Origin of the sequence: Ensifer sp. (genome assembly GCF_035999135.1) — a bacterium.
Lineage (GTDB): Bacteria > Pseudomonadota > Alphaproteobacteria > Rhizobiales > Rhizobiaceae > Ensifer.
In genome coordinates this window covers 1-42,788 of the sequence record NZ_DASYGZ010000059.1, presented here as the reverse complement: position 1 = coordinate 42,788, position 42,788 = coordinate 1, and the positions used below count along the sequence as shown (strand labels likewise).

The window sequence follows — 42,788 nt, the reverse complement described above, 5'->3', positions numbered from 1 at the left end:
GCATTTTTGTTTCCGGCTTCACAATCCTGTTGCAACGGGCCTAATATAGAAGGTGCAGATGCCGAATCGATCAGGAGAATACGCTTGACGATTGCAGTCTCACCACAGGCCTTACCAGCGCTCGTCTTGAACGCTGACTATAGACCGCTGAGTTACTACCCCTTGTCGCTTTGGTCCTGGCAGGACGCGATCAAGGCCGTCTTCCTTGACCGCGTAAACATCCTTGCCGAGTACGAACATTCGGTGTCGTCCCCGAGTTTCTCGATGCGACTGCCGAGCGTTGTTTGCCTCAAGAGCTACGTGCAGCCCTCACGCCACCCGGCCTTCACCCGGTTCAACGTGTTCCTGCGCGACAAATTCGAATGCCAGTATTGCGGTTCGCCCGACGATCTCACCTTCGATCACGTGGTGCCCCGTGCTCACGGTGGCCAGACGACCTGGGACAATGTCGTGGCAGCCTGCTCGCCCTGCAATCTGCGCAAGGGCAGCAAGCTGCCGAAGCAGGCCGGCATGTTCCCGCACCAGCGGCCCTTCCAGCCGACCGTGCAGGACCTGCACAACAACGGCCGGCTCTTCCCGCCGAACCATCTGCATGAAAGCTGGATGGACTATCTCTACTGGGACGTCGAACTGCAGCCCTGACGCTGTTCGTATCTTCCTGCCGGATCAAGCCCAGAAGCGGGATCGGGGAGGTGCGTGCGTTCGTCCGCGCCTACTGCATGCTTCCTTTAATCGTAGCCGATTAAACGATAAAAACATGCAGCAATTCAGAGTTCTACAGCGACCTTTGCGCGTCTGATAGGTCTGATAGGACGCGCGGCGCTGTAGCGTTCCCGTGCGGTCCGACGTCATCCGTTCGTTCGGATCGACCGGATGATCACCGTGCCTTTGCAGCGCCGCGAAGCGCGATCGCTGCGAGAATGAGGCTGGCGATCACGTTCCAGCCGGCAAAGGACAGGCCAAGCACCCTAAGGGCCGCCTCCGTGCAGGACGGGCCATGCTTGGAATCGAGGTCGCCGAGCAGATCGCCGACATTGGACGAGACCCCTTGAGCCGTCGTCGCGCACGTCGACGGCCCTTCCCAGAAGTGCCATTCGGCACCCGAATGATAGACGCCCATGCCGGCGCCGACGAGCATCAGGATGCCGACGATCAGGAGCAGCGCGCGGGTCGTCCATGCCGGCAGCCTGAAGGCGCTGGTGGCGATCGCCAGAATGCCGACGGGGATGCCGTAATAATAGGGATCGCGCTGCAAAAGGCAGAGCGCGCAGGGGATATAGCCGCCGACATGTTCGAAGCCGAGCGCGCCGCCGACGGTCGCCGCCATGCCGAGCGTGACGAGAACCGCGATGATGAGGTGCTGGCGGGAAGGGGTGGCGGCGTCGATCATCTATACCTCGCGGGCGGCGGTCCTCTGGGAGGGCTCATGCCGCAGTGCAACTTGATGGCGCCTTCTTAGGCAGGATCGACCGCGCTGTAAATCATGGGCGCCGCGCGGTCTCCGCACGCTTTCGTGATTGCAACCGCTTGAACGCGAAAATGATGGTTGACCACGGCGAAATCCTTCGTGTACATCCGAGCCGCTGATATCGCACTTCCCTGAGCCCCATTGGCGGAATTGGTAGACGCGCTCGACTCAAAATCGAGTTCCGAAAGGAGTGCTGGTTCGACCCCGGCATGGGGCACCACATACACCTATAAGTTATTGTTTTTTCTCTGTTTTTGCCCCGCATTCTCACCGTGGGCGGCGGCCGGGGTTACACGACGCGGCTGAAGGCCGCTTTCGGCCCGAAGCGGACGTCAGCCGGAATTTACTGTCCATGTTACCGTTACGAGACTTGCGGCATCAGGATCAACCTGTTCTGGTGAGTTTGGGTATCTACAATCAATGGCGTGATGCGAAAGGCCAACGTGCGGCTACGGTGCACATATCGCTCAGTTGCAACGTCGGTGGCCTGGTCTATCGCAGCGCATGAAGAGGGATGGAACCGATGAGAGCAGTTCGCAACATCGTAGCAACCGGAGCCGTGTTTTTCGGACTATTTGCCACAAGTTCCGGATTTGCTGCTGATGTCGACAAACCACTTGGCGGCGAGCCACCACCCGGATCGACGGCCTCAATCAAGGATTTCGACTACCAGATCAAATATCAACGGGCGTTCGAAGCCGTCCTCTGGAACATGCCGGCCGCTGCGATATACAGCTTTCGCCGTGCAGCCTTCGAAGACCTCGGCCTGAAGGACAACGACATCATTGTCTATTCGGCCCCCGCAACGCCCAAGCTCGAAGCGATCACTGCCAACAGCACCACTCCCTACATCACAGCCTTCACCGACTTGCGGAAAGGCCCCGCCGTGCTGGAGGTGCCTCCCGCCAGCGATGAAGGCAGCGTCTACGGTCAGGTCGTCGACGCATGGCAGCTGACAATTGCGGATGTCGGGCCTTCGGGGATTGACGCGGGCAAGGGCGGCAAGCTGCTTTTCACACCGCCGGGCTATACGGGGGCAATACCGCCTGGATATATCGAGGTGCCTTCCCCGAATTTCCGGATTGCCTTTGCCTTCCGGTCCGTCCGGGCACCAGGCAAGAGCGTCGAAGATGCTTACCGGTATGCCAAACAACTGCGTATGTACTATCTCTCCGACGCGACCAATCCGCCCGAGCAAAGGTTCATAGACCCGATCAACGACCGCTATGCGACGCTTCCATTCTACGATGAGCGGACCTTCGAGGACATGTGGTCAATCGTCGATGTCGAGCCGGTAAAGCCTCAGGATAAGGTTATGATCGGGATGCTGGCATCATTGGGCATCGAAAAGGGGAAGCCCTTCGCCCCCGATGCGAAGACCAAGAAGGCGATGCGCCAGGCAGCCATCGACGCCTGGTTCTACATGCAGGAGTGGTTCGACAATATCCCCAAGGAAAAGCTCTACTGGCCAGATAGACACTACGCCTCGCTGTTGATGACCGATGCCAACAGGACCTTCAGTTTTGTCTACGACGACAAGATCGATCTTACAGGGCGCGCGGCGGAGTATTTCTGGTGCACCTACATGCCCAAGGTGTTGAGTGACAGCCCGGCCACCCAGTATTTGATGGCCATGGCTGACAAGAACGGAAAGCTGCTGGAAGCCGGCAAGCTCTACAAACTGGATGTGCCAGCAAAGATGCCCGTCAAGCAGTTCTGGGCGCTGACGGTCTATGACCGCGCGACGATGGGATTCCTCTATAGCGAAACCAATCGCACAACGCTCTCCTCCTATGACCTCGATAAGATGAAGAAGAATGTCGATGGCGGCGTAACGATCTATGTGGGCCCGAAGGCCCCGGAAGGATTGGAAAGCAACTGGATACCAACGTCAGGCAAGAGGCCACTTCCAGCCATGCGGTTCTACGGTGGAACTGACGAGCTAAACAACAAGACCTTTAAATTGCCGGATTTTGAGTTGGTACAATGACGTAGAAGTCACGATGACCGCTAGTGGCGCAATCCTGCCATCTCTTTCACAGCGGCGGTGCCCAAAAATTGCCGTCGCTATCGTAGGATGTGGGAGGAAAACAGCGCATAGCGAAAACCGGCATTTGCATTGCCAGGGCGCGCCTGAAGGCTCCAATGAAAGATGCGGCTAGCGACTTACCCATTGCAATTGAAGCTTGAGAAACAAATAGCCCTGTGGCGGTTCGGACAACGGCGAGGATGTTTCGGCGAAACGTGAGACAGACGCGTCAGAAAGCATAACGAAAGCGCGCCGAGCAAGCATGTCCCACGCCAGCGTAAGAGGGTGTTTCTGATGAGTTGCGTCGCTCCGGCATGGGGCACCACCTACACCTAATAGCTATTGTTTTTGGCGTTCTTTTCGCTGTTTTTGCCCCACATTTTCGCATCCCGCGAGTGCAGACGTGCCGGCGCAGTTGTTTAAGGTTTTCACGGAAACTGGACGACGGCGCGATTGGAGCCCTGTTTCAGTTTGGAACTGATAGGCGCACGAAATTCCGGTTCAGGGTTTCGAAAAATCATCGGACATACCGTCCGAATGGAAGCGCAAGTCTGCGGCTGCGGATCAAAGTGGAGGGGGCAATGCCTCCTCATCGAACTTCCGGATTTCAACTAGTCCTAGTCCGGACTTAAGCTTGGCTCCCCACGGCCCAATTCGCATTTTTACAATTCGTCCATCGTCATGCGTAATCCAAAAATCCACTTTAGAGACCTGCGGCAGCTCATGACGGATAGCTGAATAGTGCTTTGCTGCGAGACCCAGGTGACTCTCGTCACCCTCAAATACACAGTCAGTTATTTTCGGGCCAAATTGGTCCGCTGGAACCCACTTTCTCTGTGGGTACTGGATCCATTGCTTTTGCATTGAATCTTTCAGATAATTAGTACCTGACTGGGTTCGCAAATCGGCAGTAATCACTAAAGATCCATCGTCCTGCTCGGCATAAACCGTCACGCTCGACCGGGTAGCGTTCATGGTTGCCGCGTATGCTAAGTTGACGATTTCACAAGATTGGTCTTGGCCATTGTCACTGTTAGCTTCCGCCGATTGAACTGCGCTAACGACGACCAATGTCGCTCCCGCCAATCCCATCAAAAGTTCAGAGATGCACTTCATGAATCGCCCCTATCTTGACGGCCTCACCATGTAGTCAGATGAGTCTGATGCAAAGCTAGAGTGAAGTGCAATTTGAGCGCTGATGCCGCTCGTTTGCTTTGCTTCGGCATGGGGCACCGCCATCACAGCACGATCTCCCGCACGCCCACTATCGTCACACCTCGCTGAGCCTCCCGTGCGCCTGTCCGCTTTGACTGGCCCGTGTCGCGCGCCGCCGATTTGTCGCAGTGACATCCGACGTCCTTTCTCTAAAACGGAATGGTCTTTCTGTTTTCTATGGGCTGGCGATGCTCGATTTGATTTTCCCCTATTACCTCTGGATCAAGGCGGCGCACGTTGTCGCGGTGGTCGTCTGGCTCGGCGGGCAATGTCTGCTCGCCAACCAATTGGCCGGTCATCACGGCGTGCTTGCGAAAGGTGGCGACGCCGAATTGCTTGGCGAGGCCGAGCAGCGAAGCCTGCGTCTGGTGGTCAATCCGGCGATGCTGGCGGCGCTGCTGTTCGGCGCGGGCCTGCTTTTCCTGAGGGGGATGGAGACGCTTGGCGAGCCCTGGTTTCAGGTCAAGCTTGCCTGTGTCTGTGCCATGACCGCGCTGCACGGCGCGATCTCGGCGACCGCGGCTTCGCTGCGCCGGGGCGATGGCAAGGTCTCGGACCTTCGCATCTGTTGCCTGCAGCTTTCTGGCCTGGCGCTGACCGTCGCCATCATTTTCCTAGCCATCATCAAGTGAGGTCGCTCATGTCCGAACAACAATCCCGCCAGCCGCTCTCCCGTCTGCTGCGCTTGGCCGCGATCGCCGAGGGAACGACGCTGCTGTTGCTCGTCTTTGTTGGCGTGCCGCTGAAACACGGCTTCGGCATTCCCGAAGTCACTCGCCTTCTCGGTCCATTGCACGGCGTCGCCTTCCTTACCTACATCTGGGCCGTGATCAATGAACTATCGCTTCGCGACCAGCCACGCGGCTGGGTGCTCAAGGCGATGGTGTTCGGCTTCGTGCCGGGCGGGACCTTCTGGTTCTTCCGGCGTTCGATCGCATCGGCGAGCTAGGCGCGATGGGGTACGACAAGGGGCTTCGCACCCGGGACAAAATCCTCGAGGCCGCAGCGCGGCTGGTTTTCGTTCGCGGCTATGCGGCATCCTCCTTCTCGGAGATCACCGCGGCACTCGGCATATCGCTTGGCAAGGTGACGCACCACTTCCCGAGCAAGGCGGCGTTGTTCGAGGCCCTGTTTGCGCAGGCGGTCGCACATTTTCGCGATGAAACGCTGCCGATATTCGAGGACCCGGACCTCTCGCCCTTGCAGCGCATCGAGCGGGTGCTTTTCCGGATCGAAACCTTCTATGCGTCACAGGGAGAGATCATCGGTTGCCCGGTCGGGCAGACCATGGCCGATCCGATGACGACAACCGCTGAGATGCGCGCGCTGGCGGCAGGCGTGCTTGCAGACACGGAGCGGCTGATGGCCGCGAACCTCGTTCAAATGGGCTGGTCACCACAGCAGGCGGCGTCGCGGGCCGCCATCGTGACGGCGGCCTGGCAGGGGGCGGTCCTGCTCGCCCGCGGCGGCGGCGGGATCGGAGGTTTTCGCCGGATCCTCGGTCACATTCGTCTGCTGCTCAGCGAACCACCACAGGACTGAGTGCGCCGTGGTGACATGTGTGCGGACAGGACTGTCCGCACAGTCATTGAACATCTTGTGACGACAGTGTTAGGTGCGCTGCAACAAAATCTGTCATGGCAGCGTCATGTTACCGAGAATCGAGACCTACGACGAACTCTACAGCACCTTTCGCTGGCAGATCCCGGAGAAGTTCAACATCGGCGTCGCCGTCAGCGACGTCTGGGCGGCGCGCGAGCCGGCGCGCGTCTGTCTTCAGCACTTCATTCCCGATGGCGCGCATCAGGCGCTGACCTACGGCGATTTCGCCCGGCAGTCCTCCGCCTTTGCCAAGGGGCTCGCCCGAGAGGGCGTTGTGCCCGGCGAACGGGTAGCGATCCTCATGCCGCAGGGGTTCGAGACGGCGATCGCCCATGCGGCGATCTACAAGCTTGGCGCCATCGCGCTACCGCTGGCGCTGCTCTTCGGCGTCGAGGCGCTGGAATACCGGCTGCGCGACGCCGGCGTTGCGGCCGTCGTCACCAACGGCTTCGGCTTTGAGCGCATCGTCGCCATTCGTGAGCGGTTGCCGGACCTGCGTCTGGTGGTGCTGGCGGAGGAAAAACCGCAGCCGAGAACGATTGCCTTCTCGTCCCTTGCATCCGGCGATTCCTCCGGTTTCGTGCCCGCCGATACCGGCCCCGACGATCCGGCGTTGATGATCTACACATCGGGCACGACGGGACCGCCCAAGGGGGCGTTGCACGGGCACCGGGTGCTGCTCGGCCATCTGCCCGGCTTCGAGTTCCACCATCATTTCCTGCCGCAACCCGGCGACCGGATGTGGACGCCGGCCGACTGGGCGTGGGCCGGGGGCCTGCTCAATGCACTGCTGCCATCGCTTTTTCATGGCGTTCCGGTCGTGTCGTCGCCGGCCCAGAAATTTGATCCGCATACGGCGTTTCGCATTCTGGACGAAATGGACGTGCGCAACGCCTTCATTCCCCCGACGGCGCTCCGGTTGATGAAGGCGGTCGAAAACCCGCGCGAGCATTATCGCCTCAACTTGAGGACCATCGGTTCAGCCGGGGAATCGCTTGGCCGGGAAACCTATGAATGGGCGAAAGCGGCGCTCGGGCTCAAGGTCAGCGAATTCTACGGCCAGACCGAATGCAACATCGTGCTCTCGTCGGCCGCCGACCTCGGCGTGCTCAAGCCGGGGTCGATGGGCAAGGCTGCCCCCGGGCATCGGGTGGCGATCATCGATGGGGAAGGACGCGAACTGCCGGCCGGCAGCGTCGGGCAGGTGGCGGTGAAGCGGCCGGACCCGGTGATGTTCCTCGGCTACTGGGGTAACGACGCGGCGACCGAGAAAAAGTTCATCGGTGACTGGATGACAACCGGCGACCAGGGGGTGATGGACGAGGAGGGATATTTCACCTTCTTCGGCCGAGACGACGATGTCATCACCTCGTCGGGCTATCGCATCGGACCCGGCGAGATCGAGGATTGTCTTGCCGGCCATCCGGACGTTCAGCTCGCCGCAGCCGTCGGCAAACCCGATCCCGTCAGGACCGAGATCGTCAAGGCCTATGTGGTGTTGAGGCCGGGTGTCATTGGCGACGAGCGCGTGGCAGCGTCCATCCGCGAATGGGTGAAGACCCGGCTGTCGATGCACGAATATCCGCGCGAGATCGCCTTCGTCGACAGCCTCCCGCTGACGACCTCGGGCAAGGTCATCCGCCGCTTCCTGCGTGAACAGGCGGCGGCCGAAGCGCGTGGCGAGGCGGTCGAGGCGCCGACCTCCTGACGCGCGCCAACGTGTCTTAGCGCCCGGCGAGCGCCTTGATTTTGTCGCGCAGGATCCGCGCCATGTTGCGGGTGTTGCGATAGAGGTGAAGCTGGGCTGCCACCTGGCGCACTTCCCGGTCGCGGGTCTGCTGCAGGCCGATCACCAGCGTGCCCATCTCTTCGCGCTCCTGCCAGAACCGGCTCATGATCGGGTGATCGGGCACGGCGCAGGAGTCCGAGCGGGCGATGTTGGCGTCGTCGAGATGCCATTCCGTGAGCTCTGCCAGAAGCAGCTTGCCCGGAGAGAACTTGGCGTAGCGCTCGTCATAGGCGGTCTTCCAGGTATAAGCCTCGCCCGACATCATGAACACGACCATCGAGGCGATCGCCTTGCCGTCGAGGTCGAGCGTATGGATGCGCACGCTGTCGCCGTCGGCCAGGTTGGTGATCGCCTCGCGGGCAAAGGCCGCGCGGAAGCGGTCGAGCACCATGGCGCTGCGGCTCTTGCCCTTCCATCCGGAGGCTTCGAGCGCGAGGAATTCCTCCATGCGCAGACGGATCTCGGCGGGTTGGCGGGCGACCGAATAGGCGAGCTGGCCTTCCTTCTCGAGCTTGTTCCATTGCCGCCGCAACTCGCGGAAATGCGCGGGGCTGATGGCGTTGCGAAGATAGGTCGGGCCGTCCTGCAGGCTTTCGAGCATCGGCCGGCTGAAGGTGTCGGTCACCGTCAGCGGCAGGTTGCGGCCGATCGCGACGGCGCGGGTGAGGCGGGCAACCTTGCCGTTCAGCCGCATGTCCGGCAAAACGAGGATCGAGGGCAGGCCGGTTGCCGGTGCCGCAAAGGCCTCGAACAGGTTGTCGATGGTCTCGGCCGCATCCTCGGCATCGAGCAGCGGCACGCCGAGCGGGCCGAACGGGTTGGACCAGGCGCGAATGATCGGCGCGCCGATCGAGAACCCCGGCTTTTCAATCGAAAACGGCATCAGGAAACGCAGCCTGCTGCGGCGCTCGTCGTTGTCGCGCATGATCGCCAGCCGGATGACGCGCTCTTCCAGGCGCGGCATGGCGGGGGCGAGGAAGCGACCGGTGAAGAAGACGTTCGGCTCGAGCGCCCGGTTCGACAGAAAGTCGAGTTCGCGCTGCAACTCGTACCCGGCCTTTGCCGGGTAGATGGCGAGGTGGCGTCCGGGACGGCCGACCTCGATCATGTGCTCCGCGATTGGTCCGCCGTCGCCGGCCTGCGCCAGGCCGCCCAGTACCCGTGCGGCCCGGCTGTTTGCATCGGACGGAAGATTGGTATTGCCGATCATGGATGGACAGCCCCGTTGTTATCGTTGCCGGCCCGCGCGCCTGCAAAGGCAAAGAGCGCGAAGCCGAAGGTACGCCGGACGGCGATGTGCAGCAGCATCGCCTCGACGAACATAGCACCAGCGGTTGCAAAAGCAGCACCGTTCAGTCCGAAAAGAGGGATGAGGCTCAGGTTGAGTGCGATATTGGCCAGCAGCGCGCCGGCGTAAAGGATGACGCAGAGCGTCTGTTCGCCCGCCATCGTCAGCAGCGTTTCGGCCGGCCCGACGAGGGCCTTGGCCAGGATGCCGGCAAACAGGATCGCCATCAGCGGCATGCCGGCGACGAAGGCCGGCCCGAACAGCGAGAGCAGGAACGGCCCGGCCAGGAGCACGAGCGCCCCAACCAGCAAGGACGGCCAGAAGGCCCAGCGGGCGCTTTCGATCGCGATGGCACGGATCTGGCCGGGGTCGCGGGCCATGGCGGTCGCGACACGCGGCCCGGCCGCCGCCTTGACGGCAAACATGACGAAATGGACGAGCGCCATCGTCTTGGCGGCGGCAAAGTAGATGGCGACGTGCTCGGGATCGAGATAGAGGCCGACGATCACCACATCGGAATTGGTCAGCAGGAATCCGAAACCATCGACCATGAAGACCGGGACGGAAACCTTGAGCCAGCGGCGAAGCTCGATCCGCCGCGGTCCCGGCACATAGCGCGCGCGCAGGCGTTGGGTCAAAAGCAGGAATTGCCCCACCGTCGTCACATAGGCGGCGGCCATGGCGGCGATCATGGCCGTCTCCGCTGTGTGCGGCGCACCGTTCGTGACCGCCAGCACCATGAAGACGAGGACGAGCACCGGGCGCACGATGAAGGTCGGGCTCATGGCCGAGAGCGCCCAGCCGTGGGCCCTCGCCGTGCCATCCATCACATCGCCAAGCGAAATCATCGGCAAGGTGAAGAGGCCGAGGAAGAGCGGGACCAGATAATAGGCCTCGATGTGGGTTCCAAAGAGCCAGAGAGCAACGAGCCCGAGGACGGCGACGGTGGTGGCGGAGGAAAGGGCAAAGACACGCACAGTCGTTGTGACGCCGCGGATTTCGTCCATCGCGGCCGAGGCCTGGTACTCCGGCAGGAAGCGGATGACGACGGAGTGAAAGCCGACGCAGGAAAGGCTGCCGAACAGGATGACAAGCACCCAGACGAAGACGAAGATGCCGTATTCGAACTCACCCATCAGCCGGGCAAGGATGATCTGCGACAGGAACGCGATGGCCGCGCTGGCGATGCGGATGGTGAAGGCGACCAGCGCCATGCGGCGCGCCGTGCTCTTTGCGTCGGAACCGGTGAGGACGGACCCGAGCGAGCCGATGAGCGCGCAGAGGCGGTGTCTCAGCGCCGACGGCAGCATTCGTCCGGCCGTTTGACATACCGCCATGAACACGAGGACACCCTGAGATTACGCAATACAGGGTTTCAGTACTGCCAGAACAGCGTTAACAAACGGTTCAGCGCGGTTGTACCCGATGTGGCAAAACATGCCGATTGACTGCGTGTCGCGCAGGTCTAGAGGCCGTCAACCTTGGTTGACGCGGCAAGGGTCGTCAACTAAGGTTGACGCATGATTGACCTGCGCGACATCACCGTTCCGACCGATCCTGAAGAGGCGCTCGCCGCCGTCGTCGCCTTGCGCCGACTGGCCGATCGCATCGAGCGCCAGGCGGTGCGTTCAGCCCTTGGCCAGGGCTGGTCGTGGTCAAGGATCGCCCAGGCGCTCGGGATCACCAAGCAGGCGGCCCACAAGCGACTTTCAGACGTGGCGGCAGACAAGAGTTCCACATAAGGGGATTGCGATGTTTCAAGGCATGAAACGAAGCTTCAGGACATGGGCACCATCAGGCTCCTCTGCGAACGGGCGGAAGCGAACGCTCTTTTGGACCAGCAGCGGGAGCCCGGTGCCGAACACTTCCTGCTGGCCTCACTCGATCTGCCTGATGGTACGGCGCGTCTCGCCTTCGAAAAGGCGGGGATAGAGCCCGACGCCCAGAGAGCCGCGATCGAACGCCAGTACGCTGATGCCCTCAGCGCGGTGGGCCTGAGAGCAGATGTCCCATCCGGCGCGCCAATGGCGGCCAATTCCGGCCTTTATCGGGCGGCAGCTTCCGGCCAGGAAATCGTTGAGCAACTGGCGGCAAACCGTCGGGATCACGGCCCGCTGCTCGGTGCGCCCTGAAATCGGCAGCCGATGCAATCGCCGACGCCGGTCACGCGGGCGCAGCCAGCCGACAGGCCGGTTCGTAAACGCAAAATGCCGCCCGAGGGGCGGCATTTTTCAAGCGAGAAGAGGCGGACGCAATCGGCGTCGCTTATGCTTCGTAGATGCCGTGGCAGTGCTTGTACTTCTTGCCCGAGCCGCAGGGGCAGGCCTCGTTGCGCGACACCTTGCCCCAGGACAGGGGATTGGTTGCGTCGCGCTGGATCGGCGGTGCCGCCAGAAGCGTATCGCCGCCGGATCCGAAGTCGTCCTCGCCGGTCAGCGGGTCGATATGGTGGCCGTGCATGGCCGGCGGAACCGGTTGCGGCGCCTCGGCAGCCTCGCGAACAAGCTCGACGCGCATGAGTTGTGCGGTCACCGCCTGGCGCAGATTGCCGAGCAGCGTCTGGAACAGCTCGAAGGCTTCGGACTTGTATTCCTGCAGCGGATCGCGCTGGGCGTAACCGCGGAAACCGACGACCGAGCGCAGGTGGTCGAGGTTGACGATGTGCTCGCGCCAGAGGTGGTCCAGCGTCTGCAGAACGACCGAACGCTCGACATACTGCATGATCTCAGGACCGAACCGTTCCGCACGGTCTGCAGCTTCCTTCTCGGCAGCCGCCATCACGCGTTCGCGAATATCGTTTTCGTCGATGCCTTCTTCCGCCGCCCACTCAACCACCGGCAGTTCGAGATTGAGATACTGCTGCACGTCGGCCTTGAGGCCCTCGACGTCCCACTGCTCGGCATAGGCCTTCGCCGGGATCCGCTTGGTGACCATGTCATCGACGACTTCGGTACGCATGTCGGTGACCGTTTCGGTGACGCTTTCGGCATCCATCAGCTCGATGCGCTGCTCGAAGATCACCTTGCGCTGATCGTTGAGAACGTCGTCGTACTTCAAGAGGTTCTTGCGGATGTCGAAGTTGCGGGCTTCGACCTTCTTCTGGGCGCGCTCGAGCGCCTTGTTGATCCAGGGATGGACGATCGCCTCGCCGTCCTTCAACCCCAGCTTCTGCAGCATGCTGTCCATGCGGTCGGAGCCGAAGATGCGCATCAGGTCGTCCTGAAGCGACAGGTAGAACTTGGAACGGCCCGGGTCGCCCTGACGGCCGGAACGGCCGCGCAGCTGGTTGTCGATGCGGCGGCTTTCGTGGCGCTCGGTGGCAAGAACGTAGAGGCCGCCGGCGGCCAGCGCCTTTTCCTTGAGCTGTTGGACTTCGGCGCGGATTGCCTCGACGCGCTGGTCACGCTCTGCACCCGGCTCGACCTCGGAGAGCTCCTGCTGGATGCGCATGTCGAGGTTGCCGCCGAGCTGGATGTCGGTGCCGCGGCCGGCCATGTTGGTGGCGATCGTGACGGCGCCGGGCACGCCGGCCTGGGCGACGATGAAGGCCTCCTGCTCGTGATACCGGGCGTTCAGAACCTGGAAGTTGTTGAACCCCGACTTCTTCAGCAGGTCGGCGAGCTGTTCGGACTTTTCGATCGAGGTCGTGCCGACCAGCATCGGCTGGCCGCGCTCATGGGCCGACCTGATCTCTTCGATGATGGCGTTCAGCTTCTCGCCTTGCGTACGATAGACCTCGTCGTCCTCGTCGATACGTTTGATCGGCAAGTTGGTCGGCACTTCGACCACTTCAAGCCCGTAGATGTTGCCGAATTCTTCCGCTTCGGTGGAGGCCGTGCCGGTCATGCCGCCGAGCTTGGAATACATGCGGAAGTAGTTCTGGAAGGTGATCGAGGCGAGCGTCTGGTTCTCGGGCTGGATCTGCACCTTTTCCTTGGCTTCGAGCGCCTGGTGCTGGCCTTCGGAGTAGCGGCGGCCCGGCATCATGCGGCCGGTGAATTCGTCGATGATGACGATCTCGCCGTTCCTGACGATGTAGTCCTTGTCGCGCTGGAACAGCTTGTGGGCCTTCAGCGCGTTGTTGACGTGGTGGACGATCGCGACATTTTCGATGTCGTAGAGGGATTCACCCTTGAGAAGACCCGCCTCCCGCAGCAGGTTCTCGAGCTTCTCCGTGCCGTCTTCCGAGAAGTTGGCCGAGCGCTGCTTTTCGTCGATTTCGTAGTCTTCGGCCGACAGCAGCGGAATGAACTCGTTGATCGTGTTGTAGAGATCGGAGCGGTCGTCGAGCGGGCCTGAAATGATCAGCGGCGTGCGCGCTTCGTCGACGAGGATCGAGTCCACTTCGTCGACGATGGCGAAGAAGTGGCCGCGCTGGACCATCTGGCCGCGCTCGTACTTCATGTTGTCGCGCAGATAGTCGAAGCCGAGCTCGTTGTTGGTGGCGTAGGTGATGTCGCAGGCATAGGCGTCGCGGCGCTGCTCGTCGGAGAGTCCGTGGACGATGACGCCCGTGGTCATGCCGAGGAAGGAGTAGACGCGGCCCATGGTGCCGGCGTCGCGCTGGGCGAGGTAGTCGTTGACGGTGACGACGTGAACGCCCTTGCTGGCAAGCGCGTTCAGGTACACCGGCAGCGTTGCGACCAGGGTCTTGCCTTCGCCGGTCTTCATTTCGGCGATCGCGCGCTCGTGCAGGATCATGCCGCCGATGAGCTGGACGTCGAACGGGCGCAGGCCGAGTACGCGGCGGGCCGCCTCGCGGGCAACCGCAAAGGCCGGGACCAGGAGGTCGTCGAGCGTCTTGCCCTCTTCCAGCTGCTTGCGGAACTCGGCGGTCTTGGCGGCGAGCGCCTCATCCGACAAGGCCTTCATGTCGGCTTCGAGTGCGTTGATGGCGTCCACCCGAGCCTTGTAGCCGCGCACACGGCGATCGTTGGAGGAGCCAAACAACTTGCGGGCTAGGCCGCCGAGACTGACCATACGAATGGTCCTTTCTTTTCTGTTGCCTGAGGTCTCATGGCTGCACCGTGAAAAACCGCGCAATGCCGTGAAACGCCCGGAAACTGTTCTGGACGCGAGGTTGCGTGACAGATAAGAGGGGGGTCGAATTATGTCAACGCAATTGCACGGGCCGACGGCTACAGAACCGCCACATTCTGGTGGTGTGCAGCCGCTACGAGCTTGAGGCAATTGCGCCAAAGGCCAATGTGAAAGGTTTGTGAGCATGTCCAAGTTGAAAACCCTGGCCGCTGCAGCGCTGGTTGCGGCGATTGCCGTTCACAGTGGTGCGCGGGCGGAAGACGCAGATCCGGTGATCGCCAAGGTTGGCGGCCAGGACGTGCGCCAGTCCGAGCTCACCCTTGCACTCGGTGGCCTTGACCCGCAGCTTCAGCAGATGCCGGAAGAGCAGAAGCGCGCCGCCGCGCTGTCGGCGATCATCGACGTCAAGCTCCTGTCGAAGACCGCAGAAAAGGAAGGCCTGCAGGATGACGCGACCTTCAAGCAGCGCGTCGCCTACCTCACCGAGCGCGAACTGCACAACGCCTACTTCAAGAAGCATGTCGTCGATGCCATCACCAAGGAAGAGGTGAAGGCCCGTTACGACAAGGAGATCGCAGCGATCCCGGTTCAGGAAGAAGTGAAGGCGCGCCACATCCTGGTCAAGACCGAGGATGAAGCCAAGGAGATCATCAAGGAACTCGACGCCGGCAAGAGCTTCGTCGATCTCGCCAAGGAGAAGTCGACCGACCCGAACAAGGGCGACGGCGGCGACCTCGGCTATTTCACCAAGGGCCGCATGGTCCCGGAATTCGATACGGCGGTCTTTGCTCTCGACAAGGGCGCCTACACCAAGACCCCGGTCAAGACCCAGTTCGGCTTCCACGTGATCCTGGTCGAAGACAAGCGCCCGCAGGCTCCGCCGCCGCTTGAGCAGGTCGAGCCGCAGGTTCGTCAGCTCGTCATGCGCGACAAGTATGTCGAACTGCTGGCTGCCGCCAAGAAGGACGCTGGCGTCGAAATTTCCGATCCGGCGCTGAAGAAGGCCTATGACGAGGCCAACAAGGCGCAGGAAGCCCAGGAAGCCAAGTAATTTCGATCGGCGGGCCTGCCTGTGGTGGGCCTGCCATCACCGCTTCATGTCGATGCCCGGCGGTGAGAACCGCTCGGGCATTTGTCGCAGAATAGATCCGGTAGGGCTTCGGTTGCGGTCCGCTCCAGATCCTTGAATTGACGCATTTCCTGACGGAAAACGGCACCGCACTTTTCCTGGAAATGTTTGGCTCCAACACGTCACAGCAGGTTTCCCATGTCCGGCTCCGTTTCTCCGCTCGCTCCGAAAACCTTTGCCGAAATGCCGTCTGTGCGCGGTGTGCGCATGGCGACCGCTGCCGCCGGCATCAAGTACAAGAACCGCACCGACGTGCTGATGATGGTGTTCGACCGACCGGCTGCCGTGGCCGGTGTCTTCACCCGGTCCAAGTGCCCTTCGGCGCCGGTCGATTTCTGCCGCAAGAACCTCTCGGGCGGTGTTGCGCGCGCCGTCGTCGTCAACTCCGGCAACGCCAATGCCTTTACCGGCAAGAAGGGCCGTGAAGCGACGGAGCTGACCGCGAAGTCTGCCGCAAAGGCAGTCGGTTGCGCGGAAAGCGAAGTCTTTCTCGCCTCGACAGGGGTCATCGGCGAGCCGCTGGACGCGACGAAGTTTGCCGGCGTGCTCGACGCACTTTCGGCCAAGGGCACGGAAGATTTCTGGTTTGAAGCCGCCAAGGCGATCATGACGACCGACACCTACCCGAAGGTCGCGACCCGCACGGCTCAGATCGGCGGGATCACCGTGACGATCAACGGTATCGCCAAGGGCGCCGGCATGATCGCGCCTGACATGGCGACGATGCTCTCCTTCGTCGTCACCGATGCCGACATCGCGCCTTCGGCGTTGCAGGCGCTGCTTTCTGAAGGCGTCGGCCCGACCTTCAACTCGGTCACCGTCGACAGCGACACCTCGACGTCCGACACGCTGATGCTGTTTGCGACCGGTGCGGCCGCCGCAGACGGCCAGAAACAGGTCGGCGATGCGGCCGACCCGCAGCTGGACGAATTCCGCCTTGCGCTGAACGAGCTTCTGCATGATCTCGCGCTGCAGGTGGTGCGCGACGGCGAAGGCGCGCGCAAGATGGTTGCGGTCACGGTCGAAGGTGCGGAGAACGACGCGGCTGCCAAGCGCATTGCGCTGTCGATCGCCAACTCGCCGCTGGTCAAGACCGCGGTTGCCGGCGAGGACGCCAATTGGGGACGTGTGGTGATGGCCGTCGGCAAATCGGGCGAGATGGCCGAGCGCGACCGACTGGCGATCTGGTTCGGCGACGTGCGCGTGGCCGTCGAAGGCGAACGGGATCCCACCTATTCGGAAGCGGCTGCAACTGCAGTCATGAAGGAAGAGGACATCGCCATCCGCGTGGAGATCGGCCTCGGCTCCGGCCGCGCCACGGTCTACACCTGCGACCTGACGAAGGAATATGTCGAAATCAACGGCGACTACCGGAGCTGACGCTTCGGTTGGGCGATGGAAGTGAGCCGGCTGATGCAGCCGGCAGAGGTAACAAGATGACATCGAGTGATGTTCGGCCGGCGACGGACAAGGTTGTGGCTGAAGGCAGGGAAGTGGCAATGGTGGATCTCCCAAGCGTGCGCCGTCTCGAGGCTGTAGGCTTCCGCGCCTGGCCGGCAGCGTCGGTACAGTATGATGGCAGCTGGCTGATCCGGCTGAATGCGGGCCACGATTCCAAGCGATTGAACTCCGTCAACCCGCTCGATCCGTCCGACTACCGCGACATTGCTGTGCGTCTGGAAAAGGCTGCCAGGCGCTTTGCCGATTATGGCCGGCCGCTGACCGTGCGCCAGACGCCGCTGACGCCGCCGCAACTCGTTGCTCACATGGATGCCGCTGGCTGGACCGCGTTCAGCCGCAGCCTGGTGATGACCGTGGATCTTGCCGAGCGCGAGTTCGGCGACGGTATCGACCATCTGCCGATCAAGGATGTCGGGCGGTTCGTCGATGCCTGCATCGGTATCGGCAAGAACGATCCGAAGAAGAAGGCGCCGCTCGCCGAGATCATCAATGCGATCAAGCCCGAGAGCGGCCTGTTCCTTTTCGAGGACGCCGAGACGGGGCCGACGGCCGTTGCGCTGGTGGTTCAGGACAACGACCTTGCCGGCATCATGCAGTTTGCCGTGGACGAGCGCGTTCGGGGACGCGGCGTCGGTAAGGCGATGCTCGACGTCTGCCTGCGCTGGGCGCGTCTGAGGGGCTGCCGGAAGGCGTGGCTGCAGGTCGAGGCCGACAACGGTGCCGCGCTTTCGCTCTATCGCAGCGCCGGCTTTGCCGAAGTTTACAGCTACATCTACAGAACGCCTGAGGCCTGAGGTCATGGACAGCAACGGAAAGAGGATCGTCCTCGTTGCCGCCTGTGCCCTTGTCGACAGCGATGGCCGCATCCTGCTCGCGCAGCGGCCGGAAGGGAAATCTCTGGCAGGCCTCTGGGAGTTTCCAGGCGGCAAGGTGGAGGTCGGCGAGACGCCGGAGGAAACCTTGATCCGCGAGCTGGACGAGGAACTTGGCATCCACACAAAGGTTGCCTGCCTTGCTCCGCTCACCTTCGCCAGCCACAGCTACGACGATTTTCACCTGCTGATGCCGCTCTATGTCTGCCGGCGCTACGAAGGGATGGCGACCGGACGGGAAGGCCAGGCGATCAAGTGGGTCCGGCCAAAGTCCCTCAGGGACTATCCGATGCCGCCGGCTGACGAACCGCTCATCCCGTTTCTCATGGATTTGCTCTGAACCTACCCGAAAACTGATTGATTATTAATCGATCGTTTATCTCCGTGGCGCAAAGATAACCGCAGTTCAATTTCGGTACGCATCGTTCGCAAAACGGCGTGCCGATTTCAGGCAATGCGGTGGAACCAGGCTTGGGAAGGGCGCTTGCGTCCGCCGCGTGTCGCGCGTTTGTGAGGCTGGGATGGTGGATGACGATTTCTGGAGCACGGTTCAGGAAAAGGACCTGGTGACGAGCCAGTCCCGCCGGACAGGTGTGCTCAATCTGTCGCTGCTGTTTGGAACGGCAGTGATTGCGCTGACCCTCATTCTGACGCCGATGCTGTCGGCCAAGACCGACAAGCGCATCATGGCGAATACACCTGTCGATTACGACAATATCTCGACCGGCTCGATTCCCTCGAGCGGAACCAGCAAGCGCTATACCGTTCGCCGCAGCGTGCTGCAGGAAATGCCGGGCGCGGTTTGCGTCATCGACGCGGACGGTCGCAAGAGCGGCTGCTGACGCGGCGCCAGGGTTCATCCCGGCGATCGCCGGCGCACCACCTGAACATTCAATCTCGCGAGTTCGCCCATGGGCGACGGCGGCGACCATCGCGCGCAGGACCGCTCCTACAGCGGCTGTTCCTTGGTGCCGAGCGCTGCGGAAAGCCGTTGCTTGGCCGAGCCCGGTTTCAGCGGCTTCTGCTGGCTCTCGTGCGGCGCCCAGCCGGACAGGTAGATGATCGAGAATGTCGCGCGCACCCGACCGTCCGGATCGGAGAAGCGCTCGGCGTAGATTTCCGCAGCTCTCAAGAAGAACCGCCTCGAGACCGGGACACGGCTGCGGGCGCTGAGCGGGCTGGTCATACCCATGGCGCGCAGGTCACGGATGAGCGCAAACAGCGAATCGTAGCGCACCGTGTAGCTTTCCGTGTCGGTGACCGGCAATGCAAAGCCCGCCCTCTGCAAAAGCGCGCCGACATCACGCACGTCGGCGAAGGGGATGACGCGCGGGCTGGCGCCGCCCGTCAACTCGGCTTCGGCAGCAAGAAGCGCCTCGCGCAACTCCTGCAACGTGCCGCTGCCGGGGATGGCCGCAAGGAAAAGCCCGTCGGGCTTCAGCGCCCGGCGCACCTGGATAAAGGCGCCCGGCGTGTCGTTTGTCAGATGCAGCGAGAGCGGCGACACGACGAGATTGACGCTCTCCGGTTCGACGGGAACCTCTTCCAGCGATGCGATCGCGACCGGTTGTTCGTCTGAACCAAAGCGGAAATCGGTTTCGACGCGCTCGACGGCGCCGATCTTGCCGGTCGCGATAAGCTGGCGCGCGGTCTGCCCGGTATAGCCGTGCAGCTCCAGCGCGCGATCGAAGTGACGCTCGACCACGCTGACGCGTTCGGCCAGTTCCTCGGCGACGATATCAAGGAGGAAGCCGGCCTTCGGGTCGGCGTTTCTGAGCGCTCTTGCCCGGTGCGCCTCGACGAGGCTCTGGTCAAAGATTTTTTCCACGATACTGTCTCCGCGAGATCGCCAGCAAAAAGACCTTCGGAGGGGCAAAGTCAACCGCATGGCAGGGGAAGGGTGGGCGATTCCATTTGAGCGTTCGATGCGCGTCCTGCGTGGCTTGGTGGCTGGGGCCGCCGATTTCGTCTATCCGCCGGTCTGTTGCGGCTGCGGTCGGCTGGTCGGCGCCCATCGCGCTGTCTGTGCCGGCTGCTGGACGACATTGCCGCTGATCGAACGCGCGTTCTGCGACATTCTCGGCACGCCGTTTTCGGTCGATCACGGTCCCGGATCGGTCTCGCCCGAAGCCATCGCCAAGCCGCCGGTCTTCGATCGCCTGCGCTCGGTCGCGATCCACGACGGCATTGCGCGCGATCTGGTGCATGGGCTGAAGTATCGCGATCGCACGGATCTCGCGCCGATGATGGCGGAATGGATGATCCGCGCGAGCGACGGCGCGGTTGCCTCGGCCGACGCCATCATCCCCGTGCCGCTGCACGCCTTCCGGCTCTGGAGACGCCGGTTCAACCAGTCGGCGGAACTGGCGCGCGCCATCGCCCGGCTCTCGGGCAGGCCCTACGAACCCGATCTCCTGAAACGCATCCGGCGGACCAGCCGGCAGGTCGGCCTCGGATTGCGGGCCCGGGAAGACAATGTGCGCGGTGCCTTTGCGGTCCCTAAAAGCGGCAAGGCGGGCCTGCGTGGGAAAAGCGTGGTTCTCGTCGACGACGTCTATACGACCGGTGCAACCGTTTCGGCTGCGGCCAGAGCGTTGAAGCGGGCGGGCGCCGGGCAGGTCACGGTTTTGACCTTTGCAAGAGCCGTATCCGGTCTTATATGACAAACAGATGGCCGGCACGGACGCCGGCAAAGGAGCGGTTCTGGATCATGGCTTCGGTGGTCATTTATACGCGTCAATTCTGCGGTTATTGTTCGGCCGCCAAGAAACTGCTGGAAACCAAGGGCGTCCCGTTCCTCGAACACGATGCAACCTATGATCCGAACGTTCGCCAGACGATGATCGAGAAGGCGCATGGCGGCTCGACCTTCCCGCAGATCTTCATCAATGACATCCATGTCGGCGGCTGCGACGATCTGCATGCGCTCGAACGCGCCGGCAAGCTCGACGCGATGCTCGCGGCCTGAGACGCGCTGACGTCCCGCCTGTTGCCGCGTCTGGCTGATGCTTCAATCGGCGGCGGCACGTATCAGGAGTAGAACGATCATGACCTTCAAGGCTGCAGCCATCCAGATGTGCTCCGGTGTCGACCCGCAACGAAATGCGGAAACGGTGGCCCGGCTGGTGCGCGAGGCTGCTGCCCAAGGAGCGATCTATGTGCAGACGCCGGAAATGACCGGCGCGCTCCAGCGTGACCGTGCGGCCCTGCGGGCGATCCTCAGGGACGAGGCTAACGACATCATCGCAAGGCAAGCCGCAGAGCTCGCCGCTGAACTCCGCGTCCACGTCCATGTCGGCTCGACGCCGATCGCACTTGCCGACGGCAAGATCGCCAATCGCGGGCTGCTTTTCGGTCCCGACGGCGGCAAGATCTGCCACTACGACAAGATCCACATGTTCGACGTCGATCTCGACAATGGCGAAAGCTGGCGCGAAAGCGCTGCCTATCAGCCCGGCAGCGTCGCGCATGTCGCCGACCTCGACTTGGGCAAGCTCGGCTTCACCATTTGCTACGACGTGCGCTTTCCGGAGCTTTTCCGGCAGCAGGCGGTCGCCGGCGCCGAGATCATGTCGGTACCGGCCGCCTTCACGCGCCAGACGGGCGAGGCCCATTGGGAAATTCTTCTGCGTGCGCGCGCGATCGAGAACGGCGTCTTCGTCATTGCCGCGGCCCAAGGGGGTGTGCACGAGGACGGACGCGAGACCTTCGGCCATTCGATGATCATCGATCCCTGGGGCAGGGTGCTTGCGTCTGCCGGCCCGACCGGTGAGGCGGTCGTGCTGGCCGACATCGACGTTGCGGCGGTTCACGCGGTGCGCGCCAAGATACCGAACCTCAAGAACGCCCGCAGTTTTGCGCTCGATGAAGTCGCCGCCACCGGGAAGGGAGGCGTCGCCGCTTGATCCGCTATACGCTTTCCTGCGACAACGGCCATTCCTTCGAGGGATGGTTCTCGTCGAGTGACGATTTCGACCGTCAGGTCGAGCGCAAGCTTGTTTCGTGCCCCACCTGCAACTCGACGGCTGTCCTCAAGCAACTGATGGCGCCGTCGGTCGCGACCGCGCGCAAGAAGGAGGCGACGCGGGCGGTGATCGTCGATCAGGCGCAGAAGGAAACCATCGCCAAGATCCGCGAGTTGGTGAAGAGCGTGCGCGAGAACGCCGACGATGTCGGCGAGCGTTTCCCGGAGGAAGCGCGCAAGATCCATTACGGCGAAGCGGAACAACGCGGCCTGATTGGCAAGGCGACGGCGGAAGAGGCTGTCGCGCTGCTCGAAGAGGGCATCGCGGTTGCGCCGTTGCCAATCCTGCCCGACGAAGTCAACTGACGGCAGGGCGAGAAACTGCGATGCCAGATTCTCGCGGAAAATGCTCCGGCCGATCCTTTAAAAACAACGCCTTGCTCCCCATTTGCCGTTTTTGCAGCGGGAGTGTTTCAGTCTATGACGTTGTCCGATATCCGTGTTTTCACCGAACGTCTGACCATCAGGCCGTTCTCGGCCGGTGATTTCCCGGGCTTTTTTGCCTATCACCAGCTGCCGGAGGTCTATCGATTTCTGTATCAGGATCCGCTCGACGAAACCGGGGCGCAGGCGAAATTCGCCAAGGCATCGGCACCGCGGCTCGCGGAAGACGGAGACGTCGCGGTGTTTGCCGTCGAGCGCCGGGAAGACGGTGCCCTGATCGGCGAGGTCCTGTTGAAGCTCGCAAGCAAGGCGGCCGAACAGGCGGAGACCGGATATATCTTCAACCCCGCCTTTGCCGGCAAGGGCTATGCCACCGAAGCGATGCGGGCCGTGCTCGATCTCGGCTTCTCACGGCTCAACTTCCACCGGATCTTCGCCCGGCTCGACGCGCTCAATAGCGGTTCGGTCGGTGTCGCCGAGCGCCTCGGCATGCGTCGCGAAGCGCATCTGATCGAGAACGACCGGTTCAATGGCACCTGGGGGGACGAGTTCGTCTATGCGCTTTTGAAGCGCGAATGGCTTGCCAGACCACCGGCAGCCTAAAGGCAAAAACGGCAATCCACGCGATCAGAGCGTCCGCTTGGCGACGAGCATGTAGTTGACGTCCATGTCCTTCGACAGGTTCCACTGGTTGGACAGCGGATTGAAGAAGACGCCGGTGCGTTCGGAAACTTCCATGCCGCTCGCTGCAATCGGCTTTTCCAGCTCCTCGGGGCGCACCAGCTTTTCGTACTGGTGAGTGCCGCGCGGCAGCCAGCGCAGCACGTTTTCGGCGGCGAAGATGGCAAGGGCCGCCGCCTTCATGGTGCGGTTGATGGTGGCGACGAACATCAGGCCGCCGGGGCGCACCATATGGGCGCAGGTGGTCATGAAGAAGTCGACGTCGGCGACGTGTTCGACCACTTCCATGTTGAGCACGATGTCGAAGCTCTCGCCGGCCTCGGCCAGCGCCTCGGCTGTCACAGCACGATAGTCGACCGCGACACCGCTGCCGGCGGCATGCGTTTTGGCGATGCCGATGTTCTTCTCCGAGGCGTCGGCGCCCAAGACATCGGCGCCCATGCGCGCCATCGGCTCCGACAGCAGGCCGCCGCCGCAACCGATGTCGAGCAGCCTGAGGCCTTTCAGCGGCTGCGGGCTTTTCGGGTCGCGGCCGAAATGCTCGGCGACCTTGTCACGGATATAGGCAAGGCGGACGGGGTTGAACTTGTGCAGCGGCCGGAACTTTCCGGTCGGGTCCCACCACTCTGCGGCCATGGCGGAAAAGCGATCCACTTCGCTCTGGTCGATGGTCGTGCGTGCGGTCTCGCTCATGTCGCCGTCTCCTTCACTCTTCCCTGGTGAAGTCGGACGATCGGGCAAGGAAGTCAAGAGCCGGGCTTGGGCCAGATCGGCGCAGGCGAGCCTGGGGCGCCTGCGCCGAGCGCGTCAGGCGTCCGGTTCAGGCTGGTAGTGCAGGATGACCACGCCCGATTTCAGCGGGCGGGCATGGGTCAATCTCAGTTTCGTGCGCGCCAGCCCCGGCTTGAACAGAGGCACGCCGCTGCCGAGAAGCACCGGGTTGATGCCGAGCCGATACTCGTCGACGAGACCCTTTTCGATCAGCCCCGCTGCGAAATCGGCGCTGCCGAACACGAAAATGGCGCCGCCATCGCGCTGTTTAAGGCGCTCGACTTCACTGGCGGCATCACCGGTGACGAGTGTCGTGTTGTGCCAGTCGGCCGATGTCAGCGTATGCGAGAAGACGAACTTTTCGACACCATTCATGAAGGTGGCAATGTCGCCTTCTGCCGACGGCCAATAGCTGGCCATCATCTCATAGGTGACGCGGCCGAACAGCAAGGTCTCCGTTCCGAGTTGCGTTTCGCCGATATAGGCCGCGAGTTCGTCCTCGAAAACGAACCAGCCGATGTCATGGCCGGGGGCTTCGAAAAAGCCGTCGACGCTGACCATGTCCCACATGATGACCTTGCGCATAACAATCCTCCGGTTTCGCCGCGGGTGCCACGAAAAGCTTGTCAAAACCGATATAATTTTGCAAGTGGTTTTGTTGTTGCATCGGATGAGCATCTCCCGCATGACGCCTCCCCTTGGGTGGGCGTCATGCGGACAAGGATCGCGTGCCGGCTAGCCAATGTCGCTGGCTGCGGCCGCCGCGAAGAACCCTTCCGGATCTTCCACTTCGACGAGGCGGCGCTTTTCGATCAGCCAGAAGCGGTTGCCGACATTGCGTACGAAGCTGCGATCATGGGAGACCAGCAGGCAGCTCGTCTCGTGTTTCAACAGCTCCGCCTCGAGCGCCTCCTGGCCCTCGATGTCGAGGTGGTTGGTCGGTTCGTCCAGCAGGTAGAAATTCGGCTCCTTCAAGCGCAGCACCAGCATGGCAAGCCGCGCCTTCTGGCCGCCAGAGAGGCGCCCGATCGCCTTTTCCTGCATGTCGATGCCGACCCCTGCGCCGACCAGCAGGCTACGTGCCCGCTGATCGCCGAGCGAGAAACGGCGCGAGAGTGCGCCAAGCGGGGTCTCGTCGTCCGACAATCCCGCCAGCGCCTGGTCACTGTAGCCGAGCACCAGCGAGGGCGTTGCCTTCAGCGTTTCGGGCGCGCGGCCGCGCTCGTCGATCGCCGTGCGGATCAGGTTGACGAGGCGTGTCTTGCCAGCGCCGTTTTCGCCGAGCAGCACGATGCGGTCGCCCTGGCAGATCCAGCGCTTGCCGGTGCGAAAGAGCGCGGTACCGTCAGGGGTTTCGACCTGAACGTCATCGAGCGTCACCAGGATCTTGGCATGCGTGCCGCGATTGGTTAGCCGGATTGCGCCGGCGGAGCGTTCCTGATGCGCAGGCTTTGCCGCATCCTCCAGCCGTTCCGCCCGCTGCTTCAGCTGCTTCGTCTTCACCGTCAGCAGGTCGCTGCCGGAGTTGATGCCGATATTGTTGAGCTTGGCGGCCTGACGGCGCAATTGCTGCGCCACCTTCATGTCGCGCTGGTATCGCCGCTCCTCCGACGCGTCGATCTCGTCAAGGGCTTCGCGCGCTCGCGAGTAGGGGAGCGTAAAGATCGGCGACTGCTCCGGCCTCAGGAACAGCGTGCGGTTGGTGGTGGCGTCGAGGAAGGCGCGATCGTGGCTGGCGACCAGCACCGGCACATCGCGTGGAAGCGCGTTCAGCCAGGCTTCGAGCCGGCCGATCTTGGCGAGGTCGAGATGGTTGGTCGGCTCGTCGAGGAGCAGCGCGTCGGGGTCGGTCACCCACACGCGGGCCAGAAGCGCCAGCCGCTGCCAGCCGCCGCTCAACTCCGAGACGGCACGGCGGCGCAGAACCTCCGGCACGTCGAGGGAATCGAGCACGATATCGACGCGCCAGCTTTCGTTTTCGGCCTGATCGGCCGGGAGCGCCGAAAGCACGGCATCGTGGAAGGAAAGCGAAAGCAGCGACGGGGGAACGTTCTGCTCGACGTGGCCGACGGTCAGGCCGCGCGAACGGGTGATCTCGCCGGCTGTCGGGTCGAAGGTGCCGGCGATCGATTTCAAGAGGGTCGACTTGCCGCGGCCGTTGGCAGCGACGATGCCGATGCGGTCACCGGATGCGACGGAGAGGTTGAGGCTGGAGAAGAGCGGTGCGCTCAGGCTGACACCGAGGTTGCGGATATTGATCAGGGCCATGGTCGTTCTCTGGACTGCACGAGCGACGGCGGATCATCCGGGACGGCCCATCAGGCCGGGGTTTCGGATGGTCAAGCCCGCAACACAGTCACGCTGTGCTTGGGCCGCATCGGCTCGGTATTGGAAGACGATGCAGCCGTGTGAACCAATAGGGTTCCGCACTGCATCACTCTGGGCAGACCAGGGATAGGATCGCGTTGTCAGCGAAAGGATATCTGATCAGCCCTGCAAACGCATCTGCAGGGCTTGGACGGGGCCACGCTGGCGGTGGTGCCGGAAAAATGTCATCACGTGCAGCCCCCCTTTCTCGAATTGAACTTGCGGCAGCGTGAATAACACCGCCGCGCGCAATTTTCAATGGTCGACGCGCGCGCTGCTCACATCTGCAGCCCGAGGAACTTGAACGGTTCGCTCGGCGTGAAGCTGCCGGTCGCATCGCCCGAATAGGTGTGGTCCTGGTTTTCCCCGAGGTCGAGTTTCATCACCTTGCCGGTCTCCGTGGAAAAATCGATCTTCTTCAGGTCGACCCAGAAGGTGTTCGGCGTCAGCGCGGACTCGAAGAAATAGAGCTTGCGCTTGTGATCGACGACCGTGCGCCAGCGGGTCGAGGAGATGTTCGGTTCTTCCGGCGTGTTGATGCCATAGGGTACGGAGGCGTTGCGAATGACGCTGAAGACGCTGGCCAGCGCCCGGTCGGCGTTTTCGTCCTTGGGGATGGCGTTGACGTAGAACGAGGCGCGAGCGAAACGATCGGCCGCGCGGTTCGTGCCCGGCAACATCACGGTGCCGCCGATCTGTTTCCAGTAGGCATTGAGCGCCAGCTGCTGGTCGAAGGTCGGCGAATTGGTCATCACCTGGTATTGGCGCCCGTGGTGGATGACCTGCTTGCCGCCGAGATACTCGACGATGGCGCTGTCGCCGGTCTTGTCCGAGATCGAGAGGTGCAGCGTCGTCAGGCGGTTTTCGCCGGGCACGTTGTCGGTAACGATGGTGAAGGGCTCTTTTTCGAGTGCCGCGACCGCCTCTTCGACGGTTGCGAAGCTGTCGAGCACATATTGCGCCCAGGCGGCGATCGTCAGGCCCGGTTTCGATTTGTCGTCGAACTTGGGATACTCGGATTCGACCAGCCAGAGCAGGTTGGCATTGAGGCCGGCCTCGTTGACACCGTCCGTGGTCGAGACGTCATAGCCCGTGGCAACGACACTGCCATACTTCGCCGTCCACTTGAACGAATTCGGGCCCGCCTGGCCGCTTCGTTCGATGCCGCGCGGCAAAATCCAGAGATTGGTCGCGACGTCGCTTTTCCAATCCATCGAGCGGGCGGTGATGATGTTGTCGTTGGGGCCGAGATAGACGAGGCGGGTGCAGGCTTCGGCCGTGGTCTGGCCGAGCATGAGAAGGGCGGCAACAGCCGAGGTCACCGAACGAACAGCGGACTTTGCGACAAACAGCATGCCATTCTCCTTTTGGGGTTGAATGTGTCGTGCTGCGTCCATCGTTGAAATCAAGGACGCAGGGAGCTTCAGAACAGCATGGAGAAGCCGATCACCGGGCCATGCTGGTTCACGTCCCAGCGGAACTTGTTGACGCCCGTGAAGTCGTCGCTTTCGTAGTCCTGGTAGAGCAGCCGGTAACCGGCGCGCAAAATTGTCGGCTGGCCAAGCATTTCGGTGCGGTAGCCGAGATAGGCCTGGGCGTTGACGCTGAGCTTGGAACCGATATCGAAGCCGCCGACATCGGCCTCGGCGACGAGGTTCCAGCGCTCGCTGAGGTCGGCGTTGAGCCGCAGGCCGACGAAAGGATCGGTCCAGTCGGCACTCTTGCTCGCATTCAATCCGGCCACGGATACGTCCGCCTCCAGCTTCGACCAGCGCAGGCCGATCGTCGGCTCGATCGACAGCGTCCGGGGCTTGCCGAAGACGGTGTTGCCGCCGAGTTCCTGCTCGTAGATCTGATAAAACGCGCCGACCGCCAGTGTCGTCATCTTGATATCAAGGCCGATCTCATGGCTGAGAAGTTCCTCGTCCTGGCTGGTGCGGACATATTGGCCGTCGAAATAGACGCCCCACTGGCCGTTGGTCAGCTCGATGTTGCCCATCAGCGCCAGGTCGAGATGGTCGAGCGTGTCCTTGAAGGGCACGTCGACATCGGTGTCGAAGCCGGCAAGGGACGCATCGCCCTTGAGGCTCGCCGCCCAGACGTAAGGGCTGACGATCACCGTCCAGTCGCTTTGCGGCGCCATGCGCACCTGGTCGAAATCGGCGGCCTGTGTCGGTGTCGAACACAGGAGCGCCGTCGAGATCATGGCGGCGGCGCAGGCCGTCATCCGTGCGGTTGCGGGTATGCGATGTGCATGCATGTCTGCCCCCTCAAGCGTTCGATGGCAGCCTAGCTGCCGCAGCCGCAATTTCAAGTGGCGCAAACGGCGACCGCGCACGTTTCCTCACCGTGCGTTTGGCGCCTTATTCCTACCGTCTTGCCATTGCGCGCGGGGCCCTGATCCGCTAAGAGACGCCGCGACTTTCCGCTCCCCGAAGCGGTGACTGCCGATGTGCGAGAAGTCTCCCAAGCTTTTTGACCGTCGGGCGCCGGCGGGGGCATTCCTGTCACGCGCGTCTTGCGCGCGCAAATTGGGTACCGGTAGAGGCACATGGCACGCATCGTGATGAAATTCGGCGGAACCTCCGTCGCTGATTTGGACCGCATCCATAATGTTGCCCGCCATGTGAAACGCGAAGTCGATGCCGGCCATGAAGTTGCCGTCGTCGTTTCCGCCATGTCCGGCAAGACCAACGAACTGGTCGGCTGGGTGCAGAACATGCCGAAGGCGACCGGCGCGAACTCGCCCTTCTATGATGCGCGCGAATACGACGCGATCGTCGCTTCCGGCGAACAGGTGACCTCCGGTCTTCTTGCCATCGCGCTGCAGTCGATGGGAATCAACGCCCGTTCCTGGCAGGGCTGGCAGATCCCGATCCGCACCGACAACGCCCATGGCGCTGCCCGCATTCTCGACATCGACGGCGCCGAGCTCATCCGCCGCATGGGCGAGGGCCAGGTCGCCGTCATCGCCGGCTTCCAGGGGCTTGGGCCGGACAACCGCGTTGCCACGCTTGGCCGCGGCGGCTCCGACACTTCGGCGGTTGCGATCGCCGCGGGCGTCAAGGCCGACCGTTGCGACATCTACACCGACGTCGACGGCGTCTACACCACCGACCCGCGCATCGAGCCGAAGGCGCGGCGTCTGAAGAAAATCGCGTTCGAGGAAATGCTGGAAATGGCATCGCTCGGCGCCAAGGTGCTGCAGGTGCGCTCGGTGGAGCTCGCCATGGTGCACAAGGTCCGCACCTTCGTGCGTTCGTCTTTCGAAGATCCCGATGCGCCGGGCATGGGTGACCTTCTCAATCCGCCCGGAACGCTGATTTGTGATGAGGATGAGATCGTGGAACAGGAAGTCGTAACCGGCATTGCCTATGCCAAGGATGAGGCCCAGATTTCGCTGCGCCGTCTCGCAGACCGGCCGGGCGTCTCCGCCGCGATCTTCGGCCCGCTCGCCGAAGCCCATATCAACGTCGACATGATCGTGCAGAACATCTCGGAAGATGGCTCGAAGACCGACATGACCTTCACGGTTCCTTCCGGCGACGTCGACAAGGCGCTGAAGGTGCTCGGCGACAACAAGGACAAGATCGGCTACGACGTCGTTCAGTCCGAGGCCGGCCTCGTCAAGGTCTCGGTCATCGGCATCGGCATGCGCAGCCACGCCGGCGTTGCCGCGTCCGCATTCCGTGCGCTTGCCGACAAGGGCATCAATATCAAGGCGATCACTACCTCCGAAATCAAGATTTCGATCCTGATCGACGGTCCCTACGCCGAATTGGCGGTTCGCACTTTGCATTCCGCTTACGGTCTCGATAAGAGTTAATCGACAGGCGACTGATTTGGGATTCGCGGCCGGTCCGGCCGCGGCTCCTCTTGCCCCGTCTTTTCTATATCGGGAGACCCCACGCGATGAGAGACCTTTCCGCAGGTCCGCGCGTTCTCCTCAAGCGGTTGCGCGAGTTGATGGCGGAACCGCTGGAGCCGCAGGAGCGCCTTGACCGTATCGTGCGCCAGATCGCGCAGAACATGGTCGCGGAAGTGTGTTCGGTCTACGTGCTGCGCTCCGACGGCGTGCTCGAACTCTACGCGACCGAAGGTCTGAACAAGTCGGCCGTTCACCTGGCGCAACTGAAGATGGGGCAGGGCCTCGTCGGCACCATCGCCGCTTCGGCGCGACCGCTCAACCTTTCCGACGCCCAGTCGCATCCGGCCTTTACCTATCTGCCTGAGACCGGCGAAGAGATTTACCACTCCTTCCTCGGCGTGCCGATCCTGCGCACGGGCCGCGCGCTCGGCGTTCTCGTCGTCCAGAACAAGGCGATGCGCAACTACCGCGAGGACGAGGTCGAGGCGCTCGAGACCACCGCCATGGTGCTCGCCGAGATGGTGGCAACGGGCGAACTGAAGAAGATCACCAAGCCAGGCCTCGAACTCGACCTGTCGCGTCCTGTTTCGATCGACGGCAACAGCTACGGCGAAGGCATTGGCCTCGGATATGTCGTGCTGCACGAACCGAGGATCGTTGTCACCAACCTCTTGAACGAGGACACCGACCAGGAGCTGCAGCGGCTGGCCGAAGCGCTCGGATCCTTGCGCATCTCGATCGACGACATGCTGTCGCGCCGCGAGGTGTCGATGGAGGGCGAGCACCGGGCGGTGCTCGAGACCTACCGGATGTTTGCGCATGACCGCGGCTGGGTGCGCAAGCTCGAGGAAGCGATCCGCAACGGCCTGACGGCGGAAGCGGCGGTCGAGCGGGTGCAGAGCGAAACCAAGGCGCGCATGATCCGGCTGACGGATCCGTACCTGCGCGAACGCATGCATGACTTCGACGATCTCGCCAACCGGCTTTTGCGCCAGCTCTCGGGCTATGGCGCCAAGCTTTCGGCCGCCGATTTCCCGACGGATGCGGTGATCGTCGCGCGCGCCATGGGCGCTGCCGAACTGCTCGACTACCCACGCGAAAACGTGCGCGGCCTGGTGCTGGAAGAGGGTGCCGTCACCAGCCACGTCGTCATCGTCGCCCGCGCCATGGGGATCCCGGTGATCGGCCAGGCGACAGGTGCCGTGGCGCTTGCGGAAAACCGCGACGCGATCATCATCGACGGCGACGACGCCAAGGTGCATCTGCGCCCGCTCGGCGACTTGCAGCGCGCCTACGAGGAAAAAGTCCGGTTCCGGGCGCGCCGCCAGGCGCAGTTCCGGGCATTGAAAGACGTCGAGCCGCTGACGAAGGACGGCAAGCGCATCACGTTGCAGATGAACGCCGGCCTGCTCGTCGACCTGCCGCATCTGAACGAAGCAGGTGCTGAGGGCATCGGCCTCTTCCGCACCGAACTGCAGTTCATGATCGCCTCGACCATGCCGAAGGCGGAAGAGCAGGAAGCCTTCTATCGCAACGTGCTGAAGCAGACCGGCGGCAAGCCGGTGACTTTCCGCACGCTCGACATCGGCGGTGACAAGGTGGTCCCCTATTTCCGCGCGGCGGAAGAGGAGAACCCGGCGCTCGGCTGGCGCGCGATCCGGCTGTCGCTCGACCGCCCGGGGCTGTTGCGCACCCAGCTGCGGGCGATGCTGCGGGCAGCGGCCGGGCATGAGCTGAAGCTGATGCTGCCGATGGTGACCGAGGTGTCCGAGCTTAAGGTCGCGCGCGACCTCCTGCAGAAGGAGATCGAGCGGCAGTCGAAGCTCGGCGAACAGCTGCCGCGCAAGCTGCAGTTCGGCGCCATGCTCGAAGTTCCGGCGCTGCTGTGGCAGCTCGACGAGCTGATGACCGAGGTGGATTTCGTCTCGGTCGGTTCGAACGATCTCTTCCAGTTCGCGATGGCCGTCGACCGCGGCAATGCGCGTGTCTCCGACCGCTTCGACGTGCTCGGGCGCCCGTTCCTCAGGATCCTGCGCGACATCGTGCGGGCCGGTGACCGGCACGATACGCCGGTGACGCTGTGCGGTGAGATGGCGAGCAAGCCCTTGTCGGCGATGGCGCTGCTCGGGCTCGGCTTCCGTTCGGTGTCGATGTCGCCGACGGCCGTCGGACCGATCAAGGCGATGCTGCTCGGACTCGACGCCGGCAAGCTCGCAACCGTGCTCAACGCGGCACTGGACGACACCCGCGACCAGACGCCCGTTCGCCGGATGCTGGTCGATTTCGCTGCGGAAAACGGCATTCCGGTTTAGATTGATTTGACGCGCCCTCACCCTCGTCCGGACCTTCGTCCGGCCGGGGCAGAGCGCATTTGGAGTGACACTTGGCAAAGCTTCCCGTTGAAAAGATGCGCGAACTGGAACGCCGGTTCGGTGAAATCGAAGCGCGCATGTCCGCCGGCCCGGCCGCGGACGTCTACGTGAAGCTTGCGTCGGAATATTCCGAACTGCAGCCCATCGTCACCAAGATCCGCGCCTATGAAAAGGCAACCGCCGAGCTTGCCGACATCACGACCATGCTCGCCGACAAATCGACCGATCGTGACATGCGCGATCTCGCCGAGATGGAAAAGCCCGAGGTCCAAGCGACGATCGAGGGGTTGGAACAGGAAATCCAGATCCTGCTCCTGCCGAAGGACGCGGCCGACGAAAAGAGCGCGATCCTTGAAATCCGCGCCGGAACCGGTGGTTCCGAGGCGGCGCTGTTTGCCGGCGACCTGTTCCGGATGTACGAGCGCTATGCGGCGGGCAAGGGGTGGAAGGTCGAAGTGCTGTCGTCGAGCGAAGGCGAAGCCGGCGGTTTCAAGGAAATCATCGCTACCGTTTCCGGGCGCGGCGTGTTCGCGCGACTGAAGTTCGAATCCGGTGTGCATCGGGTGCAGCGCGTTCCAGAAACGGAGGCGAGCGGCCGCATCCACACGTCTGCCGCGACGGTTGCGGTGTTGCCGGAGGCCGAAGACATCGACATCGAGATCCGACCCGAGGACATCCGCATCGACACGATGCGCTCATCGGGCGCCGGCGGCCAGCACGTCAACACCACGGACTCGGCCGTGCGCATCACCCACCTTCCGACCGGACTTGTCGTCACGAGTTCGGAAAAGTCGCAGCACCAGAACCGGGCAAAGGCCATGCAGGTCCTGCGCTCGCGCCTCTACGACATGGAACGCCAGCGCGCCGACAGCGAACGTTCGGCCGACCGGAAAAGCCAGGTCGGATCCGGCGACCGCTCCGAACGCATCCGCACCTACAATTTTCCGCAGGGGCGGCTCACCGACCACCGCATCAACCTGACGCTCTACAAGCTCGACCGGATGATGATGGGCGAAATCGACGAAGTGGTCGACGCGCTTTTGGCCGACTACCAGGCGAGCCAGCTGGCACAGCTCGGCGAGCAGCGGGGCTGAGACATGGCCGAAACGCTTGCGAGCCTCGTCGCCGAAAGCCGCGATCGCCTGCGGGCAGCCGGCATCGAGCATGCGGCACTCGATGTGCGGCATCTGATCTCCGGGCTGCTCGACCTGTCGCTCAGCGCCGTCGTGTCGCGGGGCAGGGAGCCCGTGTCAGAGACGGATGCTGCAAGGATCCGCGCGGCAGTCGAGCGACGGCTCGCCCGAGAACCGGTCTACCGTATCCTCGGCGAGCGCGAATTTTTCGGTCTGCCCTTCAAGCTTTCGAAGGAAACGCTGGAGCCGCGCCCGGACACCGAAACGCTTGTTGACCGGATGATCCCCTATCTGCGCGCGATCGTCGCGCGAAAGGGGCACTGTGATATCATCGACCTTGGCACCGGTACGGGTGCGATCTGTCTGACGCTTCTGTCGGAGGTCCTTGAAGCGCGGGGCACCGCTACCGATATATCTAAGGACGCACTGTCGACCGCGACGGAGAATGCAGCGGCGCTCGGCCTTGCAGATCGGTTTTCACCGCTTCTCAGCAACTGGTACGAAAAGGTGGATCGGCGCTACGACGTCATCGTCTCAAATCCGCCGTATATCCGGTCCAATGTCGTGAAAGAGCTTGAGCCGGAAGTAAGACTTTACGATCCGGCCGCCGCGCTCGATGGCGGAGACGATGGGCTTGATGCCTACCGTGCCATCGCTTCTCAAGCTGGTCATCATCTTGAGACACACGGCGTGATAGGCTTGGAAATCGGTTTCGACCAGAAAGAGGCGGTAACGGCGTTGTTTAACGCCGAGAATCTCCGTCTGTGTGAAGAAGCGAAGGATCTGGGCGGTAACGACCGGGTTCTCATCTTTGAGCGCGACACGAACCGTTGAAAAAATGCTGCACTGGCGCATCTTCTTTCTTGCTGAGGCAAAGAAAGGGCTTGGAATCCCAGAGGAAGCGGGCTAGTTTGCCGGCGCACTGGGCAGAAGGTCATGGACCTAAGATTCGTTCCGGTATGACCTGGCCACGGGGATTGCTCTCAAGAAAGAGTTGCTAGGGTTCAACACGTGCCTTGTGCGGGTACCTGTTAATTTGACGTCAGTCGGCGCCGAAGCCGCCATTGTGCGAGCGCAGCGGCGCGTGTTCTGTCGGACGCGAACGAATCCGGCCGGAAGACGAAACCACATGATCATCATTATCAAGAGAATTCGGGTGAATGTACTATGAGGCCAGGACAGCAAAACAAGCGCGGCCGCGGGCGGAATAACAACAACAATAACAACAACAATAACAACGGAAACAACCACAACCGGAAGGGCTCGAACCCGCTGACGCGGACCTACGACAGCTCCGGCCCGGACGTGAAGATTCGCGGCACTGCCCAGCACATCGCCGAGAAGTACGCAGCGCTTGCGCGTGACGCTCAGAGCTCCGGCGACCGCGTTATCGCAGAAAATTACCTGCAGCATGCCGAACACTACAACCGCATCATCGCCGCCGCTCAGGCGCAGATGCAGGATCGTTTCCCGCGCGACGACCGCCAGGATTTCCGCGGCCATGACGCCGGCGACCAGGACCAGGACGATCTGGATCAGGGCTATGTCGACGACATGCCGGCCCCGGTTGCCGCCGCTCCGGCGCCCGTTGCCGAGCCGCAGCCCGTCGTCATCGATGGCACGGGTCCGCAGCCGGTGATCGAAGGCACGCCGGCGGAAGTGGCGATGGAAGAGGAAGCTCCGGCCGGTCGTGGTGCGTCGCGCCGCCGCAATACGCCGCGTCCGCGCCGTCCGCGCCGCAGTGCGCAGGAAGGTGCCGCCGACGAGGCGCAGCCATCGGGCGAGGGCACCTCGGAGACGCCGGCGCTGGCTGCTTCCGAGTAAGCGAAACACGTCATGCCGCCCGTTCCGACGGGCATCAAAACCCGGCCCTTCGCGGCCGGGTTTTTCTTTGCCGTCATGGCCCTACAAGGCCCCCTGGTACAGAAACCCGGCGCTGGCGCTCATTTCTGGGTGCTGTCCACGATCAATGCTGCGAGGTTGGCGCTCGCCGCCGGTTCGTCTGTCCGGCCGCGAATGAGTTCGCGGCCGATCGCTTCCGCCGCGCCGGCAATGCCGGTGCAGCGCAGGCGCAGATCGTCATCCGGGACTGTCGAGAACGGCGCAAGGGCTGCCTGGATCAGGGCGACGTAGTCGTCGGCCTGCTGCTGCTGCGTCGTGATCATCTCCGCATTGCCGCGAAGCGCGCCCGAGATCGCCTGCCATTCCTCGCCGCTTTCGACCGCGCAATCGATATAGACGGAACTGATGATGCCGGCGACGGCGTCGAGCCGTTTCGGCGCTTCGGCAAGGGCCGACGACAGCTTCGCTGTATGCCGGTCCTCGATCTCCTGGGACAACGCGATCAGCAGGCCCTCACGGGTGCCGAAATGCTCGTAGGCGATCGGCTTGCTGACGCCGGCGCGCTCGGCAAGGTGGCCAAGCGTCAACGCGTCCGCCCCGCATTCGCGTAAGATTTCCTTGGCGGTCTCGATCAACTGGGCGCGACGCTCAGGTTTGGCGAGCTTTCGGTTTTTTCTCTCGGCCATCGATCGCATTTCCTCTTCGCGCGCCGCCTGGCGCCTCTTGAAAGTGGTTCCCGGCAACTTATCTACCAGTAGTAACTTACTAATGGTAAGTTCGGCAATCGGCCGGACACCTTTCGTCTAGGAGATAAGAAGATGTCGAGCAAGTTTCAGCCTGTTTTGATCATCGGCGGGTCCGGCGTCGTCGGCACGCACGCGGCAAGGATCATCCGCCGCCTGCACCCGACTTTGCCGATTGCCGTTGGCGGCCGGGATCTCGCCAAGGCTGAGGCGGTCGCGCTTGAGATTGGTGGCGCCATCGGCGTCAGTGTCGATCTGGCGCGGGCCGATCTCGGCCTTGGCGACGAGAAACGCTTCAGCGCTGTCGTGATCTTCCTGAAGGACGAGAAGCTGAGTTCGATGCGCTACGCCCAGAAGCACGGCATCCCCTATATCAGCCTCTCCAGCGGGACGTTCGAAGTCGGGCCTGAGATGGCGCAATACATTCACGCGCCGGACAAGGCGGCTATCCTGCTTGCCAGCCACTGGCTTGCCGGTGCTGCGATCTTCCCGATCCTCGAATTGGCCAAGGGCTTCGAGGCGATCGACACGATCCGCATCGGTGTGCTGCTCGATGAGGAGGATATGGGCGGCCCTGCGGCCCTTGCCGATTACAATCGCATTACCGGTCTGGCGCCCGCAGCCCTGACGGTGAAGGAGGGCAGGTTCCACTGGGCCGGCGGTGAGGATTCAAAGGCGCGTTACCGAAGCGTCGACGGTGTCGAGCTCGATGCGGTCGCCTACTCGCCGTTCGACGTCATGGCGCTTTCGGCAAGAACGAACGCCGGGGATATCCGGCTTGACCTCGCCTACAGCGTTTCCGCCAGCAGGCGCCGCGGCGAAGCGTTTTCGACCGAAATCACCATCGATATCGCCGGGCGTGGCAAGAATGGCGAACCGCTGCGGCAACGTCACGAGATCGTTCATCCGGACGGACAGGCGCCGCTCACCGCCCTTGGTGTTGCGCTTGCAGTCGAGCGCATGCTCGGTCTTGCGGGCGGGGAGGCGCCGCAACCAGGTCTCTACCTTCCCGAGGTCGTGATTGATGCCGCCTACTATGTGCAGCGCATGAAGGAGTTCGGCGCGTCCTTCGTCGAAAGGCAGGCTGAAACCGAAGCTGCCTGACACCAACCCGAGAGATAAGGCGCTCGCAGGGGGAGGGGGCGGTGACGCCCGCTCCTCCTTCCGTCAACGGGCTGCCGCGCTGGGGCACGGCTGCTTTTCAAGGTTGCAGATTTCGCACGAATGACCCACGGCGAGCTCTTTAATTTCTAAAATCGCTGCCCCATATTCGCTTCGACGCGTTGATCCTGCGCAAGGCGGACAGCGTTTCACACTGACAGGCTTGCCGAATGCGGGAGCCTGATCCTGAAAAACCGTAGGGTGCCGCAAGTCGGGTCCGACGGGCTATGGAGGTAGAGTATGAACATTGAAAAATATTCCGAGCGTGTGCGCGGTTTCCTGCAGTCGGCGCAAACCTATGCGCTGTCGCAAGGCAACCAGCAGTTTACGCCCGAACATGTGCTGAAAGTCCTGCTCGACGATGACCAGGGCATGGCGGCATCGCTGATCGAGCGTGCAGGCGGCGACCCCCGCGAGGCGCGCGCCGGCAATGACGCGGCCCTTGCCAAGCTTCCGAAGGTCTCCGGCGGCGACGGTTCCGTTTACCTGTCGCAACCGCTTGCACGGGTCTTTTCGAGCGCCGAAGAGGCGGCCAAGAAGGCGGGCGATAGTTTCGTCACCGTCGAAAGGCTGCTGTTGGCACTGGCGATCGAAAGCACGGCGGCCACCGCCGACATCCTGAAGAAGGCTGGCATCACGCCGACCAAGCTCAACCAGGTCATCAACGACATCAGAAAGGGCCGCACCGCCGACAGCGCCACTGCCGAACAGGGTTTTGACAGCCTGAAGAAATTCGCGCGTGACCTGACGGCCGACGCGCGTGACGGCAAGCTCGACCCGGTGATCGGCCGTGACGACGAAATTCGTCGCACGATCCAGGTGCTGTCGCGCCGCACCAAGAACAATCCGGTTCTGATCGGTGAGCCCGGCGTCGGCAAGACCGCGATTGCCGAAGGATTGGCGCTGCGCATCGTCAACGGTGACGTGCCGGAAAGCCTCAAGGACAAGCGGCTGATGGCGCTCGACATGGGCGCGCTGATCGCCGGTGCGAAGTATCGCGGCGAATTCGAGGAACGGCTGAAATCCGTGCTCAACGAGGTGCAGGCCGAAAACGGCGAGATCATCCTGTTCATCGATGAGATGCACACGCTGGTTGGAGCCGGCAAGGCCGATGGCGCCATGGATGCGTCCAACCTCCTGAAGCCGGCGCTGGCCCGCGGCGAACTGCATTGCGTCGGCGCCACCACGCTCGACGAGTACCGCAAGCACGTCGAGAAGGACGCGGCCCTTGCCCGTCGCTTCCAGCCGGTCATGGTCGAAGAGCCGACGGTCGAGGATACCATCTCGATCCTGCGCGGCCTGAAGGAGAAGTACGAGCAGCACCACAAGGTGCGCATCTCGGACTCGGCGCTGGTTGCGGCCGCGACGCTGTCCAACCGCTACATCACCGACCGGTTCCTGCCGGACAAGGCGATCGACCTGATGGACGAGGCAGCGTCCCGTCTGCGCATGCAGGTGGATTCCAAGCCCGAGGAACTCGACGAACTCGACCGGCGCATCATGCAGCTGAAGATCGAGCGCGAAGCCTTGAAGAAGGAAACCGACGTTTCCTCGAAGGATCGGCTGGACAAGCTCGAGCTCGACGTGGTCTCGCTCGAGGAACAGGCATCGGCGCTGACGGCCCGCTGGCAGGCGGAAAAGCAGAAGCTTGGCCGCGCTGCAGACCTCAAGAAGCAGCTCGAAGACGCCCGCAACGAACTGGCGATCGTCCAGCGCAAGGGTGAATTCCAGCGTGCCGGCGAACTGACCTATGGCGTCATCCCGAAGCTCGAAAAGGAGCTTTCCGATGCCGAAAGCCAGGAAAACGCCAATGCGAACCCGATGGTTCAGGAGGTCGTGACCCCCGACAACATCGCCCATGTGGTGTCGCGCTGGACCGGGATTCCGGTCGACAAGATGCTGGAAGGCGAGCGCGACAAGCTGCTTCGGATGGAAGACGAGCTGGCAAAGTGGGTGGTCGGCCAGGGTGACGCCGTGCAGGCGGTTTCGCGTGCCGTCCGCCGCGCCCGTGCCGGCCTGCAGGATCCGAACCGGCCGATCGGCTCGTTCATCTTCCTTGGCCCGACCGGGGTCGGCAAGACCGAACTGACCAAGGCGCTGGCCCGCTTCCTGTTCGATGACGAGACCGCGCTTTTGCGGATCGACATGTCGGAATACATGGAGAAGCACTCCGTCGCCCGGCTGATCGGCGCGCCTCCGGGCTATGTCGGTTACGAGGAAGGTGGTGCTCTGACCGAATCCGTCCGCCGCCGGCCCTATCAGGTCGTGCTGTTCGACGAGATCGAGAAGGCGCATCCGGATGTGTTCAACGTGCTCCTGCAGGTGCTTGACGATGGCCGCCTGACCGATGGTCAGGGCCGCACCGTCGACTTCCGCAACACGATGATCATCATGACCTCGAACCTCGGCGCGGAGTATCTGGTCGGCCTTGGCGAGAACGACGACAGTGATGTCGTTCGCGACCAGGTGATGGACGTGGTGAAGTCGGCCTTCCGGCCGGAGTTCCTCAACCGCGTGGACGAGATCATCCTCTTCCACCGGCTGCGCCGCTCGGAAATGGGTGCGATCGTCGATATCCAGCTCGAAAGGCTGCGCAAGCTGCTGGCCGAGCGCAAGGTCACGCTGGAACTCGACGAGGATGCCCGTGCCTTCCTCGCCGACAAGGGTTATGACCCGGCCTATGGCGCCCGGCCTCTGAAGCGGACGATCCAGAAGTACCTTCAGGATCCGCTTGCCGAGAAGATCCTTCAGGGAGAGTTCCCCGATGGATCGACCGTCAAGGTGCTCGCCGGTTCCGATCGCCTCAACTTCAAGCGAGGCGCGTCGGCGGACAGGGACGCTGCCTGACGGACGCTGAACGACAGACATGAAAGTCCGGGCCGCCTTTCGGGGCGGCCTTTTCATGTGCAGCCATTGTCGGGGAGGGGAGCAAGAACCCCTTCGTCATTTCATCGAAGCGGTGTGACGCGCGCAAGCAGTCGCGATCTTTGAGATCCCGCTCCATACGCTTCCAGTCATGGATGTGTTGTCTGTCGCAATCGCAAAGTAACCGCGCGCCTGTACCCGACAGGCCCTGGAATGCAAACGCCAGAGCATCCGTCGTGCGTCCATACGAACGCACGACGTTTTAGTTGCTCGCGACTTCGGCGCCGGTGCCGTCCTTGTCGAGCAGTTCGTCGATGCGGTCCCGTTCCTTCTCGAACTTCGCCAGCGCGTCGCCCGACAACGACTTGCCGCCGGGCAGGCGGATACGCAGCGGGTCGACCTTGTTGCCGTTGACGATCAATTCGTAGTGCAGGTGCGGGCCGGTCGAAAGGCCTGTTGTGCCGACCCAGCCGATGACCTGGCCCTGAACGACCTTGGACCCGACCTTGACGTTCTTGGCGATCGCGCTCTGGTGGTTGTACGAGGACACGTAACCATTGGCGTGGCGGATCAGCGTCTGGTTGCCGTAGCCGCCGGAATCCCAGCCGGCCTTTTCCACCACACCGCCGCCGGCGGCGATGATCGGCGTGCCGCGCGGGGCAGCCCAGTCGACACCGGTATGCATGCGCGAGAAACCGAGGATCGGGTGGCGACGCATGCCGAAGCCCGAACGGAAATGGCCGTTCGGCACGGGATTGCGCAGCAGGAACTGACGGATGCTCTTGCCGTCCTCATCGAAGTAGTCGATCGAATTGTCGTCCGGATCCTGGAACCGGTAGAAGCTGGTGACCGCGTCGCCGAACTTGGCCCGGACATAGAGCAGTTCGGACTCGTCCGTCGCCATGCCGCGTTCATCGGTAACGGAGAAGAACGCCTCGAGCGAGTCCGTCGGCTTCAACTGCGCCTGGAAGTCGACGTTGCTGGCGAGCAGCTTGACCACGAGGCTCACCATGTCGGCGTTCATGCCGTAGGAAAGGGCTGCGCGGTAGATGCCGTCATAGACCCGCGGCAGGTCGTGGCTGCTGGTGACGACAGGTGTGCCGTTGTCGTCGAAGGCGGTGGCGACGGCATCGAGCCTCGGCGGCTCGGCGCCGGGCACGAACCGACCCTTGTCGTCGAGCGCCATCGTCAACACATGGCGGTTGCGCGAATAGATCGTGGCGCGAACGATGCGCGCCGCTTCACCCTTCTGGCTTTCGCCGTTCTGAATGATGCCGATGCGAAGGACGTCGCCGTCGGCAAGCTGGCTGGCGCCGAGCGCCTGGCCAATGTAGCCGGCCGCATCCTCGGCCTGCGCCTTGGCGTAGCCGGCATTGACCATCACGGTGGCAATGTCGGTCTGGCGGCGCACCGGGATGATGTCGTCAGCGTATTCGGTGGTTTCCTCGTCGATCGTCTCGTAGGCGGCATCGCTCTTGTTCTGCTCGACGATGCGGGCGGTCAGGCCCTGGAGCAGGTCGAGCCCATCGTTCTCCGAGGCGAAGCGCTGCGGGTCGACGTAATAGAGCGAAGCGACCTGGGTGCTGCCCTCCGTCAGGACCGAGCCGTTGGTGCGGACGTTTTCCTCGACTTCCTCGAGCGACATCGAACTGTCGAAGGACGGGCCGCCAGCGAGCGGAAAGTCGACGGTCTTCAGCGCAACCTCGGAATCGACATTCGAGCCGTAGAGCGTGCCGGTTCTGGCAACAGGAGACTCCTCGTCCGCCTCTTCCGTCGAAAAGATCGCCAGTGGGTCGAAGTCGGGATAACTTTCTGAGGCCTGGTAGTTGGCGGCAAGCGCCATCTTGACGTGAACGAAAGGCTGCTTGCGCACCACTTCCTTCTCGCCGTCATGGGTCATGGTCGAGACTTCCATGACGGTCTTGTCGGCCGGCTTGGTGACGAGCTTGGGTGAGAGGATACGGCCACCACGCACGGCGCTGGCCTGTTCGTCGGTGTTGGCCCCGGCATCAAGGGCTGCGTAGGCTTCCGCCGGGATCGCCAGCTGCTGGCGTCCGTCCAGTGCTGCAAACAGCGCCACGCCCATCAGCAGGCTCGAGGTTATGCCCGTCAAGAAGGTGCCGGACAGCCAGCGCAAGGAGATCTCGCGCCTGTCGGGCGCGCGGCGGCCATGCGCAAGGATCGGTGGCTGGTCGCCTAGCGACCGGGCCATGTTCTTGTCGGTGATCATGCCGAACTGAGTGTCCCCGATTTCTCTAACCGTATTCTTGCCTGCGATACGTTGCGCGAAGATGTGCATCTTTCAGGCAACGGAGTCAAATCACGGGGGAGGGGGCAAGGCGGATATCCCCGCCGCGCTGCGCTCTCCCGCGTGTAACACGCCCGCGAAGCAATATTCGATTTCGCTTAGATCGGTGGATTGTGAAAAAGTGAGGGCCAAATTGTGTCTCCACAGCTCCGGGAATGGGGGCAAAACTTTTTTGTCGGCGCAAAGCCCTGCTTTTCCGGGCTTTGTCAGAAAACTGTCATTTTTTTCGAGAATTGCTGTTGACGTATCTGAGGTGTGGGGTCTATAAGCCCGATCACTGACGAGGGCGGCGGCGCTGCTGGCGACGACGACCTTCGCTCTAGAGTTTCCTGGGTTGGCTGAGGCTGATTTTGGGGTCTGGACTGGATGGTCTGGG

Annotated in this window: 39 protein-coding genes and 1 tRNA gene; 26 read left to right on the top strand and 14 right to left on the bottom strand. The window is 62.6% G+C overall.

What is annotated here, in order from left to right; translation table 11 throughout:
• The first annotated feature begins 84 nt into the window (after window positions 1–84).
• Window positions 85–642, top strand: coding sequence for an HNH endonuclease (locus VGO12_RS06420; protein WP_034797858.1), 558 nt, complete (start codon window positions 85–87; stop codon window positions 640–642).
• 235 nt (window positions 643–877) lie between these two features.
• Here the strand turns inward: VGO12_RS06420 and VGO12_RS06415 are convergent, their stop codons facing one another.
• Window positions 878–1,390: a disulfide bond formation protein B gene (locus VGO12_RS06415; protein WP_327511897.1), complete on the bottom strand. Its 513-nt coding sequence runs from the start codon at window positions 1,388–1,390 to the stop codon at window positions 878–880.
• Between the two features lie 213 nt (window positions 1,391–1,603).
• On the opposite strand from VGO12_RS06415, the gene VGO12_RS06410 reads away from it, so the two are divergent.
• Together VGO12_RS06410 and VGO12_RS06405 are read left to right on the top strand one after the other, a co-directional pair.
• A tRNA-Leu gene (locus VGO12_RS06410) sits at window positions 1,604–1,688 on the top strand.
• A 303-nt stretch (window positions 1,689–1,991) separates the two neighbouring features.
• A complete protein-coding gene (locus tag VGO12_RS06405; RefSeq protein ID WP_327511896.1) occupies window positions 1,992–3,458 on the top strand; it encodes a DUF1254 domain-containing protein in 1,467 nt (488 codons plus the stop codon).
• A 603-nt stretch (window positions 3,459–4,061) separates the two neighbouring features.
• On the opposite strand, the gene VGO12_RS06400 is transcribed toward VGO12_RS06405, so the two are convergent.
• Window positions 4,062–4,613 (bottom strand): hypothetical protein, encoded by a 552-nt coding sequence (locus tag VGO12_RS06400; RefSeq protein ID WP_327511895.1) that lies wholly within the window; start codon window positions 4,611–4,613, stop codon window positions 4,062–4,064.
• A 287-nt stretch (window positions 4,614–4,900) separates the two neighbouring features.
• Between VGO12_RS06400 and VGO12_RS06395 the strand changes: the two genes are divergently transcribed.
• From VGO12_RS06395 to VGO12_RS06380, 4 genes are all read left to right on the top strand, one after another.
• Window positions 4,901–5,344 (top strand): CopD family protein, encoded by a 444-nt coding sequence (locus VGO12_RS06395; protein ID WP_327511894.1) that lies wholly within the window; start codon window positions 4,901–4,903, stop codon window positions 5,342–5,344.
• Between the two features lie 8 nt (window positions 5,345–5,352).
• The gene (locus VGO12_RS06390; protein ID WP_327511893.1) at window positions 5,353–5,661 is read left to right on the top strand and encodes a DUF3817 domain-containing protein; all 309 of its coding nucleotides are present in this window, start codon (window positions 5,353–5,355) and stop codon (window positions 5,659–5,661) included.
• Window positions 5,662–5,666: 5 nt separating this feature from the next.
• On the top strand, window positions 5,667–6,254 hold the full coding sequence (locus VGO12_RS06385) for a TetR/AcrR family transcriptional regulator (protein WP_327511892.1): 588 nt from the start codon (window positions 5,667–5,669) through the stop codon (window positions 6,252–6,254).
• Window positions 6,255–6,360: 106 nt separating this feature from the next.
• On the top strand, window positions 6,361–8,022 hold the full coding sequence (locus VGO12_RS06380) for an AMP-binding protein (RefSeq protein ID WP_327511891.1): 1,662 nt from the start codon (window positions 6,361–6,363) through the stop codon (window positions 8,020–8,022).
• Between the two features lie 16 nt (window positions 8,023–8,038).
• Here the strand turns inward: VGO12_RS06380 and VGO12_RS06375 are convergent, their stop codons facing one another.
• Both VGO12_RS06375 and VGO12_RS06370 read right to left on the bottom strand, forming a co-directional pair.
• Window positions 8,039–9,313, bottom strand: coding sequence for a GNAT family N-acetyltransferase (locus VGO12_RS06375; RefSeq protein WP_327511890.1), 1,275 nt, complete (start codon window positions 9,311–9,313; stop codon window positions 8,039–8,041).
• Window positions 9,310–10,701, bottom strand: coding sequence for a lipopolysaccharide biosynthesis protein (locus VGO12_RS06370; RefSeq protein WP_327511898.1), 1,392 nt, complete (start codon window positions 10,699–10,701; stop codon window positions 9,310–9,312). Before VGO12_RS06370 ends, VGO12_RS06375 begins: the two co-directional genes overlap by 4 nt.
• Before the next feature lie 210 nt (window positions 10,702–10,911).
• Here VGO12_RS06370 and VGO12_RS06365 point away from each other — a divergent pair, with 210 nt between their 5' ends.
• Together VGO12_RS06365 and VGO12_RS06360 are read left to right on the top strand one after the other, a co-directional pair.
• Window positions 10,912–11,133: a hypothetical protein gene (locus VGO12_RS06365; protein WP_327511889.1), complete on the top strand. Its 222-nt coding sequence runs from the start codon at window positions 10,912–10,914 to the stop codon at window positions 11,131–11,133.
• 42 nt (window positions 11,134–11,175) lie between these two features.
• Window positions 11,176–11,523, top strand: a complete 348-nt coding sequence (locus VGO12_RS06360) for a Clp protease N-terminal domain-containing protein (RefSeq protein ID WP_327511888.1) — start codon at window positions 11,176–11,178, stop codon at window positions 11,521–11,523.
• 133 nt (window positions 11,524–11,656) lie between these two features.
• On the opposite strand, the gene secA is transcribed toward VGO12_RS06360, so the two are convergent.
• The gene (secA, locus tag VGO12_RS06355; protein ID WP_327511887.1) at window positions 11,657–14,371 is read right to left on the bottom strand and encodes a preprotein translocase subunit SecA; all 2,715 of its coding nucleotides are present in this window, start codon (window positions 14,369–14,371) and stop codon (window positions 11,657–11,659) included.
• A 244-nt stretch (window positions 14,372–14,615) separates the two neighbouring features.
• Here secA and VGO12_RS06350 point away from each other — a divergent pair, with 244 nt between their 5' ends.
• The 5 genes from VGO12_RS06350 to VGO12_RS06330 all read left to right on the top strand — a co-directional run bounded on the left by VGO12_RS06350 (window position 14,616) and on the right by VGO12_RS06330 (window position 18,735).
• Window positions 14,616–15,482 carry a peptidylprolyl isomerase gene (locus VGO12_RS06350; RefSeq protein WP_327511886.1) on the top strand — a complete coding sequence of 289 codons (867 nt, stop codon included), beginning with the start codon at window positions 14,616–14,618 and terminating at the stop codon, window positions 15,480–15,482.
• 216 nt (window positions 15,483–15,698) lie between these two features.
• Window positions 15,699–16,940 (top strand): bifunctional glutamate N-acetyltransferase/amino-acid acetyltransferase ArgJ, encoded by a 1,242-nt coding sequence (gene argJ / locus VGO12_RS06345; RefSeq protein WP_327511885.1) that lies wholly within the window; start codon window positions 15,699–15,701, stop codon window positions 16,938–16,940.
• A 56-nt stretch (window positions 16,941–16,996) separates the two neighbouring features.
• Window positions 16,997–17,815, top strand: coding sequence for a GNAT family N-acetyltransferase (locus tag VGO12_RS06340; RefSeq protein WP_414650682.1), 819 nt, complete (start codon window positions 16,997–16,999; stop codon window positions 17,813–17,815).
• 4 nt (window positions 17,816–17,819) lie between these two features.
• Complete coding sequence (gene mutT, locus VGO12_RS06335; protein ID WP_327511883.1) at window positions 17,820–18,233, top strand: 8-oxo-dGTP diphosphatase MutT; 414 nt, start codon at window positions 17,820–17,822, stop codon at window positions 18,231–18,233.
• Between the two features lie 181 nt (window positions 18,234–18,414).
• Window positions 18,415–18,735, top strand: a complete 321-nt coding sequence (locus VGO12_RS06330; protein WP_327511882.1) for a hypothetical protein — start codon at window positions 18,415–18,417, stop codon at window positions 18,733–18,735.
• Between the two features lie 107 nt (window positions 18,736–18,842).
• Here VGO12_RS06330 and VGO12_RS06325 read toward each other — a convergent pair whose 3' ends face one another.
• Entirely contained in the window at window positions 18,843–19,721 is an 879-nt protein-coding gene (locus VGO12_RS06325; RefSeq protein WP_327511881.1) for a methyltransferase domain-containing protein, read from the bottom strand.
• 97 nt (window positions 19,722–19,818) lie between these two features.
• On the opposite strand from VGO12_RS06325, the gene VGO12_RS06320 reads away from it, so the two are divergent.
• From VGO12_RS06320 to VGO12_RS06300, 5 genes are all read left to right on the top strand, one after another.
• Entirely contained in the window at window positions 19,819–20,556 is a 738-nt protein-coding gene (locus tag VGO12_RS06320) for a ComF family protein (RefSeq protein WP_327511880.1), read from the top strand.
• Between the two features lie 47 nt (window positions 20,557–20,603).
• Window positions 20,604–20,861, top strand: coding sequence for a glutaredoxin 3 (grxC, locus tag VGO12_RS06315; protein WP_327511879.1), 258 nt, complete (start codon window positions 20,604–20,606; stop codon window positions 20,859–20,861).
• A gap of 79 nt (window positions 20,862–20,940) precedes the next feature.
• Entirely contained in the window at window positions 20,941–21,798 is an 858-nt protein-coding gene (locus tag VGO12_RS06310) for a carbon-nitrogen hydrolase family protein (protein ID WP_327511878.1), read from the top strand.
• Entirely contained in the window at window positions 21,795–22,223 is a 429-nt protein-coding gene (locus tag VGO12_RS06305; RefSeq protein WP_327511877.1) for a DUF1178 family protein, read from the top strand. The genes VGO12_RS06310 and VGO12_RS06305 overlap by 4 nt, the downstream gene beginning before the upstream one ends.
• 114 nt (window positions 22,224–22,337) lie before the next feature.
• Window positions 22,338–22,904: a GNAT family N-acetyltransferase gene (locus VGO12_RS06300; RefSeq protein WP_327511876.1), complete on the top strand. Its 567-nt coding sequence runs from the start codon at window positions 22,338–22,340 to the stop codon at window positions 22,902–22,904.
• 24 nt (window positions 22,905–22,928) lie between these two features.
• Here VGO12_RS06300 and ubiG read toward each other — a convergent pair whose 3' ends face one another.
• From ubiG to VGO12_RS06275, 5 genes are all read right to left on the bottom strand, one after another.
• The gene (gene ubiG, locus VGO12_RS06295) at window positions 22,929–23,675 is read right to left on the bottom strand and encodes a bifunctional 2-polyprenyl-6-hydroxyphenol methylase/3-demethylubiquinol 3-O-methyltransferase UbiG (protein WP_327511875.1); all 747 of its coding nucleotides are present in this window, start codon (window positions 23,673–23,675) and stop codon (window positions 22,929–22,931) included.
• A 114-nt stretch (window positions 23,676–23,789) separates the two neighbouring features.
• A complete protein-coding gene (locus VGO12_RS06290) occupies window positions 23,790–24,338 on the bottom strand; it encodes a dihydrofolate reductase family protein (protein WP_327511874.1) in 549 nt (182 codons plus the stop codon).
• 150 nt (window positions 24,339–24,488) lie between these two features.
• Window positions 24,489–26,021, bottom strand: coding sequence for an ABC-F family ATP-binding cassette domain-containing protein (locus VGO12_RS06285; protein ID WP_327511873.1), 1,533 nt, complete (start codon window positions 26,019–26,021; stop codon window positions 24,489–24,491).
• Between the two features lie 377 nt (window positions 26,022–26,398).
• The gene (locus tag VGO12_RS06280) at window positions 26,399–27,415 is read right to left on the bottom strand and encodes a linear amide C-N hydrolase (RefSeq protein ID WP_414650683.1); all 1,017 of its coding nucleotides are present in this window, start codon (window positions 27,413–27,415) and stop codon (window positions 26,399–26,401) included.
• Window positions 27,416–27,543: 128 nt separating this feature from the next.
• Window positions 27,544–28,380 carry a hypothetical protein gene (locus VGO12_RS06275; RefSeq protein ID WP_327511871.1) on the bottom strand — a complete coding sequence of 279 codons (837 nt, stop codon included), beginning with the start codon at window positions 28,378–28,380 and terminating at the stop codon, window positions 27,544–27,546.
• A 291-nt stretch (window positions 28,381–28,671) separates the two neighbouring features.
• Here VGO12_RS06275 and VGO12_RS06270 point away from each other — a divergent pair, with 291 nt between their 5' ends.
• From VGO12_RS06270 to VGO12_RS06250, 5 genes are all read left to right on the top strand, one after another.
• Window positions 28,672–29,946 (top strand): aspartate kinase, encoded by a 1,275-nt coding sequence (locus tag VGO12_RS06270; protein ID WP_327511870.1) that lies wholly within the window; start codon window positions 28,672–28,674, stop codon window positions 29,944–29,946.
• 86 nt (window positions 29,947–30,032) lie between these two features.
• A complete protein-coding gene (gene ptsP, locus VGO12_RS06265) occupies window positions 30,033–32,300 on the top strand; it encodes a phosphoenolpyruvate--protein phosphotransferase (protein ID WP_327511869.1) in 2,268 nt (755 codons plus the stop codon).
• Window positions 32,301–32,371: 71 nt separating this feature from the next.
• Window positions 32,372–33,454, top strand: coding sequence for a peptide chain release factor 1 (prfA, locus tag VGO12_RS06260; RefSeq protein ID WP_327511868.1), 1,083 nt, complete (start codon window positions 32,372–32,374; stop codon window positions 33,452–33,454).
• 3 nt (window positions 33,455–33,457) lie between these two features.
• Complete coding sequence (prmC, locus tag VGO12_RS06255) at window positions 33,458–34,327, top strand: peptide chain release factor N(5)-glutamine methyltransferase (protein WP_327511867.1); 870 nt, start codon at window positions 33,458–33,460, stop codon at window positions 34,325–34,327.
• A gap of 333 nt (window positions 34,328–34,660) precedes the next feature.
• On the top strand, window positions 34,661–35,317 hold the full coding sequence (locus VGO12_RS06250; RefSeq protein ID WP_327511866.1) for a DUF4167 domain-containing protein: 657 nt from the start codon (window positions 34,661–34,663) through the stop codon (window positions 35,315–35,317).
• Between the two features lie 119 nt (window positions 35,318–35,436).
• Here the strand turns inward: VGO12_RS06250 and VGO12_RS06245 are convergent, their stop codons facing one another.
• Window positions 35,437–36,021 carry a TetR/AcrR family transcriptional regulator gene (locus VGO12_RS06245; protein WP_327511865.1) on the bottom strand — a complete coding sequence of 195 codons (585 nt, stop codon included), beginning with the start codon at window positions 36,019–36,021 and terminating at the stop codon, window positions 35,437–35,439.
• A 132-nt stretch (window positions 36,022–36,153) separates the two neighbouring features.
• On the opposite strand from VGO12_RS06245, the gene VGO12_RS06240 reads away from it, so the two are divergent.
• Window positions 36,154–37,182, top strand: a complete 1,029-nt coding sequence (locus tag VGO12_RS06240; RefSeq protein WP_327511864.1) for an NAD(P)-dependent oxidoreductase — start codon at window positions 36,154–36,156, stop codon at window positions 37,180–37,182.
• A gap of 297 nt (window positions 37,183–37,479) precedes the next feature.
• Complete coding sequence (clpB, locus tag VGO12_RS06235) at window positions 37,480–40,086, top strand: ATP-dependent chaperone ClpB (protein WP_327511863.1); 2,607 nt, start codon at window positions 37,480–37,482, stop codon at window positions 40,084–40,086.
• A 280-nt stretch (window positions 40,087–40,366) separates the two neighbouring features.
• Here the strand turns inward: clpB and VGO12_RS06230 are convergent, their stop codons facing one another.
• Together VGO12_RS06230 and VGO12_RS06225 are read right to left on the bottom strand one after the other, a co-directional pair.
• A complete protein-coding gene (locus VGO12_RS06230; protein ID WP_327511862.1) occupies window positions 40,367–42,334 on the bottom strand; it encodes a M23 family metallopeptidase in 1,968 nt (655 codons plus the stop codon).
• A gap of 90 nt (window positions 42,335–42,424) precedes the next feature.
• On the bottom strand, window positions 42,425–42,788 hold a 364-nt coding region (locus VGO12_RS06225), incomplete at its 5' end, for a hypothetical protein (RefSeq protein WP_327511861.1).

Coding starts and splice junctions, on each gene's coding strand:
- VGO12_RS06280 (WP_414650683.1), bottom strand. CDS start 27,415: ATGCTCGGCCAGACCACGGCCGAAGCCTGCACCCGCCTCGTCTATCTC.
- prmC (WP_327511867.1), top strand. CDS start 33,458: ATGGCCGAAACGCTTGCGAGCCTCGTCGCCGAAAGCCGCGATCGCCTG.
- VGO12_RS06370 (WP_327511898.1), bottom strand. CDS start 10,701: ATGCTGCCGTCGGCGCTGAGACACCGCCTCTGCGCGCTCATCGGCTCG.
- VGO12_RS06310 (WP_327511878.1), top strand. CDS start 20,941: ATGACCTTCAAGGCTGCAGCCATCCAGATGTGCTCCGGTGTCGACCCG.
- VGO12_RS06275 (WP_327511871.1), bottom strand. CDS start 28,380: ATGCATGCACATCGCATACCCGCAACCGCACGGATGACGGCCTGCGCC.
- VGO12_RS06320 (WP_327511880.1), top strand. CDS start 19,819: ATGCGCGTCCTGCGTGGCTTGGTGGCTGGGGCCGCCGATTTCGTCTAT.
- VGO12_RS06395 (WP_327511894.1), top strand. CDS start 4,901: ATGCTCGATTTGATTTTCCCCTATTACCTCTGGATCAAGGCGGCGCAC.
- argJ (WP_327511885.1), top strand. CDS start 15,699: ATGTCCGGCTCCGTTTCTCCGCTCGCTCCGAAAACCTTTGCCGAAATG.
- VGO12_RS06290 (WP_327511874.1), bottom strand. CDS start 24,338: ATGCGCAAGGTCATCATGTGGGACATGGTCAGCGTCGACGGCTTTTTC.
- ubiG (WP_327511875.1), bottom strand. CDS start 23,675: ATGAGCGAGACCGCACGCACGACCATCGACCAGAGCGAAGTGGATCGC.
- VGO12_RS06300 (WP_327511876.1), top strand. CDS start 22,338: ATGACGTTGTCCGATATCCGTGTTTTCACCGAACGTCTGACCATCAGG.
- VGO12_RS06405 (WP_327511896.1), top strand. CDS start 1,992: ATGAGAGCAGTTCGCAACATCGTAGCAACCGGAGCCGTGTTTTTCGGA.
- VGO12_RS06415 (WP_327511897.1), bottom strand. CDS start 1,390: ATGATCGACGCCGCCACCCCTTCCCGCCAGCACCTCATCATCGCGGTT.
- VGO12_RS06360 (WP_327511888.1), top strand. CDS start 11,176: ATGGGCACCATCAGGCTCCTCTGCGAACGGGCGGAAGCGAACGCTCTT.
- VGO12_RS06340 (WP_414650682.1), top strand. CDS start 16,997: ATGACATCGAGTGATGTTCGGCCGGCGACGGACAAGGTTGTGGCTGAA.
- VGO12_RS06250 (WP_327511866.1), top strand. CDS start 34,661: ATGAGGCCAGGACAGCAAAACAAGCGCGGCCGCGGGCGGAATAACAAC.
- VGO12_RS06230 (WP_327511862.1), bottom strand. CDS start 42,334: ATGATCACCGACAAGAACATGGCCCGGTCGCTAGGCGACCAGCCACCG.
- VGO12_RS06400 (WP_327511895.1), bottom strand. CDS start 4,613: ATGAAGTGCATCTCTGAACTTTTGATGGGATTGGCGGGAGCGACATTG.
- VGO12_RS06350 (WP_327511886.1), top strand. CDS start 14,616: ATGTCCAAGTTGAAAACCCTGGCCGCTGCAGCGCTGGTTGCGGCGATT.
- VGO12_RS06285 (WP_327511873.1), bottom strand. CDS start 26,021: ATGGCCCTGATCAATATCCGCAACCTCGGTGTCAGCCTGAGCGCACCG.
- VGO12_RS06385 (WP_327511892.1), top strand. CDS start 5,667: ATGGGGTACGACAAGGGGCTTCGCACCCGGGACAAAATCCTCGAGGCC.
- VGO12_RS06245 (WP_327511865.1), bottom strand. CDS start 36,021: ATGGCCGAGAGAAAAAACCGAAAGCTCGCCAAACCTGAGCGTCGCGCC.
- VGO12_RS06365 (WP_327511889.1), top strand. CDS start 10,912: ATGATTGACCTGCGCGACATCACCGTTCCGACCGATCCTGAAGAGGCG.
- grxC (WP_327511879.1), top strand. CDS start 20,604: ATGGCTTCGGTGGTCATTTATACGCGTCAATTCTGCGGTTATTGTTCG.
- clpB (WP_327511863.1), top strand. CDS start 37,480: ATGAACATTGAAAAATATTCCGAGCGTGTGCGCGGTTTCCTGCAGTCG.
- VGO12_RS06390 (WP_327511893.1), top strand. CDS start 5,353: ATGTCCGAACAACAATCCCGCCAGCCGCTCTCCCGTCTGCTGCGCTTG.
- VGO12_RS06240 (WP_327511864.1), top strand. CDS start 36,154: ATGTCGAGCAAGTTTCAGCCTGTTTTGATCATCGGCGGGTCCGGCGTC.
- mutT (WP_327511883.1), top strand. CDS start 17,820: ATGGACAGCAACGGAAAGAGGATCGTCCTCGTTGCCGCCTGTGCCCTT.
- secA (WP_327511887.1), bottom strand. CDS start 14,371: ATGGTCAGTCTCGGCGGCCTAGCCCGCAAGTTGTTTGGCTCCTCCAAC.
- VGO12_RS06270 (WP_327511870.1), top strand. CDS start 28,672: ATGGCACGCATCGTGATGAAATTCGGCGGAACCTCCGTCGCTGATTTG.
- VGO12_RS06375 (WP_327511890.1), bottom strand. CDS start 9,313: ATGATCGGCAATACCAATCTTCCGTCCGATGCAAACAGCCGGGCCGCA.
- VGO12_RS06330 (WP_327511882.1), top strand. CDS start 18,415: ATGGTGGATGACGATTTCTGGAGCACGGTTCAGGAAAAGGACCTGGTG.
- ptsP (WP_327511869.1), top strand. CDS start 30,033: ATGAGAGACCTTTCCGCAGGTCCGCGCGTTCTCCTCAAGCGGTTGCGC.
- VGO12_RS06380 (WP_327511891.1), top strand. CDS start 6,361: ATGTTACCGAGAATCGAGACCTACGACGAACTCTACAGCACCTTTCGC.